The following is a 57,671-nucleotide window of genomic DNA, read 5'->3' as shown; positions in this document are numbered from 1 at the left end:
GCATCGATAAGCATTTATGCGGATATCTTGCCATGGCACTTCTCGCAGCTCATCGGGCCTCTGCCGCGACCGCATCGATCCGCCTTATCGAGCTACGACCAGGCTTGCCGTGGAAGGTCTTCTCGTCCACCACGGGAATGGGCGCACAATTCTGCGGCCCGATGGTCGGCATTCAGAATATCTGTGGGCATGGAGGTCGGGTGGTACCATGACCGGCATGCGGATGGGTTCCTGTCGTCTCGGCTGGTGGCGCCCCTGAGGGGGCGGCACTGACCCATTCGCGTGTTCTGACCACACGGCCGCCCTGTTCGGGCGGCCGTCGCGTGTGTCCGCGTCCGGTGGCCAGGCCAGGGCGGCCCCGACCTCCACGGGAGCCATCGGACGATGCCACGACGTCTCACCGGGTTCACCCCGTCGGGTGACCTGCACTTCGGCAACTACATCGGCGCCATCGCGCCCATCGTCTCCGCGCAGGCGGACACGGACACGGTGGTGTTCATCTCCGACCTGCACGCGCTGACGCTGGAGCACGACCCGGCGCAGGTGCGGCGGCGGACGCTGGAGTTCGCGACCCTGCTGCTGGCCGCGGGCGCCGACCCCGACACGTGCCTGTTCCTCGTCCAGTCCCACGTCCCGCAGCACACCGAACTGCACTACCTGCTGGAGTGCGCCACGGGCTTCGGCGAGGCCCAGCGCATGATCCAGTTCAGGGAGAAGTCGCGACGCGGCGGGCGCGTCCGGGTCTCGCTGCTGACCTATCCGATCCTGATGGCGGCCGACATCCTGCTCTACGACACCGACGAGGTGCCGGTCGGGGAGGACCAGAACCAGCATCTCGAACTGGCCCGCGACGTGGCCGAGCGGTTCAACGCCCGGTACGGGCCCACGTTCACGGTCCCCAAGGCCGTCACGCCGCCGGTCGCCGCGCGCGTCATGGACCTGGCCACGCCCGGCGAGAAGATGAGCAAGTCCGCCGCGTCCCCGGCGGGCGCGCTGCGGCTGCTGGACGAACCTCGGGTGCTGCGGCGCAAGGTGATGCGGGCGGTGACCGACGCCGGCACCGACGTGACGTACGACCCCGAGCACAAGCCGGGCGTGTCCAACCTGCTGACGATCCTGGCCGCGTGCACCGGCGACACCCCGCAGCGGGTGGCCGGACGCTTCGACCGCTACGGGGAACTGAAGGAGGCGGTCGCCGACGCGGTCGTCGCCACGCTCGCCCCCGTCCGGGAGCGCTATCTGGAACTCGCCGACGACCCCGAGTACGTACGGGCCGCGCTGCGCAAGGGTGCCGAACGGGCGCGGGAGCTGGCGAGTGAGAGGATCCGAACGGCGAAGGCGGCCATCGGCCTGCTCCCGCCCTGAACACGGCGGGTGGGCGACGGTGGGCGACCACACCGCCGTGGGCAGGCCGGTGGTCCGCGTCCGATAGTCGGCGCGGCTGAGGGTAAAGCGCGGGGCATGAGCGACGCCGTAGTGATCGGAAGCGGGCCGAACGGGCTGGTGGCGGCCAACGTGCTGGCCGACGCGGGCTGGTCGGTGGACGTCCTGGAGGCGCAGCCCGAGCCGGGCGGCGGCGTGCGCAGCGACCGCGGCGCGCACCCCGACTTCGTCAGCGACGTGTGCAGCGCGTTCTATCCGATGGGCGTGGCGTCCCCCGTCATGCGCGCCCTGTCGCTGGAGCGGTACGGGCTGCGGTGGCGGCACGCCCCGGCCGTCCTGGCGCACCCGCTGCCCGGCGGACGCTGCGCCGTGCTGGAACGCGACGTCCACCGCACCGCCGAATCGCTGGAGGAGCTGGGCGCGGGCGACGGGGAGGCGTGGACGCGGCTCTACCGGCGCTGGGAGCACATCGGCGACGACCTGCTCGCGGCGCTGTTCGGGCCGTTCCCGCCGCTGCGGGCGGGTGCGTCGATGGCGGCGCGGCTGCGGGCGGCGGGAATGCTGCGGATGGTGCGCTTCCTGCTGTCGCCGGTGCGGCGGGCCGGCGAGGAGGAGTTCTCCGGGCCCGGCGGGCGGCTGCTGCTGGCCGGGTCGGCGCTGCACACCGACCTGTCCCCCGAGTCGACAGGCGGCACCGCGTTCGGCTGGCTGCTGACGATGATCGGGCAGCAGTACGGGTGGCCGGTGCCGGAGGGCGGCGCGGGCGAGCTGACGGGGGCGCTGGTGCGCCGGCTGGAGGCGCGGGGCGGACGTGTCCACTGCGACACCCCGGTCACCTCGGTCGTCGTGGCCGGTGGGCGCGCGGCGGGGGTGCGCACCGCGTGCGGCGAGACGGTACGGGCGGGCAGGGCCGTCCTCGCCGACGTCTCGGCGCCCGCCCTGTACGGAGGGCTCGTCGGCTGGGAGCATCTGCCGTCCGCGTTGCGCGCCGACATGCGCCGCTTCCAGTGGGACCTCGCGACGTTCAAGGTGGACTGGGCGTTGTCCGGCCCGATCCCGTGGTCGTCCCCGGGGGCCGCACGCGCCGGCACGGTGCACCTGGCGTCGGGGATGGACGCGCTGACCGGCTACTGCGCGGACCTGGCCACCGGCAGGGTGCCCGGCGAGCCGTTCATGCTGCTGGGGCAGATGTCCACGGCCGACCCGACGCGCTCGCCGTCGGGGACGGAGTCGGTGTGGGCGTACACGCATGTGCCCCAGCGCGTGACGGGTGACGCGGGCCCCGACGGGATCACCGGCGTCTGGGACGAACGCGAGAGCACGGCCATGGCCGACCGGATGGAACGGCTCATCGAGCGGTACGCGCCGGGCTTCCGCGAACGGGTCGTCGACCGCCGCGTCATCGATCCGCCCGCGTTCCAGCGGCACAACGCCAATCTGCGCAACGGCGCGCTGAACGGCGGGACGAGCGCGCCGCACCAGCAGCTGGTTTTCCGGCCGGTGCCCGGCGGGCTGGGCCGTCCGGAGACGCCGGTGCCCGGGCTGTACCTGGCGTCGGCGTCGGCGCATCCGGGGGGCGGGGTGCACGGCGCCTGCGGCGCCAACGCCGCCCGTGCCGCGCTGCGCGCGGACGGGCCGCTGGGGCGTCTGGTCGTCCGCCCGGCACTGGCCGCACTGCGACGCGGCGCCCACAGGAATTCGGGGACGCGCGGCCCGACGTGACGTGGTCGGAGTGCGCGGATTCCGGCCCGGTCGAACAGTCGGCTGATCGACGAGAGCCATTCCGATTCGCCGGACTTATCGGAGATGGCTGTCTACGCTCGCCTCATGCGTAGACGAATCGCCGGCGTGCTCGGCGTCCTGCTCGCGGTGGGTCTGGCCACCGCGCCCGCGGCGGCGCTGGCCGAGCCGAGGCAGGCGGTCCCGGCCCCGGCCCCGGCCGGTGACCTGCGGGCCGACCTCGACGCGATCCTGGCCGACCCCCGCCTCGCCGACGCCGATGTCGGCGTGCTGGTCAGCGATGCCAGGACCGGCGCCGTACGGTACGCGCGCGGTGCCGACACCGCCCTGCTCCCCGCCTCCAACCAGAAGATCAACACCTCGACCGCCGCGCTTTCCCTGCTCGGCCCCGGCTACCGGTTCCGGACGAGCGTGCTCGCCGCGAAGGTGAACGGGTCCACGATCACCGGGAACCTGTATCTGAAGGGCACCGGCGATCCCACGATGCGGGCCGCCGAGTACGACGCGCTCGCCGCCCGGGTGGCCGCGCGCGGCGTCACTCGCGTCACCGGCGACCTGGTCGCCGACGACACCTGGTTCGACGCCGTCCGCACCCCGGCGCACTGGGACCCCACCGACCTGCAGTACGCCTACGCCGGGCCGATCTCGGCGCTGACCGTCTCACCGAACGACGCCTACGACGCGGGCTCGGTCAAGGTGTCGGTCACCCCCGGCGCGCGGGGCGAGCCGGTCGGCGTGGCGCTCACCCCGCCCACCGACGCGGTGAAGGTCGACAACCGGGCCGTCACGGGTCCGGCGGGTTCGGCGTCCACGCTGTCGGTCGAACGGGCCAACGGCAGCGACACCATCGTGGTCCGCGGCTCGTACCCGGAGGGCGGGACGCGGTACGAGACGCTGCGCACCGTCCCGGAGCCGACCCTGTACGCCGCCGACGTCTTCCGCGACGCGCTGGCCGACCACGGCGTCACGGTCGACGGCACGGTCCGGCGCGGCGCGACCCCGGCCCGGGCCGTCCGGCTGGCCGACCGCGTCTCCATGCCGCTGTCGCAGCTGACCACCCCGTTCCTCAAGCTCAGCAACAACGTGATCGCCGAGATCCTGGTGAAGTCGATCGGCCGCAAGGCCAGGGGGAAGGGCACCTGGGAGGCGGGCCTGCCGGTGATCGAGCGGTACGTGCGGAGCCTGGGCGTGCCCGCCGGCCGGCTGGAGATGGCCGACGGGTCGGGGCTGTCGCGGCTCAACCGGTCGGCTCCCCGCGACATCACCACCGTGCTGCGCCGCGTCCAGACCAGGACGTGGTACCCCGCCTGGTACCGGGCGCTGCCGGTCGCCGGGGACCCGGACCCGCTGGTCGGCGGGACGCTGGCGAGCCGGATGCGCGGCACCCCCGCCGCCGGGAACGTGCACGCCAAGACCGGCACGCTGACCGGCGTGACGGCACTGTCCGGATACGTCCGTGAGCCGTCCGGACGCCGGCTCGTCTTCTCGGTGATGTTCAACGGGTACGCGGGCGGCGCGCCCAAGGACATCGAGGACAAGATCGCCGTCCGGCTGGCGGGCGGGAGCGTCCGCAGCGTCATGGTCCAGGCCGACCACGGCGCGGACATCCGGCTCGAGTGCTCCTGGACCGGATCCTGCTGATCTTTTCTTGACCCTTCCGTGGACCGCCGCGCCGTTCTGGGCACAGACCTAGGCGGGTGCCGGTCGTTCCCGCCACAGCGCCCCGGAGCGGCGCGGCCGGTGCCACGAAAGGAGACGCAGGACGATGATGCGCGTCATCGGCGCGGGTTTCCCGCGCACCGGCACGGCGTCCATGAAGGCCGCGCTGGAACGGCTGGGCTTCGGGCCCTGCTACCACATGTTCGAGGTCATGACCCATCCCGACCACGTCGACCGGTGGCTGTCGGCCGCGTCCGGCGCGACGCCGGACTGGGACCGGGTGATGGCGGGCTACGACTCGTGCCAGGACTGGCCCGCCAGCTTCTTCTGGAAGGAGCTCGCCGAGACATACCCGCAGGCCAAGGTGGTGCTGACCGTCCGCGACCCGCAGCGCTGGTACACCAGCTTCCGGTGGCTCAGCTCGCAGGCCGCGTTCCGCCAGATCGACCCAGAGGAGGCACCCGAGGCCGTGCGGCCGTCCCTGGAGGGCATGCGGCGGATGCGGCCGCTGCTGGAACGGTTCGGCCGGGAGACCTTCGACGGCTGGCAATTCGGTACGGACCTGTCCGAGGCCGTGGCCCTGGACGGCTTCCACCGGCACGTCGCGAGGGTCCGTGAGACGATCCCCGCCGACCGGCTGCTGGTCTTCGACGTGCGCGAGGGATGGGAACCGCTGTGCCGGTTCCTGGACGTCGACGTGCCCGACATCCCGTTCCCGCACCTGAACGAACGGGACGTCATGGAGGGCATGTTCCAGCGAATGGTGCGCGAGGGCCGCCTGCCCGCGCCCTTCACGACCGGCTCCTAGCCGATCAGCGGCGTCCGGGCCGCTTTCGTCCGGCCGCGTCGCGCAGCTCCCTCGGGAATTGCGCGGCGCGGCCGGTTCTGCCCATCGCGGGGCGCATTCTTTGTGTTTATTGACAAAGCTACCCGCAAGTATTGTTCGGCGGGGCACAAGCGCTCACTCTCGAATCAGCGCTGCACGTCACGCGCTCGCGTCCCACCCCTGTGCGGAGGTGCCCCGTGGCCCCGTCCCCCCGTCTCCGTCGATCGCTGCTGTTCCTCCTCGCGCTGCCCGCGACGATCGCGGCCCTCGTCCTCGGGCTGCTGTCCGTTCCCGCCTGGGCGGCACCGATCCCCGACCGGATCGCCTCCCTGGGCGACTCGATCACCCGCGGGTTCAACGCCTGCGGCTGGTACGTCGACTGCCCGAGCCGTTCCTGGTCGACGGGCTCCACCACCGCCGTCAACAGCCACTACCTGAGGCTGCGGGCCCAGAACGCCTCGCTCGCCGCCTACAACGACGCCGCGACGGGGGCGAAGGTCGCCGCCCTCAACGGCCAGGCGCAGACCGCCGTCTCGCAGGGCGCCGACTACGTCACGATCCTGATCGGCGCCAACGACGTGTGCACCGGCTCCGAGTCGACCATGACGTCGGTCGCCGACTTCGAGACCCGCTTCCGCGCCGCCATGACGACGCTGCGCAACGGCCTGCCCGACGCGCAGATCTTCGTCGCCAGCATCCCCGACATCCGGCGGCTGTGGCAGGTCGGCAAGGACAACGGCACCGCGCGCACCGCGTGGTCGGCGTTCGGCATCTGCCAGTCCATGCTGGCCAACCCCACGTCCACGGCCGCCGCGGACGTGGCCCGGCGTGACCGCGTGCGGCAGCGCAACATCGCGTTCAACACCGTCCTGGCCGACGTGTGCGGCCAGTACGCCAACTGCAGGTTCGACGGCAACGCCGTCTTCAACTACCCGTTCGCCCTGTCGCACGTGAGCGGCTGGGACTACTTCCACCCGAACGAGTCCGGCCAGGCCGTCCTCGCGGCCGAGACCTACAAGGCCGGCTTCTGGTCCGCCGCCGCGAAGGGCTGACCGCGCCGCCCACGGGACGCCATCGGAGCCCGCTCCGGTGGCGTCCTCGTGCGCGCGTGCCATGCTGGACGGAGGGGCACACAGCGGGACCATCGGGGGAGGTCCGCCATGACCGCCATCACCGACCACTTCCGTCACGCCGTGGACGACATGACCGCCCGCGTGCACGGCGTAGGCGACGACCAGTGGCACCGGCCCACGCCGTGCGCCGACTGGGACGTCCGCGAGCTGGTCAACCACGTCACCGTCGAGAATCTGTGGGTGCCGCCGCTGCTGGCGGGGCTGGCCGTCGCGGACCTGGGCGACGTCCTGGCCGGCGACGTGCTCGGCGCCGATCCCGTCGCGGCCTGGGACGCCGCCGCGCACAAGGCCGTCGACGCGTTCGCCGCCCCGAGCGCCGCCGACCGCACCGTCCACCTGTCGTTCGGGGACGTCCCGGGCGCCGAGTACGCCGGCGAGCTGGTGGCCGACATGGTCATCCACTCCTGGGACGTGGCGCACGCGACCGGCGGGGACGAGCGGCTGGATCCGGAGCTGGTGGACGTCGTCGCCGCGTGGTTCGCCGGCAACGAGGAGGCCTACCGGTCCGGCGGGCTGATCGGCCCGCACCTGCCGACCCGGCCGGGCGCCGACCGGCAGACCCGCCTGCTGGCCGCCTTCGGCCGCCAGGGCTGAAGCCCCTGCCGAACCGCCGGTCATCGCCTTCCGCACGCATAACCGCCTGCGCAGATGTTCACCGGCAACGTCGCGGGAACACGCAGTCACAGGAATCCCCGATAACAGATCCCTGACGATCGTCCGAGAAATCCTCGTCAACATCTGAACTGATCAGTAATATTCGGGCGACACGATGGGAGGGTGCCGTGCGCAAGCGAACGGACCGGCTGATCGCCATCGGGAGCCTCACCGCGGTCGCCGTGGTACCGACGATCCTCGTGCTGGGCCCGTGGGGCGGCGACGAGAAGGCCGGGGCGCGCGGCTTCACCGGGCCCACCCCCGTCGCGGACGCGGGCACCGGGCTGCCGGGGCCGGCCTCGTCGCCGACCCCCAGCGCGAGCCGGACCGGCGGCGGTCCCCCCGAGCGCCCGGCCGCGGGGCGCGTGCTGCCGTTCCCCACGCTGTCCTCGACGCCGTCGCCGGGTTCGTCCCGGGGCGGCGGTGGCGGCGGTACGGGCTCGGGAGGCGGCTCCCGCCGCACGGCCGACGACGGCGCGAAGATCACCAATGTGAAGTGGCGGGGCAAGCGGCAGGCGGACGTCACCGTCCAGTCCCCCGCGCTCGGCACCTCGCACAAGGTGCGCGTGCTGGTGCCCAGGACGTGGAAGTCCTCCTCCACCCGCTCCTGGCCGGTCGTGTACGCCTTCCACGGCGGCAACGACACCTACGTCTCCTGGACCCGCAGCACCGACATCGAGCAGTACGCCGCCGCCTACGACGTCATGGTGGTGATGCCCGAGGGGCGCAACGGCTCCTACACCGACTGGTACAACTACGGCCGCGGCGGCATCCCCAAGTGGGAGACCTTCCACATGCTGGAAGTGCGGCAGCTGATGGAGCGCAACTTCCACGCGGGCGCGTCGCGCGCCGTCATGGGCATCTCCTCGGGGGCGCAGGGCGCGGTCACCTACGCCGCGCGTTACCCGGGCATGTTCCGGTACGCGGCCGCCTACAGCGGTGTGCTGTCGATGCTGTCGCCGGGCATCCCCGCGCTGCTGCTCTACATCAACTCCGGCAACGGCAACGGCTCACCGGAGCGGATCTGGGGCGACCCGGTGCGCAACCGTTCCAACTGGGCCGCGCACGACCCGACCTCCCTGGCGGCACGGCTGCGCGGCACATCGGTGTACGTGTCGTCCGGCAACGGGCAGGAGGGGCCGCTCGACAAGCCCGGCAAGGCGCCGTGGGACATCGGCTACCTTAGCGAGACCCAGGTCGAGCGCGCCTCCAAGGACTTCGCGCGGCGGGCCCGCTCGGTCGGCGTCTCCGTCTCGACCAACTTCTACGGGCCCGGGTCGCACAGCTGGCCGTACTGGCAGCGCGAGATGCACCGTACGTGGCCCGGCATGATGCGCGCCATCGGCGCCCGGAAGTTCTGACGGGTATGGCTCCCACCCGCTGCGACTGCGACCGGCCCAGGCTGACGGTCGTGCTGTCGCTGGCCGAACGCGGCGTCCCCCATGGTTCGGCCGGGCACGACATCATCTACGACTACACCCGCGTCAGCGAGTGCTCCGAGTGCGGCGGCGGCGTGGTCGAACACTTCTCCCACGACTGCTGGGACATCGGCGACCACGCCGACTACGACAAGTACTGGTGGTGGCGTGTCGACATGGACGCCATCAGGGAACTGGTGCGCGCGTGCCCGGCGCCGCTCGACCCGGGCTGCGGCTGCCCCGTGCACCAGGGGCTCGGCGCCGGCTCCCCGAATCCGCTGCCGCCCTCGGCGGAGACGCCCTACGACGACGTCACTGTCCCCCGCGCCGGCGTGCGCGTGGTCGACGGCGTACCCCGGTGGGCGTGAGACACCCGAGGAGGGTGCCCGGGTCCGGGTGAAAGGCCGGTACGGTCGAGATCGTCGATCCGAGGGAGCCGACACGCGGGCGCCGACGACCACCACGGGAGAGCCTGGGGCGATGACCGACACCACAGCGGGCGGGGTGAGCCGTACCGTCACCCGGCTGGCCGACGGCCGTGAGCTGATCTACTTCGACGAGGGGCCGGCCGCCGCGCCGCGCCCGCCCGACACCCGCCCGCTGCCGCCGTCGCGCCCGTCGGTGGAGCTGCGGCACGACGTGCTGCACGACGAGTGGGTGACCGTCACCACGCACCGCAACACCCGCACGTTCCTGCCGGACGCGGCCGCCTGCCCGCTGTGCCCGAGCCGGGACGGGCGCAGGTCGGAGATCCCGGCCGACGACTACGACGTGGTCGTCTTCGAGAACCGGTTCCCCTCGTTCGCCGCCTCGCCGGAGGCCGCCTCGCCCGAGACACGGCCGTCCCCCGTGGACGGCGAGCCGCTGTTCGCCCGCCGCCCCGGCGACGGGCGCTGCGAGGTGGTGTGCTTCTCCAGCGACCACACCGCGTCCCTGGGGTCGCTGCCGCCGCGCCGGATCCGCACGGTGATCGAGGCGTGGGCCGACCGCACCGCCGAGCTGTCCGCGCTGCCGGGCGTCCAGCAGGTCTTCTGCTTCGAGAACCGGGGCGAGGAGATCGGGGTGACGCTGCACCACCCGCACGGGCAGATCTACGCCTACCCGTTCGTCCCGCCGCGTTCGCGGCAGGTGCTGGCGTCCCTGGAGCGGGCCGCGGGCCGGGACCTGTTCGGCGAGGTGCTGGCGGCCGAGCGGCGCGCGGGCACCCGGATCGTGGTGGACGGCGAGCACTGGACGGCGTTCGTCCCCGCCGCCGCCCGCTGGCCCGTGCAGCTGCACCTGTACCCGCGGCGCCACGTGGCCGGCTTCCCCGGGCTGGACGAGGACGAACGCGCCGAGCTGGCCGAGCTGTACCCGGCGTTGCTGCGGGCGTGCGACGCGTACTACGACGACGACGCGCCCCTGCCGTACGTGGCCGGATGGCACCAGGCCCCCCGCGGGGCCCACGACACCTACCGCCTGCACCTGCAACTGTTCTCGATCCGCCGCGCGCCGGGCCGGCTGAAGTTCCTCGCCGGGTCGGAGTCGGGCATGGCCGCGTGGATCAACGACGTGGCCCCCGAGCAGGTCGCCGAACGCCTACGCGAGGTCGTCCACAAGGACGGCTGAGCGTTCGGCCGCCAGGACCGAGCGGACGAACTCGTCCGCGTCGCGGGCGGCGCGGTCGTGTTCGGCCATGAACGCCTCCTCCGTGAGGGCCCGCCGCAGGGCCGCGGCGACGCCTTCGATGTCGGCGCGTTCGGCCGGGCCTGGGCGCATCCCCTTCCTGCGGCGGATTTCCGCGGCGGCGCCCAGGCAGCGGGCCGCTTCCAGGTGGTCGCCTGCGAGGACCAGCGCGGCGGCCATGCCTTCCAAGGAGAAGACCGTGTCCCTGGGCCCCTGGTAACGAACCGCATAGCCGAGGGCGTCACGGTGGTGGGTCATGGCGGTTTCGGCGTCACCCCGCCGTTCCGCCACACGGCCGAGGCCGATGAGCACTATGGGCAGGTACAGAGGCGTTTCCACGTGCTCGGCGTTGAGCAGCGCGCGCAGGTGCGTTTCGGCCTCGTCCAGCGCCCCCTCCCGGTAGGCGGTGTATCCCAGCACCAGCGAACCGAGCGTGAAGGCCGCGAAGCCGTGCTCCACCGCCATGTCCAGGGAGCGTTCACCGTATCGCCGCGCCTGGACGAGGTCGTCGCGCATCACGGCGATCCACCCGAGCCAGCCCAGGCGCCCGACGACATCGGGCCACAGGTGCAGTTCCTCGGCCAGCCGCAGGCTGTCGCGCAGCAGCCGGTCCGCGCGGTCGTAGTCGCCGGTGAGGTCCGCCAGGCCGCCCAGCCACTCGGCCGCCTGCAACTGCCCCCAGCGATCACCCAGTTCACCGAAGATCCGTGCCGCCCGTCCGGCCAGCCCCTCCAGCCGGGCCGGTTCGCCGCGCGAGTGCGCCTGCTTGGCCCGGACGATCAGGACGGCGCCCTCCCCCCAGCGGTCCCCGGTGGCGGCGAAACCCTCCTGGGCGCGGTCGAGCAGCGCGTCGTCGAAGGAGCGGTCGGCCTCCTCGCTGCCGGTGAACGCCAGGAACCACCGCGCGTGCGCCAGGCCGCCCGGATCGTCCACCTGGTCGAACAGCCGCAGCGCCGCCCGCCGGTCGGCGTCCTTGGCGGCGCCCTGCAGCTGCGCGAGCCCGACGCTCCACGCCGTCGCCCGCGCGTACGGCACGCTGACGCGCTCGTCCAGCGCCAGTGCCGCGTCCAGGCAGCGGCGGGCCTCGGTGAGCCGTCCGCGCAGCATCCAGTACCAGGCCAGCGCGTTCACCAGCCGCAGCGCGGCGTCGGCGTCGCGGTCGGCCACCGCGCCGTCGAACGCGGCGCGCAGGTTGGCGGTCTCGGCGTCCAGCAGCCGCAGCCACCGCGCCTGGTCGTCGCCGCGCAGCCCCGGCGCGGCGCGTTCGGCCAGCTCGACGTAGTGGCGCCGGTGCGCGCGGCGGACCGCCTCGTGCTCGCCGGCCTCGGCCAGCCGGTCGGCGCAGTAGGCCGCCACCGACTCCAGCAGGCGGTAGCGGGGGCCGTCGCCGCCGCGTTCGGTCATGACGACCAGGGACCGGTCCACCAGCCGGATCAGCAGGTCGAGCACGTCGGCGGCGGGCACGTCCGCCCCCGCGCACACCGCCTCGGCCGCCTCCGGCGAGCAGCCGTCGGCGTGCACGGACAGGCGGCGCAGCACCGCCCGCTCCGGCTCGGCGAGCAGGTCCCAGCTCCAGTCGATCATCGCCATGAGCGTCTGCTGGCGGGGCGGGGCGCCGCGGTGGCCGGTGGCCAGCAGCCGGAACCGGTCGTCCAGGCGCGCCACCAGCCCGTGCACGCCGAGGGCCCGCACCCGGGTGGCCGCCAGTTCCAGCGCCAGCGGGATGCCGTCCAGCCGGCGGCACAGCACGCCGACCGCCGCCGCGTTCCCCTCGTCCAGCCGGAACCCGCGCGCCGCGGCCGACGCCCGGGCGGCGAACAGCCGTACCGCGTCGCACCGCGCCACCTCGGCGGGGTCGGCGTCCCGGGCGGGCACGCCCAGCGGGGGAACGCTCCACACGACCTCACCGGCCACGGCGAGCGGTTCGCGGCTCGTCGCCAGGATCCGCAGCCCGGGGACGGCGCGCAGCAGCCGGTCGGCCAGTTCCGCGGCCTCCTCCACGACGTGCTCGCAGTTGTCCAGGACGAGCAGCATCCGCCGGGCCCGCAGCGCGCAGGCGAGACGTTCGACGGGCGTGCCCGGCCCCGGCGAGTCGCGGATGTCCAGCGCCGCCGTCACCACGTCGGTGAGCGGGTCGAGGGCGGCGCCGGCGGACTGCGCCGGGTCCGACGCGGCCCGGCCCGGGTCGAACGCGGCCAGCTCCACCAGCCACGCGCCGTCGGGGAACGCTTCGGCCGCCCCGCTCGCCACGGCCAGCGCCAGCCGCGTCTTGCCGACCCCGCCGGGCCCGGTCAGCGTGACCAGCCGGTCGCCGCGCAGCCGGTCCCCGATCTCCGCGACGGCCGCGTCCCGCCCGATCAGCTCCGACGCCGCGGCGGGCAGGTTGCCCCGGGGCGGGCCGCCGAGGGAGGGGTCCTGGGTCAGGATCGACCGTTGCAGCGCGACCAGCTCGGCCCCCGGGTCGAGCCCCAGCTCCTCGGCCAGCCGGGTGCGCAGCGACTCGAAGCTCTCCAGCGCCTCGTGCTGCCGCCCGGCCCGGTACAGGGCCCGCATGTGGAGGGCGCGCAGCCGCTCCCGCAGCGGGTGGACGGCCACCAGGTCCCCCAGCTCGGCGGCCAGCCCGGCGTCGTCGCCCAGCGCCAGCCGCGCCTCGGCGTGATCCTCCTGCGCGGCCAGCCGCAGCTCCTCCAGCCGGACGACCGTCGGCTGCGCGAACGGCTCGTCGGCGAAGTCGGCCAGCGCGGGGCCGCGCCACAGCGCCAGCGCGTCCCGCAGCAGCTCCGCCCGGGCCGCGGGGTCGCCGGTCCGCCGCGCCCGGTCGATCAGGTCCTGGAACCGCACCGCGTCCAGCCCGTCCGCGCCCACGTCCACGGCGTAACCGGCGGGACGGGTCGCCACCAGCCCGCGGCCGCCGGGCTGCGCGTCCTCCAGCACCCGCCGCAGCTGGGACACCTTCACCGCCAGCGCGGCCGCCGGATTGCCCGGCGGCCGCTCGCCCCACAGGTCGTCGATCAGACGGTCGGCGGGCACCGGGCGTCCCTCGTGCACCAGCAGGTCGGCCAGAAGCGCGCGGACCTTCACCCCGGGCACCGCGACCGGCGAACCCTCGTCGGTCCACACCGCCAGGGGCCCCAGCACCCCGAAACGCATGAGCGCACGATAGCGGCCCAGACCACCCGAAAACAGGCCGTAAGAATTCCGTAAACGCCTCCCGGCACTGTTGTCCTGTCGGCGCCGAGGAGACCGAAGGCGCCGAGGAGACACCGAGGAGGCGGAGATGTCGGGCACCGGCCGGCTGCGGATGGCGGTCATCATCGCCAGCACCCGCCGCGGCCGTTTCGGCCCCACCGTGGCCGGCTGGTTCGCCGAGCGGGCCCGCCGCCGCGGCGACCTGGACGTCGACATGGTCGACCTGGCCGAGGCGCGGCTGCCGCACCAGCTCACCGACCACGACGAGCCCACGCCGCCCCCGGTGCGGGCGCTGGCGTCCCGGCTCGCCGCCGCCGACGCCTTCGCCGTGGTCACCCCCGAGTACAACATGAGCTTCCCGGCACCGCTCAAGGAGGCCATCGACTGGTACTACGAGGAGTGGCGGGCCAAGCCCGTCGCCCTGGTCACCTACGGCCGGGACTCCGGCGGCCTGCACGCCGCCGCGCAGCTGCGGCAGGTCTTCGCCGAACTGCACGCGGTGACGATCCGCGACGGGGTGAGCCTGCCCCGCTACTGGGAGCACTTCACCGCCGACGGGCGCTGGCCGAAGGCCACCGCCGAATGCAACACCGCCGTCACCGTGACCCTCGACCAGCTCGTCTGGTGGGCCCGCGCGTTGCGCGGCGCCCGCGCCGAGCACCCCTACCCCGCCTGAACACCATCTGAGGAGAACACCATGGGCAAGATCGTCGCGCTGAACTACGTGTCGCTGGACGGCGTCGTGGAGCGCCCGGACAAGTGGACCTTCGAGTACTTCGCCCCCGAGCACGCCAAGTTCGCCCACGGGCAGCTGTTCAACAGCGACGCGCTGCTGCTCGGCCGCGTCACCTACGACGGCTTCGCCGCCTCGTGGCCGGACATGGAGGAGCAGACCGGGGAGTTCGGCGTCCGCATGAACACCCTGCCGAAGTACGTCGTCTCCACCACCCTGGAGAAGGCCGAGTGGAACAACTCGACCGTCATCCGGGAGAACGTCAAGGAGGAGATCGCCGCCGTCAAGGAACGCCACGAGAAGGACATCCTCGTCTACGGCAGCGTGAACCTGATCGACTCCCTCATCGAGTTCGGCCTGCTGGACGAGCTGAAGCTGTGGGTCCACCCGGTCGTGGTGGGCAGCGGCCAGAAGATGTTCCGCGACGGCGCCCCGCTCAGCAAGTGGACGCTGGCCAGCACCACCGTCATCGGGACGTCGGGCACCGTCGTCCTGGACTACCGCCCGGCGGCCGCCGCCGAGTGACCCCGTGCGGGCCGGTGGGCGGCGGCCTCACCGGCCCGCGTGGGCAGCGGCCTCACCGGCCCGCGCGCGTCACCTGCAGCGCCAGCGGGCCGCGGTGGTCCAGGGTGGGCCGGTAGGCGATCCGCTGGCCGGGCACCAGGCGCAGCTCCGGCAGCCGCTCGGTGAGCACGCGCAGGGCGACCTCGGTCTGGAGCCGGGCCAGCGGCGCGCCCAGGCAGTAGTGGGCCCCGTACCCGAACGTCACGTGCCCCGCGGGGGCGGACCGGGAGACGTCGAACTCCTCGCCGCCGGGGAACGCCTCCTCGTCGCGGTTGGCCGCCGCCAGCCACACCGCGATCTCGGTGCCCGCGGGCAGGTAGCGGCCCGCCACGATCGCGTCCCGCGTCGTCACGCGCAGGAAGACGTGGGTGGGGGTGTCGTAGCGGGCGATCTCCTCCACCGCGTTCGGCAGCAGGTCGCGGCGCTCGCACAGCAGCCGCCACTGGTCCCGGTGCGTCAGCAGCCGCAGCAGGCCGTTGCCGAGCATCGCCGACGTGGTGATGTGTCCGGGCAGCACCACCCCGAAGATCAGGTCGACGGCCGCGGCCTCCCGGTCGGGGGTGAGGCCGTCCTCGCCCCGCGCGCACGCGGCGGTCACCGCTCCGATCAGGTCGTCGCGCGGCTCGGCCAGGCGGGCCCGCACGTGCCGGGCGATGAGCCGCCGGAGCCGCTCCTGGGCGCGGGCTGCCTCGACCTGCTCGTCCTCCGCCGCGAACCGGTGCGCCATCGTCAGCGACGCGGCGCGCAGGCCGTCCGCGCCGACCTGCTCGCTCTCCTCCGCGGGGATGCCGACCAGGCGGCAGATGACGTCCACCGGAAGCCGGCCGGCGAACCGCTCCATGAAGTCGGCGCGGCCGTGCGCCGCGCACTCGGCCGCCAGCTCACCGGCCAGCGCGGCGGCGCGCTCGGCGATGTACGGCTCGGCCTCGGCGACCCGTTCCGGCGCGAACGGCGCGGCGACCATCGAGCGCAGCCTGCGGTGCGGCTCGCCGTCCATCTCGATGAACGTGGCGCACGGCGGGTACGGGCTCGCGGCCAGCTCGGCGAGGACGCGCGGGGAGAGCGGTGCGAACGGCCGCAGGGTGTTGGCGGAGGAGAACGTCGCGCCGTCCCGCAGTACCCTGCGCACCTCGGACAGCCGCGTCACCACCCAGGCGTTCAACGCGGGCGAGAAGAAGATCGGCTCGGCCTTCCGCGCGCGCTCGTAGAAGGCATGGGGATCGTCCAGGTGCACGCCGAGCGGGTCGTACTCCTCCCCCAGAGGGTCGCCCCAGACCCCGTCATCCGTCAGCCGTTCGGTCATGTCGACTCCTGGCCTGCTCGCCCGTGTGCGCAATCTAACCCGCGCACCGCTCCCCCGGCAGACCCCGCTTCCGGCAGTCACCACCGCGCATCCCAGCGTTGCCTCACCCCCCTCGCACCCGCTGGCCGCAAACGCCGGCACCCGGCCTTCGGCAACGCGGGAGGCCGGGTGCTCGGGCGGTGGTGTCCGTACCGGACGTCAGCAGCAGGTGCGGGGTGAGCGCAGGGGTGAGGCGGCGGCGCCGGCCTCTTCGTCGGTGGCGATACGGCCGCGCACCATGTGCTCCATGACCCGCATGAAGCGCTGCGCCCTGGCCTGGCCGAGGACGAACGGGTTGCGGGAACCGGTGGAGCCGCTGCGCAGTTCCTCCATGCGCGCCAGGCCGTAGTCGCTGGCTCCGTGGTTGTTCAGTTCGACGTCCACGCCCGCGTGGCGCATCCGGGCGGCGAAGCCGAGCACGGAGGACAGCAGGACCCGCTTGTCGGGGGTCGCGGCGGGCGGGTTGGTCCCGCCCCACAGCATCGCGGTGTGCCGCCGTCCCTTCCACCGCACGGGGAAGATCGCCGATACGGTGCCCTTCGTGTGCCCGGGCGTGTGATGGAACGAGACGGTCGTGTCGCCGAGGGTGAGCCGCTGCCCGTCGACGATCTCCAGGTCCCGGGCGGGGGCGTTGGCCGGGGCGTCGGCGGCGAGAAGGTCCCAGTCGGCCGGGTGCATCATGACCCGGGCGCCGTACCGGTCGGCGAAAAACTGAGCGCCGCCGAAGTGGTCGTAGTGCCCGTGGGCGGCCACCACGTACCGGATCTTCGACGGGTCCACCCCCACCGAACGCAGCTGCGGCACGATGATCTGCTCGGCCTCCTCCGGCGAGCCGAGCGCGTCGATGAGGATGACGCCCTGCGACGTGACGAGCGCCGTCGCCGACACGAAGCCGGTGCTCACCACCGCCACGTCGTCGAAGATCCGCAGTGGTTCGGGGGCCGGCACGGACGGCGGCACGGCGCCCGGGCTGAGCGCCTTGACGATCTGCCGTAGGACCGGATCGTCACCGGCCAGCCTGGCCGCGCGGTCGTAGTGGTCCTGCGCGCTGTCGAGCGTGGCGGCCGACGCCTCGGCCTTGCCTGCCGCCAGCGGCAGGAGGGCCGCGGCCACCAGCACCGCACGGCGGGACAGGGCGGACTGCTCGAACGACATCTGGTGGTACCTGCTTTCGCTGTACCGGGGCTCTGGGGAGCGGTGGACGTGGACGGCCCCAGCAGAGCAGAGGCGATCATTTGATGTCCAATACCGATATCGCCCTCGAATTGATCTGGAAACTGATACCGATACTGATCGGACGGGGCCGGATACAGTGCACGCGCGGAGGTGATGGGGTGACGACGCAGACGCGCTACCGGCATCGGGCGGCCTACTTCGCGTTCGACCGGTTCCCGTCGAGCAAGGGGTCGGCGGTGCACATCGGGCACATGGCCGACGAGCTGTTCGCCCGTCGCGGCGGCGGGCTGCTGGGCGTGCTCGGCGGCGGCGACCTGCCCCGCTACCAGCGCGAGGACGGCCGGGAGATCGTGCGGTTCGACGCGCGGATCCCCAACCTCCTGGACCGGGCCGAGGCGTTCTCCGCATGGGTCGCCGAACTGATCGCCCCGCATCTGGACGCACTGGAGATATGCCACGTCCGCGACCCGTGGGGCGCGCTGCCGGTCGTCACCGTGCCGGGCCGCCGCCACCGGGTGGTGCTCGAGGTGAACGGGCTGCCGTCCATCGAGATGAGCCACACCTGGCCGTGGGCCGCGCCCGCCACGCTCGCCAAGATCGCCGAGGTGGAGCGGTTCTGCCTGCGGCGGTCGGACGCGGTCGTCGTCCCGTCGCGGGTGATCGCGGGAGCGGTGGCGCGGCATGGCGTGCCCGACGACAGGATCCATCTCGTGCCGAACGGCGCCGTGATCCCCGAGGCGCCGTCCCGGCCCGCCGGCGCGCCCGAGCGCTACATCGTGTACGTGGGGGCGTTGCAGCCGTGGCAAGGGGTCGACGTGCTGCTGCGCGCGTTCGCCAGGCTCGCCGACCTGACGGACCTGCGGCTGGTGGTCTGCTCGTCGATGCCGGAGCGCAGGGCCAGGCGGCTGTGCGGGCTGGCCGAGCGGCTCGGGGTCGCGGAACGGGTGCGGTGGCGGTTCGTCCTGCCGCACCACGAGGTGGCGGCCTGGCTGGCCCACGCGGAGGTGTCCGTCGCGCCGCTGACCGGCTGCGCCCGCAACCTCGACCAGGGCTGCGCCCCGTTGAAGGTGCTGGAGTCGATGGCCGCGGGGACGCCTGTGGTGGCGTCGGACCTGCCCGCCGTCCGGGAACTGATGTCCGACGGGGAGCACGGGCGTCTCGTCGCGGCGGACCGTCCCGCCGAACTGGCCCGCGCCATACGCGTCCTGCTGGAGTACCCCGAGCAGGCGCGGGCGATGGGCGGGCGCGCGCGGGCGCACGTAGCCGAAAATCTCACCTGGAGCCACTCGCGCGCTCGGCTCGCGGAGGTCTACCGTACGATCGCCCCCTGACCGTGACGAGCACGGCAGACAAGACCTACACGGCACACGCGAACTACACGGCAGACCCCACGGCATAACCGACGAGACGCGACGCGCATTGGTGGTGGCCCGGCGATGTTCTGGCGGAAACAGCGAGCCGCCATCGACACCTTCCACCCGCTGCACCAGCAGCTGATCTGGCAGCGGGGGTTGTCGGTGACGATGCGTCCCGTCGAGTGGGAGGCGCTCATCCAGAGTCTGGCCCGGCACGGTGAGTCCGTGCGCAGGCGCAAGTGGGCGCCGCCGGCCCGGGTCACGACCGTCCTGGTACCCCTACTGCGGGTGGTGTGCGCGGACATGGCGCCCAACGGCGGTCTCGGCGTCACCCTCGACCTGCGCGGCCCAGAGGCGCCGGGCAAGCTGAGCCCCCGGCAGAAGTTCCCCGGGCGCCGCCCGGTCCGTTCCATCATCGAGTGGTGGTCCCACGACCCGTGGCTGCGGCTGCGCGCCGACCTGCGCGACGGCAGCGTGCTGGAACTGTCGGTGGTCGACCGGGTCCGCTACCGCAAGGTTCACAAGGTGAACCCGCGCGGTAAGCACAAGACCAAGCTGAAGACGAAGATGGTGCACCGCGTGGACGTGTCCAGGCGCCTGCGCAAGGGCGCGACCGTCCGGCGCCCCGCCACCCCGCCGCCGCCGTGGATCGCCGTCCGCGTCCGCGACCAGGGGCGCATGGTGATCCGCGCCAGCGCCAAGCTGACGCCCATGCACGTCGACGAGGTGCTGGCCGAGCAGATGCTGCACGTGGTCACCGAACCGTTCCGCTGGATGCCGCCGCGCGCCGCCGTCTCCCCCGGGGGGAACCGTTGACTCCTTGCGCCGTCGTCACCGGCTTCTTCCTGCTGTCGCAGTGCGGTCGCCCAGCCGCCGGGGCGTGCGGCCAGTGCGGCAGGCCGGTGTGCCAGGAGCACGTCGGCCAGAACGGGTTGTGTCCGGAGTGCGGCGCCTCCCTGCGGGAGGTGACCGATCCGCACGACCCCGCGTGGACGAGCGGCTACCGCCGCTGGTTCCAGCAACGCAGCTCGCGTACCTACAACGACAACTCCTGGTACTCGTACTCGTACGCGTCGTTCGACGACTACGACCGCGGCGCGTTCGAGCCCGGCAACGACTGGTCGCGGGGCAGCGGTGACTTCGGCGGCTCCGACGACGACACGGGGTTCGTGGACAGCTGATGGCGCGCGTTCTGTGGCTGACCGAGCACTATCCCCCCAGCCGCGGCGGCATGGCCGAGTCCTGCGACCGCATCGTGCGCGGGCTGCGGGGCGCCGGGGCGGAGGTGGACGTCGCGCATCTGACGCGGCGCGACCGCCCCTGGACGGTCGAGCGCGAGCACGGGGGGCGCCTGCTGACCGCCCCGCTGGGGGACGACCCGGAGCACGCCCTGCGCCGCCTGTGGACGACGCTCACCGCGGAGGGGCTGGCGGCGGGCGTCTACAGTCACGTGGTGGCGTTCGGCGGCGCGTACGCGTTGCTCGCCGCTCCCGTCCTGTCGGCCTTCCTGGGCGCGCCGTTGGTGACGCTGCTGCGGGGCAACGACCTGGACACCGGACTGTTCTCCATACGGCGTCGTGCCACGCTGCTGGAGGCGCTGCGCGCGTCCGCCCGTGTGTGCGTGGTGGCCCGTTCGCATGCGCCCATGGTTTCGGCGCTCGTCCCGGACACGCCCGTGACATGGGTGCCCAACAGCGTCGACACGAACACGTGGCAGATCCTGCCGTCCGAGCGCGAGCGCGGGCTCCGGTGGCGGGCCGGCAACGTCGCCCCGGGCCGTCGCATCGTCGGCGTCATCGGGCATCTGAAGAACAAGAAGGGCGTGGGCTTCCTGCTGGAGGCCTTGGCCGCGTCCGGGCACGCCGACGCCTTCCACCTTCTGCTGGTCGGGGAGGTGGAGGAGTCGGTGTCCGCGTGGCTCGCCCAGCGCGCCGATACGGTGCACCACTCGTTCCTGCCGTTCCTGGAGCGGTACGAACTGCCCGCCGTGTACGCGTCGTGCGATCTGGTGGCGCTGCCCTCGTTCTACGACGGCATGCCGAACGTGGCGTTGGAGGCGGCGGCGCTCGGCATTCCGCTGCTGGCGTCCGACGCCGGGGGGCTGGCCGACGTGGCCGACGACGAGATCGGATTCGTGTTCCCGGCGGGCGACCGGCACGCCTGCCGCGCCGCCATCGACCGGGCCGCCCGCGCCGGTGACGAGGAGCTGGCCAAGCTCGGCGCGGCGGCCCGGGAACGGGTGCTGCGCGACTTCACCCCGGCCGCCGAGACCGCCGGTTACCTGGCGGTGTTCGACGCGGTCGCCACATGATCGTCGCGTATGTGCGCGGCGACGGCCTCGGCCACCTGACGCGCCTGCGGGCCTTCCTGCACACCCTTGGGCGCGCCGGCGAACCCGTCACGCTCCTCACCGCGTCCACGTACGCGACCGACCCGCGCGTGACCGCCGGGTACGAGGTGGTCCGCGCCCCCGGCGGCCTGGACCGCACGGGGCTCGCGCGCTGGACTGCCGCAACGCTCGCCGACCTCGCCCCGGACGAGCTGGTGGTCGACGCCTTCCCGGCCGGGCTGCGCGGAGAGTTGACGGCCGCCGCCGTCAGCGGGGCGGCGCGCGTCGTCCACCTGGCACGGCTGCTGCGCTGGGACGCGTACCGCCCCCTGCTCCCCGCCGACCCGCCCCGCTTCGACCGGACGTACGTCCTGGAGCCCCTGGACGCAGAGCATCTGGCGCATGTGAGGGCGCACTCCGCGGAAACGGCGCCGCTGGAGTTGTCCGAACCTCCGGTGGCGTGCCCTGCGGCCTCGCCGGGCGGCTGGCTGGTGGTGCACGCGGGGCCTGAGGGCGAGGTGCAGGAGCTGCTGCGCTACGCCCGCGACATGGCGGCGCTGGAGAACGTGCGTCCGCGCCTGACGCTGGTGTCGCCCAGGCGCCCGGCACACCTCCCGGGCGACGTGGGACATCTCGACATCTATCCCGCGTGGCCGCTGTTCGCCCAGGCGGAACGCGTCATCACGGCGGCGGGGTTCAACGCCGTACGGCAGCTGGCGCCCTGGCGTGACAGGCACCGCATGCTGCCGTTTCCCCGCAGCCTGGACGACCAGTTCACCCGCGCGGCCCGTCATCGCTGACGGACGCCCCCGTCACACCTGGCCGCGCACCATGGCGATGAGGCGGTCCAAGACGCGCGCGTCGGCGCTCAGGCCGTTGTGGGCGTACTCGTTGGTGACCCATGTCCGCAGGCCCGCGATCGCGTCGGCGGTCTGCAGCGAGTGGTCGCGGTCGACGTACATGTCGTCGTGGTAGACGGCCGCGGCGGCCGGCACCGTGTTCGCGGCCAGCCGGCCCACGTCGTAGAGGCCGGGCCACTCCTCGTAGGAGGCGAGCAGGTCGGCGCACTCGCGCAAGGGCCGCAGCGCCGGGTCCTCCTCGAAGAACCACGGGTAGATCATCTCTCCGACGAAACGCACCGGCCCGTCGCCGTCGAGGGCGAACTGCGGGAACTCGTCGAGCACCCTCTGCGCCGACCAGCGCGACGCGGTGCCCTGGCAGTAGATGGCCTCGTGCAGCAGCGCGTAGATGGGGCGGGGGGCGTACGACACGGACGCGTGCACCTTGTGCAGGAAGGTGTCCGACAGCTGTCCGCGTCCGATGAACGCCTCCTCCAGCAGGTAGTGCAGGTTGTCGAACTGCACGGAGGAGCCGAGTCCGAGCCCGAGGGTCTGGAACCGCCGTGCCGTCAACCGCTCCCCGTCCGGCAGCCGCACGTCGTGCTCGCCCAGATGGTCCACGATGCGGCGCACGACGTCCTGGTCACCGGGGTAGCGCTCGAAGTACCGCTCATTGGCGGCGAGCACGCGCGGGTAGGCGGCGCGGTAGACCTCGTCCGCCCCCGCCGTGAGGCTCGGCAGGCCCCCGGTGATGAAGGCCTCGCGCAGTCCCTCCGGTGCCAGCGACAGGTACGTGACGGCGCAGAAGCCTCCGTAGCTCTGGCCGAGCACGCTCCACGGCCGGTCTCCGATCAGCCGCTGACGCAGCAGTTCGGCGTCCCGGACGATGGAGTCGGCGCGGAAGTGCCGCAGGTACGCCGCGGCCTCGGCGGGGTCCTGCGGGAGGGTCTGACGGTTGGCGGGGGTGCTGCGCCCCGTGCCGCGCTGGTCGAGCAGGAGCACCCGGTACTCCTGGAGGGCGCGCGCCAGCCATGCCCCCGGGTCCGCCCCCGGCCGCGTCGCCTGATGCCCCGGCCCGCCCTGCAGGAACAGCAGCCACGGCAGGTCGTCGTCCTCCCTGCCCGGCGCCACCACCTCACGCGCGTAGATCTCGATGGTGGACCCGGCGGGGTCGGCATGGTCGAGCGGCACTTCCAGCACGTGGTCGGCGCATACGAACCCGGGACGACGAAACGCGGACTGCATGCCCCTTACTATGTCGCCCCCGCGACGCGTCCCCGTCACCGGGGAGCGTCACCCCTTGCCGGGGGCGTAGGTGAGGACGCGCTCGCCCAGCAGGGATTCGATGACGTCCAGCAGGCGCAGTGCCGCCTCGGCTATCGCGTCGGGCGATTCTCCTGCGGCGGTGCGTCTGCCGATGTCCATCAGGACCTGCTCGTGAACCCAGCCGATCTGGGCGGCCACGAGCCGGGGCAGCGGGTCGTCCGGGGCCGCGCCGGTCTCCGCGGCGAGCAGGTCGGCCAGCGCGTCGACCATCTCGCGGGCGAGGTTCTCCAGCCGGGCCGTCAGCGTGGGCGCCGCGAGCAGCATCTCGTGGAAGCGCCCGAACCCTTCGGTCAGGCCCAGCCTGCGGTCCCGGCGGCGCACCTCCTCGCGCAGCCGCCGCAGGACCGCCCGCGCCGCCGGCTCGCCGGGCCTCCGGGCCGCGACGATGTCGGCGTACCGCCGCGGGGTGGCCTCGTCCGGCGGCAGCGCCAGGTCCTCCTTGGCCTGGAAGTAGTTGTAGACGGTGTTGACCGACACGTCCGCGGCCTCGGCGATCTCGGCGATGGTGACCTGGTCGAAACCGCGCTCCACGAACAGCCCGGTGGCCACGGCGGAGATGTGCGCGCGGGTCCGGCGCTTCTTGCGCTCCCGCAGGCCCTCCCGGCCGCCGTCGACGGTCATGCGGGGATTCTAGCGACGCCCAAACTTGGGGCCGATTGCAGTTTTCAGTGAGGAAGGCGCAGTTTTCAGTGGCGCCGCTACGCGGGCGACGCCGCACGGCAGACGCCGTGGGGCGACCCACCCCCCGACGTGGGTCGCCCCGCACAGCCGGTCAGCAGTTGCCTGCGACGGGCTTGCCCTCGAAGCGGTCTCCCAGGAAGCGGGTGACGTCCCCCGCCGCGAGCCAGTCGGTGGTCAGGTGCTCACCCGGGTACCCCTGGTTCCACGTGGTGTTGATGCCCGCCTTGCAGTAGGCGGCGCGGGTGGCGTCCTCGGTCTCGGTCGGGATGATCTCCTCCAGGACGCCCCGGTACTGGAACACCGGGAAGCCGATCTTGTACGTGGCGGCCGACCCGGGCGTGCCGATGTCCACGCCGAGCTTGCTGCGGTCGGCCAGCTCGCCCCAGGTGCCGTCGGGGCCGCGCAGCTGCCAGATCTGGTCGACGGTCAGCTTGTCCTTGGTGAGGTTCTCCACGCGGGCGCCCAGGAAGCGGCCGAGCGTCCCGAACAGGCACAGCTTCTTGGCGTCCTCCACCGCCTTGGCGCCCTCGTCGTTCATCAGCTCGTCGAACGGCATGGCCGGATAGGCGGCGTTGTGCCCGACCAGCGCGTCGGCGGCGAACCCGGCGAACAGCCCGCCGTTGAGCCGCTGGGCGGTCACCTTCAGATCGCCGGGCACGCCTCCGGCCGCCGCGCCCGCCACCTTCAGTTCGGGCGCGTAGGAGGCGGCCAGCTGGGCGGCCCACAGCGCGGCCTGGCCGCCCTCGGAGTATCCGGCGATGCCGACCTTGCCGTCCGAGCGCAGGGAGCCGCCGGGGATCTGGCGGGACGTGCGCGCGATGTCGAGCAGGGCGTTCCCCGCGCTGTGCCCCACCATGTACCTGTGGACCTGGCCGTCGATGTAACCGGCGCCGTCGGTGGCGGCGACCGCGAACCCGGCCTTGAGGAACTCGGCGACGTTGGGGCCCTCGTAGTGGTCGACGTAGGCCCCGGCCATCTGCTTGGAGAACGCGCACTGCGGGCCGAGGCCCGAGGAGCCCGGGTGGAAGGTGACGACCGGACGCGACCCGCCCTTGGTCCACGCGGCCTCCGGCACCGCCACGAATCCGGTCGCGACCGTCTTGGCGCCCTTGACGTCGGTGGAGACGTAGCGCACCTTCCACGCCTTCATGCGGATGTCGCTGAAGCCGGGCAACGTCACCTGCCGGCACGCCAGCAGGTCGCCGGGGTCGCCGTTGACCCGGGCCGGGGCGGCGGCGTAGATGTCGGCCTCCGAGGCGAGGCACAGCCACGGCGCGGCGGACGCCTGCTGCGCGACGCCCACCGCCGGAAGCGTCAGCGCGGCCCCGGTCACGGCGGAGGCCACAACGGCTCGAACTCTCATTGCCACTCCAGGGGTAGGCCGCCGAACCACCTGGGCCTCCCCCAACCAGACGGGGCCCGGCAGCGTTGGAAAGCGGACGCAGACGACTGTCCCGCCCGCCCCCGGCGCGAGTGAATGGACTGGCGCCACACGCCCGGGGCCGCCGTTAGCAGTTAGTTGACAAACCGTCCAGTAGGCTCGGGCGACCAGCGCCTCCCCCCACGGCGCCGTCTGCCGCAACGCTCGGCCGCCCGCGCGTTCGGGGAGACCCGGGAGGACATAGCGTGGTGGCCCCGGGTCAGTGTCTTCCGTGAGAGGTCGCCAAGTTGATCGAATCCTCCGACATACGGGCCGCCGCCGCGCGCGTCTCCGGCCGGGTCCGCCGGACCCCGGTGATGGCGGCCGAGCCGCTCGGCGGCGGCGCGCGCACATGGCTGAAGCTGGAGCAGACGCAGCACACCGGCTCGTTCAAGGCCCGCGGCGCGTTCAACCGTGTGCTGGCGGCGGCCGAGAGCGGGACGCTGCCCGCGGCGGGCGTGGTCACGGCGTCGGGGGGCAACGCGGGGCTCGCCGTCGCCTACGCCGCCGCCGAGGTGGGCGTGGTGGCCGAGGTGTACGTGCCGGAGACGGCACCGGCGGTCAAGGTGGCCAGGCTGCGCGCGCTCGGGGCGCAGGTCGTGCAGGTCGGCAGCAGGTACGCGGAGGCGTTCGAGGCCGCCGCCAAGCGCTCCGCCGACACCGGCGCGTTGTTCTGCCACGCCTACGACCAGCCCGAGATCTGCGCGGGGCAGGGGACGCTCGGGCTGGAACTGCTGGAACAGACCTCGGGGCAGGTCGACACCGTCGTGCTGGCCGTCGGCGGGGGCGGGCTGATGGCGGGGGTGGCCGCCGCCGTCCAGGGCCGCGCGACCGTCGTCGGGGTGGAGCCCGAGGCCATTCCGACGCTGCACCGGGCCCTGGAGGCCGGGGCGCCTGTCGACGTGGGCGTGTCCGGCGTCGCGGCGGACTCGCTCGGCGCCAGCCGTCTCGGCGAGATCGCCTTCGAGGTCGCGGTCCGTACGGGGGTGCGGTCGGTGCTGGTGTCCGACGAGGCGATCGTTGAGGCGCGGCGCTGGTTGTGGGAGCGGTACCGGTTGCTCGTCGAGCACGCCGCCGCCACGGCCGTCGCCGCGTTGCGCACGGGCGCGTACCGGCCCGCCCCGGACGAACGGGTCGCCGTCGTCCTGTGCGGCGCCAACACCGACCCCGCCTCTCTCTAAAGTGGCCGCATGGCGGATTCCTTTGTGGTGACGGGAGGCGGCCGGGGCATCGGCCGGGCGGTGGTGGAGCGGCTGCTGGCCGACGGCGGGCACGTGGTGGCCGTCGAACTGGACGCGGCGGCGCTGGCCTGGACGCGGAGCCATCCCGCCGGTACGCGCGTGCGCGTGGTCACGGGTGACGCCGGGGACGAGGCCGTCGCGGAACGCGCCGCCGACCTCGCCCAGGAGGCGGGCACGCTCACCGGCTGGGTCAACAACGCGGCCGTCTTCCGGGACGCCTCGCTGCACACCGCGCCCGCCAAGGAGGTCATGGATCTCATCGCCGTCAACCTGGGCGCGCCCCTGGCCGGGTGCGCGACGGCGGTACGGCGCTTCCTGGCCGCCGGGACGGGCGGCGCCATCGTCAACGTCACCTCGCACCAGGCCCGGCAGGCGGTGCCGGGGTGCACGCCGTACGTCACCGCCAAGGCGGCGATCGAGGGTCTGACGCGCGCGCTCGCCGTCGAGTACGGTCCGCGCGGCGTCCGGGTGAACGCGGTGGCGCCGGGCTCGGTGCGCACCGAACGCTACGACGAGTTCCTCGACCAGCAGGGCCCCGAGGGGGCGGCGCACATCGAGGCGGAGATGGCGCGGCTGCACCCCCTCGGCCGCGTGGCGCAGGCCGAGGAGGTCGCAGCCGCGATCGTGCACCTGCTGTCGGACGAGGCCAGCTTCATCAACGGCGCGACCGTCCCCGTCGACGGGGGACGGTCCGTTCTGGCCCACGACCCGGAGGCGTACGAGCCGCCCTCCTGAATCAGGGGCGGGGCGCCAGCATCTGGAGCGGCAGCGGCTGCACGGGGCGCTGGGCCATGCGTGCGTTGGTCGGCGGCGTCTGCGCCCCGCACAGGGCCTCCATCACGTGCGCGCCCATGGCGTTGTCGATCGGGTGGGGCATGGGACGCCCCTCGCCGTTCAACTGCTGGTACTTCATCAGGTTGAAGCCGAGCGAGATCTGCCGTCCGCCGCCCTCGCTGGTGAGCGCCTGCGTCCCGGCGCCCCACACCGCGCCGTCGTGCCCCCAGAACGTGCCGCACGGCAGTTGCACCGAGTAGAGGCCGAGGCCGTAGTTCATCAGCACGCTGCCGTCGGCGTCCTTGACGGGCACGGTGCGGCGCATCTCCGCCAGCGCCGCCGGTCCGACGATCCCGCCGGTGAGCAGGCGCCGGTAGAAGCGGTTGAGGTCGTCCATGGTCGACACCAGCGCCCCGGCCGTGCCCGCCCAGGACATGTCGAAGAGGCTGTAGTCGCGTGGCGGCGCGAGGACTCCGTACAGCGACTCGTACATCCGTGAGTGGTCACCGTAGATCACCGGGCTGTCGGGGAAATAGGTGTCCCTGAGCCCCGCACGGCGGATGACGTCCCGGGTGATGTACGTCTCCGCCTTCATCCCGGTCACCTTCTCCAGCAGGCGCCCCAGGATGATGTAGTTGGTGTTGGAGTACGACCACTGAGCCCCGGGGGCGCCGGTGGGCGGTGCTTCCAGACCCCATTTGATGAGGCGCCCGGACGTCAGCGTGCGGAACCGTTTCCTGTCCAGGCTCTTGGACGACGGTTCCTGGAGCGACGGGAACGCCGAGACGACGTAGTCGGCGATGCCGCTGGTGTGGTTCAGCAGCATTCGCACGGTGATTTGCCTGCCGCGTTGACCAGGAACATCCTCGGGCAAATAGGTACCGATCGGCGCGTCCAACTGGACGCGCCCCTGTTCCACCTGCCGCAGGACGGCGGCGGCGACGAACGTCTTCGTGACGCTGCCCACACGGTGTTCCATGTCGGGGCGCACGGGCCGCCTGGTGCGCACGTTCGCCACTCCGGACGCGCCCTTCCAGGAACGCCCCTCGTCCCGGACGGAGGAGTAAATACCGTACATTCCGGCCTCGTGCGTGGCGTCCAGCGTCGCGCGCAGCTTGCCCGGATCCAGGACGGCGCGCTGGGCACCGGACGCGGGCGGCCGCGGAACGGCGGGGGCCGTTCTCGCCAGCGCCGGTCCCGGCACGAGCGTGATCACGAGTGTCATGGCCGCACCCCCGGCCGCCGCCAGTCGCCCCAGCCCCCCGAACCGCCTCGCCGCCATTCCGCCCTCTCTTCACCCATGATCGTGTACTTACGAGTCTTCTAGGCCGTGACCCCAGATGTCATCCGTTTCCGGTATGAGATCGACATCCTTCTTCGGCTTCATAAACCTGATACGACCAGCCACACGACCAGAGAGAACCAAGAAAGCGAACAGACGGCCATATCCAGCGCACGATCCGGCGAACAGCGCCGAGACCGGACGAACACATCGCGCTGTGACAGTGATCACCCGACTTGGCGGCAGGGCTCCGCCCGGACCCGGCCGCGGTGGGGCCTGAGAACGGCGCCAGCGGCCGCCGGCCGCCCATCGGGAGAGCAGGGAAGGGCGGGGCGGACGGCGGCCGTCTGAGCGCCTCTCAGGCGCTTCGGCCGATCAGGAGATGACCAGCAGCAGGTCGCCCGCCTGAACCTGGGACGCCTCGGGCACGGCCAGCCGCGTGACGGTGCCGCCGACGGCGGCGGTGATGGCGGCCTCCATCTTCATCGCCTCGATGGTGGCGACCACGTCCCCTGCGGCGACCCGCGCCCCCTTGGCCACGCGCAGCGTGACCGAACCGTCGAACGGCGCGGCGACGTGCCCGGGCTCGCCGGGGTCGGCGCGCTCGACCGGCGGGGCGTCGGTCGCCGCGGACCTGTCGCGCACCGACAGCGTGCGCAACTGCCCGTTGACGGTGCAGATGACCTGCCGGAAGCCCGCCTCGTCGAGCCCGCCCACGGCCTCCAGGCCGGCCAGCACGCGCACCCCCGGCTCCAGGTCGATGACGACCTCCTGGCCCGGGTGGAGGCCGTACAGGAACGCCCCGGTGGGGACCACCGACAGGTCGCCGTAAGCGGCGCGCGCCTCGCGGTACTCCCGAGCGGGGCCGGGGAACAGCAGCCGGTCGAGCGTGTCGCGGACGTCGGGACCCGACAGCGCCTTGTCCTCCTCCTCGGTGAGCTCGCCGCGTACGGGGGTGTACCGGCGCCCGCTCAGGGCCTTGTCGCGGAACGGCTGGGGCCAGCCCCCGGGAGGATCGCCCAGTTCGCCGTGCAGGAAGCCGACGACGCTGTCGGGCACGTCGTACCGTTCCGGATGCGCGGCGAAGTCGTCGGGATCGGCCCCAGCGGCGACCAGGTGCAGCGCCAGGTCGCCGACCACCTTGCTGGACGGGGTGACCTTGACCAGACGCCCCAGGATGCGGTCGGCGGCCGCGTACAGACGCTCGATCTCCTCGAACCTGTCGCCGAGCCCGAGGGCCACCGCCTGCTGCCGCAGGTTCGACAGCTGCCCGCCGGGGATCTCGTGCTCGTACACCCGTCCCGTGGGGGACGGCAGGCCCATCTCGAACGGGGCGTACAGGCGGCGCACCGCCTCCCAGTAGGGCTCCATCGCGGTGAGCGCGCCCAGGTCCAGCCCGGTGGCGCGCTCGGTGGCGTCGGTGTGCGCGACGATCGCCTGCAACGGCGGCTGGCTGGTGGTGCCCGACAAGGGCGCCGCGGCGCCGTCGACCGCGTCCACCCCGGCCTCGACGGCGGCCAGGTAGGTGGCGAGCTGCCCGCCCGCCGTGTCGTGCGTGTGCAGGTGGACGGGCAGGTCGAACCTCTGGCGCAGCGCGCTGACGAGCGTCCGCGCGGCGGGGGCCCGCAGCAGGCCCGCCATGTCCTTGATGCACAGCACGTGCACGCCCGCCTCGACGAGCTGTTCGGCCAGCCGCAGGTAGTAGTCGAGCGTGTAGACCTTCTCCGCAGGGGACGACAGGTCCGCGGTGTAGCAGAGGGTGCCTTCCGCCAGCGCGTGCGTCTGCAGTACGGCGTCGATCGCGGGCCGCATGCGCTCCACGTCGTTCAGCGCGTCGAACACCCGGAAGATGTCCACGCCGGTGCGGGCGGCCTCGGCCACGAAGGCACGCGCCACCGAGTCGGGGTACGGGGTGTAGCCCACGGTGTTGGCGCCTCGCAGCAGCATCTGGATGCACAAGTTGGGCGCGGCCTCGCGCATCGCGGCCAGGCGGTCCCAGGGCGACTCGGACAGGAAGCGCAGCGCGACGTCGTAGGTGGCGCCGCCCCACGCTTCCAGCGAGAGCAGCTGCGGCGTCATGCGCGCCATGTACGGGGCCGCCGCCACCAGGTCGTAGGTGCGCACCCGCGTGGCCAGCAGGGACTGGTGGGCGTCCCGGAACGTGGTGTCGGTGACGGCCAGGGCCGACTGGGCGCGCAGCCGTTCGGCGAACGCGCGCGGCCCGAGCGCCAGCAGAAGGTCGCGCGAGCCTTCCGGCACGGGGCCGTCCAGGTCGAGCGGTGGGAGCTTGGTCTGCGGGTCCAGATCCGTGGGCGCGTCCCCGTGCGGCTTGTTGACGGTCACGTCGGCCAGGTAGCGCACGAGGCGCGTCGCGCGGTCACCGCTGGAACGGGCGGTCAGCAGTTCGGGGTGGTCGGCGATGTAGGAGGTCGTGACCCCGCCCGCGCGGAAGTCGGCGTCGTCCAGCACCGCGCGCAGGAACGGGATGTTCGTCGCGACGCCCCGGATGCGGAACTCGGTCACGGCCCGGCGCGCGCGCCGTACCGCGTCGTCCAGGGTCCGGCCCCGGCACGTCAGCTTGACCAGGAGCGAGTCGAAGTGGGGGGTGACCACGGCCCCGGCGTGCGCCGTCCCCGTGTCCAGGCGCACGCCCGCACCGCCCGGCGAACGGTACGCCGAGATCCTGCCCGTGTCGGGCCGGAAGTCGTTGGCGGGGTCCTCCGTGGTGATGCGGCACTGCACCGCGTACCCGGAGACAGTGACGTTCTCCTGGGCGATCCCCAGGTCCTCCAGGGTCTCCCCGCCCGCGATGCGCAACTGGCTCTGCACGAGGTCGATACCGGTGACCTCCTCGGTGACCGTGTGCTCGACCTGGATACGCGGGTTCATCTCGATGAACACGTGGCGCCCGGACGAGTCCACGAGGAACTCCACCGTCCCGGCGTTGACGTATCCGATCTCCTCGGCGAACGCCACGGCGTCCTGGCAGAGCCGCCGCACGACCGCCGCGTCCAGGCTGGGGGCGGGGGCGATCTCCACGACCTTCTGGTGGCGGCGCTGCACCGAGCAGTCGCGCTCACGCAGGTGCACGGTGTGCCCCGCCGTGTCGGCGAGCACCTGCACCTCGATATGGCGCGGCCGGTCGACGGCCTGCTCCAGGAACACCGTGGGGTCGCCGAACGCGCTCTGCGCCTCCCTGCGGGCCGTCTCGACGGCCGCCTGGAGCTCCTCGCGCCTGTCGACGCGGCGCAGCCCGCGTCCACCGCCGCCCGCCGCCGCCTTGACGAACAGGGGGAACCCGACCTCGTCCGCCGCGGCCAGCTCATCCCCCGGCGCGGGGGTGACCGACCGCAGCACCGGCAGCCCCGCCCGCCGGGCCGCCTCGACCGCCTCGATCTTGTTGCCCGCCAGGCGCAGCACCCGCGCGGGCGGGCCCACGAACGTCAGCCCGTTGCGCTCGCACGCTTCGGCCAGCTCGGGGCTCTCGGCCAGGAACCCGTAGCCCGGGTAGACCGCGTCCGCCCCCACCCGCAACGCCGTGGCGACGATTCCGTCCACGTCGAGGTAGGCCCGTACGGGGTGCCCGTGCTCACCGATCTCGTACGCCTCGTCGGCCTTCTGCCTGTGCAGTGAGAAACGGTCCTCGTGCGCGTACACCGCGACACTGGCGATGCCCAGCTCGTAGGCGGCGCGGAAGGCCCGTACGGCGATCTCGCCCCGGTTGGCGACGAGGAGCTTGTTCATCACGGCGCTTCTCCCAGGAGTCGTGTGTCGGGCGGCGCGAGGCCGCCCGGAGCGACGACCTCCCGGGCTCGTCGTCGAGCGCGCTCAACATAACCCGCCACCGCCCCCAGGGGAACAGGCGCGAAGGTAGGTCCCGTCACACCGGCGGGGGGCTCACGACGGGACCCGGACGGCAGCCGGAAGAAAAAGTGAGCGGGGACTCGGAATAGACGAAGGGATCTTGGGGTTGCACTACAGCGTGTGCAAGATCCGATATATCGGGTAGCACCCCATTCCTACGTTCCAGGAGGTCACCCATGCCCAGCAGCATCCCCAGGCCGCGTCCGAACCGCCCCCACAAGCACGTCAAGTCCACCTCGCTGCGCGCCCTCGCGGTGGCGGCGCGGCTGGAACGGCATCACGACCGGGAGGCGCCGCCGGGTGAGGACGGCCGGGCGGAGCGACGGCAGTCCCGTCGGAGCCCCGACCCGGCCTGACACGAAGCGGACCTGGGCCTCCGGGACGGCGCACGCCCGTCCCGGAGGCTCTCGCGTCTCCGGGGTGCGGATCGGTGGCGCACCGCAGCCGCGCGTTCACGCGGCGGCGGCAGGTGGCCTCATCTGCCCACCTTCCGCAGCACATGCCGCCATTGGCACATAGTCTGACTAGGCACGTGTCTGATGCGACGGAAGAGAGTGGTGTGACGGACCAGACGATGCCGGACGCCCGTCCGCTGCGGCCGGGCGATCCGACCCGGCTGGGCGAGTACGAGATCGTCGGGCGGCTCGGCGAGGGCGGGCAGGGCGCGGTCTTCCTCGGCCGTCCGCCCGGCGACGCCGACCCCGTCGCCATCAAGCTGCTGCACGCCGGGCAGGCGGTGGACGACGCGGCGCGGGCCCGCTTCGTACGGGAGCTGGCGGTCGCCAAGCGGGTCGCGCGGTTCTGCACCGCGCAGGTCCTGGACGCCGACGTGGCGGGCGACCAGCCCTACATCGTCAGCGAGTACGTCCCCGGGCGGTCGCTGTACCGGCTGGTCCAGGAGGAGGGGCCGCGCACGGGGGGCGCGCTGGAACGGCTGGCCATCAGCACGCTGACCGCCCTGATCGCCATCCACCAGGCGGGCATCGTGCACCGCGACTTCAAGCCGCACAACGTGATGATGGGGCCGGACGGCCCGCGGGTGATCGACTTCGGGGTGGCCCGGGCGCTGGACGCGGCGGGCGAGACGCAGAACGTCGGCACCCCCTCCTACATGGCGCCGGAGCACTTCACCGGGGACGAGGTGGGCCCGGCCTCCGACATGTTCGCCTGGGGCACCACGATGGTGTTCGCCGCCAACGGCCGTCCCGCCTTCGGCAACGACGACATGGCCGCGGTGATGCACCGCATCCTCACCGAGGAACCCGACCTGGGCGCGTTGCCGAGCCCCCTGCGCGAGGTGGTCGCGGACTGCCTGGCCAAGGACCCCCACCAGCGGCCCACGGCCCGCCAGGCCCAGGAACGTCTGGTCGGGGTGGCAACGGAGAGCACGACGCCGGACGGAGGCGCGGCGAGCGCCGCGGCCGCGGCGCCGGCACCGGGCGTCACACCGCAGGCGCCCGCACCACAGACACCTACCCCACAGGCCGCCGCGCCACAGGCCACCGTCCCGCAGGGCGCCGTCCCGCCGGCCATCCCGTACGTGCCGCAGGGCGGTCTCTCCCGGGAGGTGACCTCCCCCCAGACCAATCCTCAGACGACGCCCCAGCCGCCGCCGTTCGGGCCGCCGGCCCCACCTCCGCACGGGGGCGGCCAGAAGCCGCACAAGGGGAGGCGCCTCGTTCCCCTGATCGCGGCCGCCGCGGTCGTGGCCGTGGTGGGGGGCGGTTCGGTCTGGGCGGCCACCCGTTCAGGCGGCGACGAGACCGGCGGGGAGAACGCCGCCGCCAGCAACCAGCAGGGCGAGCAGACCCAGGACGGCACCACGGGCTTCGGCAACGGGCTCAACGCCCCGGGCAACCGTGCCGGCGGCGCGTCCAAGTCCCCGCAGCAGAAGCCCAGCGCGGCCAACGGCAAGAAGGGGCAGTCCGGCCAGGGCGGCCAGACCGGTCAGAACCAGCAGCAGAGGCGTTCCGGCGGGGGGCAGGCCACCGCCGGAACCGGCGGCAGCGGGGGCGGGGGCGGCTCGACCAAGGAGCCGGCCAACAAGTACACCCCGCAGCAGGTCTGCAACTCCGGCTCGCACGGCGGCGGCTACTACGTGCAGCGCTCCCTCTCCGTCTCCGGGGGAACGGCGTACCTGCTCTACAACAGTTCGGGATACAACTGCGCCGTCATGATGAAGACGCGCAACGTGGGCAAGCGGTCCCCGGTGTCGGTGTGGATCCAGCGCCAGGGCGGCGGGCAGATCAGTGACAGCGGGTCGTACGCCTGGTACGCGGGGCCGGTGTACGTGAAGGCCCCGGGGGTGTGCGTGCGTTTCGGCAGCGGCGGCGTGGCCGCCCCGTACGGCAACTGCGGATGAAACCGGTGACCGCCCGGTGAGGCAACTGCAAGATCACGTCAGCGGGAGGACGTGGTCTTGCAGTTGCCCCCGTGAGGGGTCCCGCGAGCCTGGTCGCGGGCGTCAGTTGCGTGCGGCGATCAGATGGTCGAAGTCGCCCTCCTTGGCGCCGAGGATCAGCGCCTCGATCTCGGGACGGGTGTAGATCAGCGCCGGGCCCTCCGGGTGGCGGGAGTTGCGCATGGCGACTCGGCCACCGGGAAGCTCGGCGATTTCCACGCAGTTGCCCTGCGAGTTGCTGCGCCGGGACTTCAGCCACCGGGCCCCGTGCAGCTTCGTGGCGGGCATGCCGTTGTACGCGGCCGTGGCGCAGGGGGCCGCGGAGGGACTCTTGCCGTTGTCGGTCGGGAGCATCATGTCTCTCTGAGAAGGTCACCGAGAAGCTCGACGGTGCGTTCCGGGGTCGCACTGTCGACGCACAGGCGTTCCATGGCCTGCAGGTAGGTGTCGACGTCGTCGCGCTTGTCCAGGTACATCGCGCCGGTGAGGTTCTCCACGTAAACCACGTCCGGCAGGTCCTGCTCGGGGAAGCGCAGGATGGTGAAGGCCCCGCCCTCGGCGGCGTGCCCGCCGAACCGGAACGGCATGACCTGGATCGTGACGTTGGGCAGCTTCGACATCTCGATGAGGTGCTCGAACTGACCCCGCATCACCTCAGGCCCGCCGATGGGCCGCCGCAGCGCCGCCTCGTCCAGCACCGCCCACAGCCGGGGCGCGTTGGGGCCGGTGAGGCGTTCCTGCCGTTGCAGGCGCAGCCCGACGCGCTGGTCGATCTCGTGATCGGACGCGCCGACGTTGCCGAGCCGGATGACCGCCCGGGCGTACCCCTCCGACTGCAGCAGTCCGGGGACGAACTGCAGTTCGTAGGTCCGGATCAGGGTCGCCGACTCCTCCAGGCCCACGTAGGTCTGGAACCAGTTGGGCAGCACGTCGCTGTAGCGGTGCCACCATCCCGGGGTGTTGGCCTCCCGCGCGAGCTGTACCAGCGCCTCCCGCTCGGTGGGGTCGGTGACGCCGTACAGCGTGAGCAGGTCTTCCACGTCGCGCTCTTTGAAGCTGACCCGCCCGAGCTCAAGTCGGCTGATCTTCGACTCGGACGCCCGGATGACATAGCCGGCGTCCTGGCGGCTCACGCCCTTCGCCTCGCGCAGGCGACGCAGCTGTGAGCCGAGCAGGATCCGACGCACCGTGGACCCGGTTCCCGGCGTCTCTGGAGTCACGCCCAACCTCCCGGCTACATGGCGGACAGCGGTTCCGGCGGAGCCGGAAAATGTACTTAGTGTGCCACTGGGGTCGGTGTCCTGCGGCTACCTCCGATTCTCGGCGCGCGGCGGCGCCTGATCTTGCCCTCCCGGTGCGGATGCACGTGCATTGGGCCTTGCATTCGCACGCTACGATGCGCAGGATAACGCACGAGACTTCCGAGCCACGGCTGCACAACGAGATCACTCTGCGGGGTCCGGGGAATGACGTCACGCCACGCGCACGACGACACACGATGGGGTGCCACCCCCCTCGTGGAGTCGGCGGGCATACAGGACGATGCCGTGCAGTCGACGCCGGTACCCGAGTCCTTGAACCTGCCCCCGTACCTCGACGAAGCCCTGCGCGTGCTGGTGGCCCCCGCCGGGAGCGCCGTCTCGTTCACGGTCGTGCCCGAGCCGGAGTCGGTCACCGAGGCGCGGCACTTCACGATGTGCCGCCTGGACGACTGGGGCCTGGAGACGCTCGGCGACGACGTCGGGCTCGTGGTCTCGGAACTGGTCACCAACGCGTTGCGGCACAGCGGCGGCGGCATGCCCCACCCCGGCTCCGCGCAGCCGGGCCCCACTCCCTACCGTGGCGCGGCGCCCCTTCGTGAGACGAACGGTTACCGCGACATCACCGGCTGCCGCGACGCGACGGGCTACCGCACGTCCCCCTACGAGACCCGTTACGGCGCCTCGCACTACGAGGCCCCCCGCCCCTACCACGGAGCGGGCTGCCACCCGATCGACCCCCTGGGCTCCGCCCCCACCGCCATCCGGCTGCGGCTGCTCCACCAGGGTTCCTGGCTGCTGTGTGGAATCATGGACGCCAGTCCCGCGGCCCCCCGCCGTAAGGAGCCGGACTACATCGCCGAGACCGGACGAGGCCTCCACCTTGTCGAGTCGTTCAGCGACCGATGGGGCTGGCGGGCCCTGCCCGAAGGCAAGGTCGTCTGGGCGCTGTTCCGCCGTCCCTAGCCGCACGGGCCCGGCCGTCTCCCGGCCACATCGCCCCCGCGGCGGCATGGTGCGAGGGTCCTGGGGATAACCCGCGTGCGCGCGGGGTATAGGGCCCATCTCACAGCGAACAGGGAGAAAGCGGTGCAATTCGCCGTCGACCACCGGGTCGAGAAAGACCTCACCATCGTCAAGATCAGCGGGGAGATCGACGTCTTCACCAGCCCCCGGCTGCGCGAGACGCTGCTCGACATCATCGACGAGGGCGGCGTGCACCTGGTCATCGACCTCGGCGAGGTCACCTTCCTGGACTCCACCGGCCTCGGCGTGCTGGTCGGCATCTACCACCGGCTGCGCGGCCGGGACGGCACGATGGCGTTCATGGGCGTCAACGACCGGGTGCGCCGCGTCTTCCACGTCACCCAGCTCACCAAGATCTTCGTGCTGCACCGCGACCTGGAGGAGGCGGTCGCGGCCCACGAGAAGGCGATGGCCGCGCAGCGCGCCGGCGGCACCGGCGAGACCGGCCCGCAGCCCACCGCCTGACGCTCCGGCGTCTCCTTTTCCTCTCCCGCCACGTCCGGCTCCCCGGGGCCGCGACACGGCCGCCCGCCGCCGGGGGTCGCTCCTGCCTCCGCGACCCGCGCGACCCGGTACGGTGAAAAAGAGATCAAGCCCGCCGCCGTGGCCGGAGCCGCCGACGCGCGCGGGGCTGTCGTCGACGACCGATCCATCGACCGGACGGGAGCGCTCCGTGGCAGAACAGCCGCTGCATGAGCACACGCTCGGCAATGGCCTGCGCGTGGTGGTCTGCGAGGACCATGTCGTACCGCTGGCCGCCGTGAACATCTGGTACGGGGTGGGCTCGCGGCACGAGCGGGCCGGACGCACCGGCCTGGCGCACCTCTTCGAGCACCTGATGTTCCAGGGCTCGGCCAACGTCGCCGAGGGCGAGCACGCCGCTCTCCTGGAGAGCGCCGGAGCCGCCTTCAACGCCAGCACGTCGTTCGAGCGCACCAACTACTACGAGACGGTCCCGGTCAGCCATCTGGAACTGGCGCTGTGGCTGGAGGCCGACCGCATGGGGACGCTGCCCGCCGCGCTGACCCAGGCCAACCTCGACAACCAACGCGACGTGGTGAAGAACGAGCGCCGCCAGCGTTACGACAACCAGCCCTACGGGACCGCGTTCGAGCGCCTGTGCGCGCTGACGTTCCCCGGTGGCCACCCGTACGCGCACACCCCCATCGGGTCCATGGAGGACTTGGACGCCACCACGCTCGAAGACTGCGCCGACTTCTTCGCCACCTGGTACGCCCCCGGCAACGCGGTGCTGTCCATCGTCGGCGACGTCGACCCCGACGAGGCCCTGGCGGCGGTGGAGCGCTACTTCGGCGGCATTCCCGCCGGGCCGCGGACGCCGCCCGCCCGTCCGGGCGACCTGGGCCCGCTCACCCAGATCAAGGCCGAGGCGGTGGACGAGGAGGTGCCCTCCCCCGCCTACTTCGCCATGTTCACGCTGCCGTCCGACGGCGGCGCCGACGTCGAGGCCGCCGAGCTCGCCGTGGACATCCTCGGCGGCGGCTCCGGATCGCGCCTGTACGACCGGATGGTGCGGCGCGACCAGATCGCCACGGAGGTGTGGGCCGGGGTGACGCGGCTGGCCTCGGGCCCCTCCCTGGCGCTGGTCGAGGCGATCGGCCCGGACACCGGCAAGATCGCCGAGGTGCTGGACGAGGAACTGGCCCGGTTCGCCGAGCAGGGCCCGGACGCCGACGAGACCGCCCGCGCCACCGCGCAGGCCGAGCGCGGCTTCCTGGAGCAGACCGAGACGGTGACGGGGCTGGCCAACGCGCTGTCGCAGAACGCCACCCAGTTCGGCGACCCGGGACGGGTGTTCACCGCGCCCGAGCGCGCCGCGGCCGTCACCGCCGAGGAGATCACCGCGATGGCGCGGCGCTGGCTGGCGCCCGGCGCCCGGACCGTCCTGACGTACGGAGGTGCCTCTTGACCGAGTCCGCCGCGAACACCGCCGGGGCCGCGGGCACTGCCGGGGCCGCGGGCACGGGCCTGGCCCTGCAGCCGCGCCCCGTCCCCGGGCCCGTCCCGGCGTGGGCGTTCCCGGCCGGTACGGAAGGACGCGTGCCGGACGGTCCCGCGACGCTGCACTGCGACCTGCCGGGGCGGCGCCTGGCCGCCGTACGCCTCGTCCTGCAGGCGGGCGCGGGCAGGGAGCAGGACGGCGCCGAGGGCGTCGCCACCCTGACGGCGCGCGCGCTGCTGGAGGGCACCGAGCCCGGAGGCGGCACGGCGCTGACCGCCGCGTTCGAACGGCTGGGCGCCAGCCTGTTCGCCTCCGCCGACCTGACCGCGCTGCGCATCGCCCTGGACGTGCCGGTGACGCGGCTCGCCCCGGCCCTGGAACTGCTGTCGTCGGTGGTGCGCGGCCCCGCGCTGGCCGACGCGGACGTCAAGCGGCTCGTGCGCGAGCGGCTGGAGGAGATCGCGCAGGAGGACGCCGACCCGGGCAGCCGGGCCATGCGCGAACTGCGCGCCGTGATGTTCCCCGCCGAGGCGCGCGCGTCCCGGCCGACCGGCGGCACCCCGGCCACGGTGGAGGCGATCGAGGGCGCGGACGTGCGGGCCTTCTACGGCTCTGTGGCGCCCGCCGAGGCGACCGCGGTCGTCGCCGGGGACCTGTCCGGGGTCGACGCCGACGCGGCGCTCACGGCCGCTCTGGAGGGCTGGCAGCCGTCCGGCGGGCCGCTGCCCACCGCCGACACGATCATGCCGACGGCCGGTCCGCGGATCGTCATCGTCGACCGTCCCGGCTCGGTGCAGACGTACCTGAGCATCGGGCACCCCGTCCCGTCCCGTTCGCACGCCGACTGGCCGCTGCTGACGGTGGCCGCGCACGTGCTCGGCGGCGGCCTGACGTCGCGGCTGAACGCGGTGCTCCGCGAGGAGAAGGGCTACACCTACGGGGCGCGCGCCGGGCTGCTGCGGCTGCGCCACTGCGGGCTGTTCATCGCCCAGGGGGCCGTGCACACGGAGGTGACGGCGGACGCGGTGAAGGACGCCCTCACCGAGCTGCGCGGCATCGTGTCGCGGGGCGTCAGCGAGGAGGAGTGCGGCGCGTCCGTGCGCGCGCTCGCCGACCGCGCCCCCGCCGAGTACGAGACCTCCCGCGCGGTGGCCGCCGAGCTGGCCGACGCCTGCGCCAGCGGCCTGGGCACCGACTACCCCCGCCGCTACCTGGACGCGGTGCGCGCCGCCACCCCGGACGAGGTGACCCGCGCCTACGCCGAGCATGTCGCTCCCGAGGCGCTGACCGTCATCGCCGTGGGCGACGCCGCCCAGATCCGCGGTCCGCTGGAAGACCTCGGCTACGCGCCCGTGACCGTCACCGCCAAGGAACGCGCCGAAGGCTGACGCCACCGGGCGGGTCCGGAATTTCCGCCCCTGTTGTTCCGCTTGCCGGGCTGAACCAATGGCATGGTGGGATTCGTCGGAGTGTTGCGGGGAGACGCACCGCAGTCGCGAGAGGGGATCGGCCAGTGTCCTATGGGCAGATGCCAGGCGGGTACGGGGCCGGCGGCCCCTCAGGCGGGCCCATGGGCGGCCCCATGGGCGCTCCTTCGGGCGGCCCCACGGTCGACACGATCCTGAGCGAGCCGCACTGCCGTCCCGGCGGCGCCGTCGCCGGGAAGGTGCACCTGCGCGGCGGCGCCACGCCGGTGGAGATCCGGCACGTCACCATGGCGCTGATGCCGCGCATGGACAACCCCTACGGCGGGCCGACCGCCGGGCCCGAGGTCTATCGGGGGGCGCTGACCCGCTCCTTCCGGCTGGAGCCCGGCCAGGAGCGGTCGCTGTCGTTCTCGATCCCGCTGCCGTACGAGCTGCCGTTCACCACCGTGCTGGGACGGGAGCTGCCCGGCTTCACCATCGGCCTGTGCACCGAGGTGGACGCGGTCGGCCAGCCCGACCCGGGCGACGTCGACCCCATCTCGGTGGAGCCGCTGCAGTCGCAGCAGTGGGTGCTGGCGGCCGTCTCCCGCCTCGGCTTCAAGATCGGCAACGTCGCGTTCGAGCGCGCCAAGCTGCCCGGCGTCTCCCAGCAGCTGCCCTTCTACCAGCAGATCCGGCTCGTCCCACCCGCCCCCTACAACGGGCGGATCGGCGAGGTCGGGCTGAGCTTCGTGGCGAGCCCGCGCGAGCTGGCGGTGGTGCTTGCCGCCGATCCGCGGTCGGGACACCACGGTGCCGGGGACGAGGAGTTCGGCCGCTTCCGGTTCCCGCACGGCGAGATCGCCGAGATCGACTGGACGGCGAAGATCGGCCAGTGGCTCGAGGCCGCCGCGTCCCGGGGCCCGGCGCACCCTCCCGCGCACACGCCCTCGCCCTACGGCCCGCCGTCCCCGTCGCATTCCCCCCAGCCGAACCAGCACGGCATGCTGCCCCCGCCAGGGCCCTCCGCCCCCGGCGCGCACAGCGCCCCGCCCGGCCTCGCGGCCCCGGGCGGGCATGGCGCGGGTGCGGCGGCCGCCGCCTACAACGCTCCGGGCGCGCCGTACGGGCCGGGCCAGTCGTTCCCGCCGCCCGCGCCCGTCCCCGCCTCGTCCCCCATGCCCGGCCACACACCGCCGCACGGCACACCGCCCCATGGGACACCGCCGCACGGCACGCCCCACGGGCCGGGCCCGTCCTACAACACACCTCCCCCTGCGTACGCGCCCGCCCCTCCCCCGGCACACGGGCCCGCGCCGGTGCACGGCGGTTACCCGAGCGGCCCCAACCCGTACCCGCCGGCGGCCCACCCCGGACAGGCGCCGGGCCACTACCCGCCGCCGGCGCCGCAGAGCCCGCCCGTCTACCACGGTCCGCCCGCCTACCACGGCAAGCACCAGCCCCACTGGGGCGCCGTCGCCGCCGCCGGCGGGGTGGCCGCCGCGGGCGTCGCGGGCGGGCTGGCCGCGGGCGCCGCGTTCGACGCGATGGGCAACGCGGTCGGCGGCGCCGCCGCGTTCGCCCAGGACGCCGCCGGGCACGCCGTCGCCGGCTATGTCGGGAACGCCGCCGCCGACGTGGCACGCGGCGTCGCCGGAGAGGTCGCCAACGAGGTGGCCGGCGAGGTCGCGGGAGGCATCGGCGAGGCCCTGGGCGAACTGCTCGGCGGCCTGTTCGGCTGACCTCGCCGCGTCCGCTGGTTAGTGTCGGGAGCGCCCGCCCCTTCCGAGGAGCCCGATGACCACGCTGATCCTGGTGCTGCTCTGCCTCGCGATCGCCGGACGCGAGCTCTACCTGGCCTCCGACAAGAGACTTCCGCGCGCGCAGGCCGAGCTGCGCCGGCTGGACGACGAGGTCGCGCGGCTGGCCGAGGGCCTGGACGCGGTGCGCGCGCAGGCCGCCGCCCGCCCGCCGGACGCCCCGCCGGCCCCGCCGGCCGTCCCGTCCGTCCCGCCGGTCGCCGCCGAGCCCGACGCCGGCACCGTGCACGAGATGTTCGACCGGCTCGGCGCCATCGAGGACCGGCTGGACCGTCTCGACCAGGAGATCGCCGCGTTCTCCGGGCAGCTGGCCGGGCTGGAGCTCGACCGCGACGCCCAGCACGCCCTGGCCCGTTCGCTGGACGCGGTCGAGGAGGTCACCTGCGAGCTGCGGCGCGAGATGCTCGACCGGCTCGCCCGCGAGGAGGGCGTCGTCACCGGGCTGCTGCTCAGCGAGGAGGGCGAGGCCGAGGCGCTGCTGGCCGAGGCGTACGAGCGCGCCGCGGCCGAGTACGGGCTGCGGGTGCGCGTGCGCGACCGGCGCGACGCCAAGGCGGTGAACGGCGCCTACCGGGGCACCGCCTTCGAGTTGTCCGGACGACGCCCCGACGCGCTGGCCGAGGAACTGCTGACCTACGCCCGGGGCCTGTACGACCCGCAGGACCCGTCGGCGCTCGGCGCCCTGCTCACCGAGCTGGCGCACCTGCGCGGCGGCGGCGTCGCGCGCGTCGGCGCGTTCACCGCCGTCCGCACGCCCACCGCGCTGATCTGCGGCCTGCTGGCCGACGGCGACGGCGCGCCGCCCGCCGACGAGCCGTGGGACCTGGCGGCGCGCCTGCGCGACCTGCCCGACGAGCGGCGCTGCGACCTGAGCTGGCTGTGCGCCGACGAGTGACTCACGGACGCAGGAACCGCGGCGCGCCCGTCCCGTCCCGGTCGACGCTGAACGCCAGCAGGCAGCGGGGCGTGCGGGCGGTGTCGATCCGCAGGCACAGCCCGAGGCCGAGGTTCGGGTCGACGACCACCACCCGCCGCAGCGCCCGCAGCGCCCGGCGGGCCCGCGCCCGGCTGTCGGGACGCGCCGGATCGTGCAGCGCGGCCGCCACGACCCGTCCCGCGTAACGCCACAGCGCCGCCGAGTCCAGGATCCGCGCGCCCGCCGCGGTGAGATCGCCGACGATCACCACACCGGTGTCGTCGTCCTCGCCGGGCGGGGAGGTGGCCAGCGCCCCCTCGCGCGGCCTGCCGGGCCGGGCGCCGGGCGCCAGCGGCCCGCCGACGGCACGGTGGTAGCGCAGCGGGTCGAGGGTGTCGATGACGAACGCCCCCGCGTACGGCCATGACGCCCGCGTCCGGGGCTGGGGCCGCGCGGCGTCCGGGCGCCGGGTCCGGTGCGCGCTGAGGTCGAGGACCATGCCGGCGTCGTCCAGCCACACCGGCACGCCGAGCCGCACGCCGCTCCCCCGGTCGAGGACGTCCGTGACCTCCCACAGCATGTCCGCGCCACGGTTGAGCCGCGCGGCCAGGCCCAGCCCGGGGAACGCCCCTTCGAGCACCGCGAGCATCGCCTGCCACGCGCCGCTGCCGACGAACTCGCCCATGAACTCCTCGGCCAGCGCCGCCCGCCGCTCGGGGTCGGCCATGACGTCGTCGGCCTCCCTGGGCGGCTCCGCCGCCAGCGCCTTGGGCGGGATCGTCGTCGCCTCCCCTGCCGACCTCACATTCCCTGCCGTCGTCGCATTCCCTGCCGACGCGGGAGGGGGATCGTCTCGTCCGGCACCGTCCGCGTGGGCGGCCTGCGGGGGCGGGGAGACGGGGACGGTCGTGTCCTTGGCGACGACCGACCAGTCCGCGGACGCACCGGGTGCCTCCATCACCGGGCGGACGGGCTCGGGTGTCGCGCCAGGCACCTCCGTAAGCGGCGGTTCGGGGGCCGGGGGCGGCGCTGCCGGTGACGGCTCGGCGGAGGGCAGCCTCTGTGCGGGGGGCGGTTCTGGTGGGGGCGGGGTCGCCGGAGTGGTGTCCGTGGGGACGTGGACCCAGTCGGTGGGCGGCGGCGGTTCGGGACGGGCGGAACGGCGCCCCGCCACGTGGACGTCGCCGGGATGAGGCGTGGCGGGAGGGGACGCGGGGGGATCGGACGCGGGGGGATCGGGCTCCTCGGGGCCCTCGGGCTCGGGTTCGGGACGGGGGCGGTCACGCGGGCCGAATCTCACGTTCCCGATCCTGCGGTGCGGAGGTGATCCACGGCAAGGCGACGGGCGGGGGTTGCGATCAAGACCACCCGGCGGGGCGGGACGCGGAGCCGAACAGGGCCGCGCACAGGTACTCCAGGCGGTCGGGGCCGTCGTCGGCCGCGAGCACCGTCAGCACGGACTCCTCGCCGTCGCCGGTGTCGACCGGGTCCAGGCGCAGCCGCACGGCCACCTCGCGGCGCAGCGCCTCCCGCTCGCCGTGCGCCGCGGCGACGTCCTGCAGCCCGACGGAGATGATCTGCGGGAGCTCCACGACGAGGGGCTGGGCGCCGGCGGGCAGCTCGGCGAGCCACAGGTCGAGCAGGCGGCGGGCGAGGCCGTTGAGCAGCCGCCCCCAGGGGCCGACCAGGGCCGGGGGGACGTTCTCGGTCTGCAGCTCGGGCAGGCCGAAGCGGGCCAGGCCCCTGGTGGTGAACCAGAATCCGTGCCGTCCGGCGGTGTGCGGGAGCAGCATCCAGTCGACGAGGCGGATGGCGCCGTCCGGGCCCGGAAGGGAGCGTTCCAGACGGTCGGCGGCGAGCATCTGCGGGGTGAAGACGTCGACGACGGGGCCGCCGACCGCCCCGGCCGCGGCGCGGGCGGCCCACTCGTGGGCGGGCGGCCAGCCCGGCCGGTAGGCGGCGTGCACGACCAGCAGGTGGGACGCGGCGGCGAGGGCGGCCAGGTCGGCGCGGGTGGCGCCGTAGGCGGCCAGCAGCCGGGCGGGCGGCGGCGGGACGTCCTCGGCGGGACGCTGGTCGAGCGTCAGCATGGGACTGTCGACCATGCCCAGCACCAGGTCGCGCAGCGGCGGCGCGACGTGCCGGGCGACCCGCTCGCGCACCAGCTCGCGCGGGTCCGCGACCGGTGCCGTCAGCCCGGCGACGTACGTGGCGTGCAGGGTCTCCGGAACCGGCAGCGTCAGTAGCTCGCCCACCTGGCCCCCAGTCCGCTGGGCCCGCCCGCGGCGGGCCGTCGACGCGACCCTACGATCGCACCATCAACCGACACTCCACAGGATCTGTCGCAAAAGCGACAATCTCCTGTCGGGACGGCCGGTCAGAGGGGGTGCTCGAACCAGACGATCTTGCCGAGGTCGCCGCGCCGGGTGCCCCACCGTTCCGCCAGATGGCTGACCAGGTGCAGGCCGCGGCCGGACTCGGCGGTGGGATCGGTGTGGCACAGCCGGGGCAGCTCGTGGCCGTCGTCGCTGACCTCGCACAGCAGCGCGTCACACTTGATCAGCCGCATCCCGACGGCGCCCGCGCCGTGCACCAGGGCGTTGGTGACCAGCTCGCTGACCAGCAGCTGCACCGTGTCGGCGACGCCCGACAGGCCCCACTCGGCCAGCCGGGACGCCGCCAGCGCGCGGGCCCGGCCGACCATGCTGGCCTCGGGTTCCAGCGTCCAGGACGCCACGTGCTCGGCGGGGATGCCGTCGAGGCCGACCGCGACCAGCGCCACGTCGTCGGCCGGGGCGGGGGCGCCGAGCATGCCGAGCGCGGCGTCGCAGGTGGCGTCCAGGGAGCGCGGCGGGTCGGCCAGCCGCCCGCACAGCTCCGCCAGGCCCCGTTCGATGTCGCGGTCGCGGCGTTCCAGCAGGCCGTCGGTGCACAGGATCAGGCGGGCCCCGTCGGGGACGGAGACCTCGACGGTCTCGAACGGCCCGCAGCCGACCCCGATCGGCAGGCCGGGCGGCAGCCGCAGCACCGAGCCGCCGCCGTCCGGGGACACCAGCACCGGCGGCAGGTGACCGGCGTTGGCGAGCTGGCAGCGCCGCGCCACCGGGTCGTACACCGCGTACAGGCAGGTGGCCAGGCAGTCGTCGCCGAGCCGGCGGGCCAGCCCGTCCAGCTCGCGCAGCAGCCCGTCGGGCCGCAGGTCCTGCCCGGCCAGGGTGCGCACGGCGGTGCGCAGCTGCCCCATGACCGCCGCGGACGTCACGCCGTGGCCCATCACGTCGCCGATCACGATGCCCAGGCGGCAGCCGGGCAGCGGGATCGCGTCGAACCAGTCGCCGCCGACCTGGGCGGCCTGCCCGGCGGGCAGGTAGCGGAAGCACACCCGCGCCCCGGCCGTGCGGGGCGGGTCGGCGGGCAGCATGGCCCGCTGCAGCTCGCGGACCAGGCGCACCTCGCGCCGGTAGAGCCGGCCGTTGTCGACGCACAGCGCCGCCCCGCGCGCCAGCTCGTCGATCAGGGCGAGGTCGAGCCGGTCGAACGCGGGCCGGTCGGGACGGCGCAGCAGCGTGCAGGTGCCCAGCACCTGGCCGCGGGCGATCAGCGGGACGACCAGCAGCGCCCGTCCCGCCAGCGGCGGGCCCGGGTCGCGGGCGGCGAACGCGGCGCCGATCCGTTCGGCCTGGCGGCCGGTGACCCGCGGGATGTGCACGGGACGCCCGGTGCGCATCACCTCGACGAACGGGGTGCCGCGCGGATGCCGCAGCGCCCGCCCCTGGGGGACGGCGTCGATCCAGCGTTCGGCGTCGTCGTGCACGACGGCCACCCGGCGCATGAGGGTGTGCTCGTCGAAGCGGCCGGGCGGCTCGTCGTCGGAGGCGACCCGTTCCAGCAGCTCCACGGCGGCGAAGTCGGCCAGCCGGGGCACCAGCACCTCGGCCAGCGCACGGCACGCCTGCAGGTGGTCCAGGGAGCTGCCGATGTGCTCGCCCGCCTCGCCCAGGAATGTCAGCCGGTCCCACACGGCCATCGCCTCTTCTCCCTGCCGGGGTCGCGGTATCGGGACGGGCACCCGCGTCCGGCCCGGCGGGTCGGGCCGTTGCGGTCCGGCGGCTTCCGGCACGGCGGCGGGCGGCCGGACCCGCAGGTCGCCGGGCCCGACGGCCCGGTGCGGCACGATCGGCAGCCGCACCGTGACGGACAGGTTGACGGCCGGATGGCCCATCGCCAGCACCCGCGCGGCGATGCGCTCGGCCACGGCGGCGTCCGACGGCCGCAGCAGCGCGGCCAGCCGCCGTCCCAGCCCGGCGGGATCGTCGCCGCCGGTCGGCACGAGGGACGGTTCCACCCACAGCAGGCGCACCCCGGACACCGGTCGCGGCAACTCCTCGTCCGTCGCCGCCGCGGACGTGTCGCGCACGCTCACGCCGGGGCCCTCCTCGCGCAGCCGCCGCATGTCGGCGGCCAGCGCCACCAGCCGCACGCCCCCCGGCGCGTCGGCATGGAGGGGATAGACCCACCAGGCGACCTCGGCGATCTCGCCGTCGTCGACGCGCGGCACCTGGCACGTACCGCACCACACGTGGGCGAACGCCCCGGGCTCGAACGCCCCGCGGTGCTCACGCGGCAGGCGCAGCAGGCCGGTGAGGGGACGGCCGACGGCCCGCGGCCGGTCGACGCCGAACAGCTCCGCGGCGACGCCGCTCCAGTGCGTGACGCGGCCGTGCGCGTCGAGGACGACGACCGCCAGCGGCGCCACGCCCAACAGCTGCCGGTCGAGCAGCGGCGCGTTCGTCGGCGGCGCATTGGTCGGCGGCGCGTTCGTCGGCATCGCATTGGTAGGCGGCACGTTGGTCGGCGGCGTGTCCGTCGGCGGCGTGTGCGGTCGCGGGGCGGGCGGCTCGCCGCCGTGTGCGCCGGACGCCCCGAGCTGATCCCGAGCGATGACCACGCGGACCCCTCTCTGGAAGGCGGTGCGCGCCACCTCCGACAACCCGCGGTACAGAGGACGCTACCCTCTGTGAGGCCCGCGCGCTCGCGGACCGCGGAACTCGGCAGGACCCGCATGCAGCAGGCACGTGAGCCGACGCCCCGTCCGGCCCGGCGCGGACGGGGCCCTCGGCATGCCCGGCCCACCGATGCCCGGGAACCCGGGCCGAGCGGCGGGGACTTGACGCGGTCCTATACCGTGGATTGAGGATGACTTCGCACGTCCCCCACCAAAATGTGACCGACGCCACGCAACCGATCTGCTAGCGTTTGGCGTCTTATTTACCGGGAACGCCATCAACGAAGTGGCGGCGCCGATCGTGCTCGACCCGCGACGTCCCGATGACGGGGTCGCTCTGGCACCGCACCGATCCGCGCACCCCCTCGGCCCACCCGCCATGCGCGGCCGAGGCCCGGCCCGGCTCGCCCGGTCTCACCGGAGAACGTCTCCGGGAGCCGACCGCCGCGGCACGCGACGACACCCGCCGCACCGCGTCGACCACCGGCGCCGAACCGGCCGGAACGGTGAAACGTACCTCTGACAGGGCGGTCAGCCGCCCGACCGCGCGCACCGGCCGCGCGCGAGCAACCGGCCCATCCGGGTCACGACCTTCGGGGAGCGACTTTGCCAACTGCGACCATGCCTGCCAAGCACAGCCCGGCGGACGCGGCGCGCTACGAACGCGACGTGCTGCCGCTGGTCGACCCCCTGTACGCCAGCGCCGTGCGCATGACGCGCAACAGCGCCGACGCCGAGGACCTCGTGCAGGAGACCCTCGCCAAGGCGTACGTGAACTTCCACCAGTTCCAGGAGGGCACCAACCTCAAGGCGTGGCTGCACCGGATCCTCACCAACAACTTCATCAACAACTACCGCAAGCGGCAGCGTGAGCCGCAGCGCGCCGGCTCCGAGGAGCTGGAGGAGTGGCAGATCGCCCAGGCCGCCACGCACTCGGCAGGGTTCCGCTCCGCCGAGTCCGAGGCGCTGGAGCGCATCCCGGACGGCGAGATCGTCGAAGCCCTGCGGGCGCTGCCCAAGGAGTTCCGTGACGCGGTCTACCTGGCCGACGTCGAGGGCTACGCCTACAAGGAGATCGCCGAGATGATGGGCACCCCCATCGGCACGGTGATGTCCCGGCTGCACCGGGGCCGCAAGCAACTGCGCGAGGCCCTGGCCGACCACCGCCGCGCCCACACGCTCGCGGCATGAGCGGCGCCCCGCCGCCACCGAGCAGGACGTCCCCCACCCCCCTCACGATCCCGTGGTCACCCCGGTGACCACGGGATCGCCCCTTTGAGGGCCACCCTCCCGGACCCTGTGTAGTCACTTGACTACAGTTGGCCATGTCCGCTCCTGGACACGCGACCGACTCGACAACACCGGGAGATCCCATGCCGCATCTCGTCGCCACCGCACTCGCCGGCGCCGCCCTGGCCGTGCTGCCCGTCATGCCGGCCACCGCCGAGCAGACGGCCGACCATACGACGGACCAGACCACGGACCATACGAGCGACCAGACGGCCGCCCAGCGCGGCGGCGTCCGCGGCCAGTTGCGCCTGACGCTGACCTATCCGGGGCAGAGCACCTCCGGCACCCGCACCGTCACGTTGCGCTGCGAGCCGCACGGCGGCAGCCACCCCAGCGCGGCGAAGGCGTGCGCGGAGCTCGGCCGCCGCGGCGGCAACCCGGCCCGCGAGGCCGACGACACCGTCTGCACCATGATCTATTCGCCCGTGGTGGCCTCGGCCAAGGGCACCTGGGGCGGGCGTCCGGTCGACTTCCGCAAGGAGTACCCCAACGACTGCGTGCTGCGGTCGCAGACCGGTTCGGTGTTCGCCTTCTGATCGTCGCCGTCCGAGCCTGCGCCTGGCATCGCTGGTCAGCGCGCGGCGCGGCGTGTCCGCGACAGCCGGACGGCCGCGCCGCGCATACCCCCGCCGCCCACGGGTAATGCGCCGAGACAGGCCGTCTCTACGCTGAGTAAGCGGGAAGGAGCGCCCGCCTTGTCGCGAAGAGTGAGCGATGTCATGACCCGCCGACCCCAGGCGCTGCCCCTGGACGCCACTCTCTACGAGGCGGCGCGGATCATGCGTGACGAGGGGATCGGTGACGTCCTGGTCACCCTGGGCGGCCGGCTGTGCGGGCTGGTCACCGACCGCGACATCGTGGTCCGCGGGGTCGCCGAGCGGCGGGACGCCTCGCACACTCCGCTGGGCGAGGTGTGCAGCGCCGACCTGGTGACCGTCGGCCCCGACGACGACCTCGACACCGCGGCGCGGCTGATGCGCGACCAGGCGATCCGGCGTCTGCCGGTGGTGGACGCGGAGCGGCGCCCGCTCGGCATCGTCTCGATCGGCGACCTGGCGAGGGCCGACGGCATGGGGCCCGGCGTGCTGGCGGGCATCTGCCAGGCGCCGCCGAACTTCTGAAAGGCCGCGCACCGCACGCCCCCGAATCCCCTCGGTGACCACCGCGGGCGGACCGGGCGACCGGGCGCCGGCCAGGGTGTGAATCGGTCGTTCGAGAGGATAACGTCGTGGTTGTGCCGCCCGCCGAATCCGTACTCACCGACCGGCTCGCCTTCGAGATCGCCCGGCTGGGCGTCGTCGGCGAGTCGTCCGACGTGGGCACGCTGCACCGGGTGACCGAACTGGCGTGCCGCGCGGTGCCGGGGTGCGCGGGCGCGTCCAGCGTTCGCTGGAGCATTCCCCAGTCTCCCGACGACCGGCCCGAGCCGCTGGCGTCCGCCGCCAGCCACCCCGACCTGGCCGAGATCGTCGACCGGCAGCTCGCGCGCGGCCACGGCCCCATACACGAGGTGGTGAACACCCGCCGGCCCGTCATGTCCGACGACGTGCTGGCCGAGACCCGGTGGCCGGAGACCGCGGCGGACATGCTGCGCCGCGGCATCCGCTGCTTCACCACCACGCCGCACGCGAAGGAACCCGTCCTGGTCACCCTCAGCCTGTACGGGGTGCGTCCGCGCGCCCTGTCCTCGGGCGGACACGGCGAGCAGGGGCAGCACGTGCTGGCCTCGCTGCTGGTGGCACAGGGCAGCGCCGCCATGTCCAACAGCCTGCAGTACGAAGAGGTGCACCGCACCGCCGTGCAGCTCCAGGAGGCGGTCGAGTCCCGGGCGATCGTCGACCAGGCCAAGGGCATCCTCATGCACGCGCTGGGCTGCGACGCCGACCAGGCGTTCGCCGAGCTGCGCCGCATCTCCCAGACCCGGCACGTCAAGCTGACCGCGCTGGCCCAGCGGATCGTGGGTGACCAGGGCCTTCTCTAGACCGGTCCAGTGGGCCGCGGACCCGTGGGGAGCATAGGCTTCGCACGGCGGCCGTAACAGAACCAGCCCACCGCCCATGCCGGGCTTCGGTCCGTTCCCGTCGTGCCGCCCCGGAAGAGCCAGGAGTACCCCATGCCCGACCAGCTCGAACCAGAGAGCCTGATGCGCGAGATCGGCGACCTCGAGACGCGGATCGCCGAACTTCGCCAGGCCGCCGGCATGCGCGAGGCCGACCCCCGGGCCACCCTCGACGCCGCCCTGGTGGAGCTGGAGCTGGCGCTGACCGCCCTGCGCGCCCTGAACACCGAGCAGGGCGCGGCGGCCGGCCGCGCCTCGGCCTCCGCCGAGACCGAGCGGCGGGTGCTGCGGACGGTCTTCCAGGAGGCGCCCGTCCCGCTGTTCCTGCTGGACCGCGGCGCGGGCGTGCGCCGCGTCAACCGGCAGGCGGCGGCGCTGCTGGGCACCTCCCCCGGCTACGTGTCGGGCAAGCAGTTCACCGCCTTCTGCGATCTGCCGACCCGGGCCGCGCTGCGCTCCCAGCTCGCCGCGGTGGTGCGCACCGGGCGGCGCCGCCGCGCGCAGGTGCGGTTCCTGGGCGGCGCCAGCCCCGTGGACGCGGTGGTGACGCTGGTCCGGGTGTGGATCCGCGGCGAACCCGACCCCATGGTGATCGCGGCCGCCTCGCCGGCCGACGGCGCGGCGCCCGAGCAGGCGCGGCCCGCCCGGCGGGGCGCTCCGCGCGCGGCCGCCTCGTCCATGCCGCAACCGGCCGTGGCGCCCGGCGACGACGAGGCCGTGGCGACGATCGTCCACCGGATGGACGTGCTGGCCGGCGCCAGCGAGCTGCTGCTGGAGGAGCCGGTCTTCAACGAGACGGTCGCGGTGCGGCGCTGCGCCCGGCTGCTGGCCGCCGAGCTGGCCGACTGGGTGATCGTCGATCTGGTGCCCGACATGCCGGGGCAGCCCGGCACGGCCACGGCCGAGGAGCTGGCCGCCCGCGCCGTGGAGGGTCCCGAGCTGCGCCGCCAGGTCGTCCTCGGCCCGCAGGACGAGGCGTCCGCCGAGGCCGCCCGCCTGATCGAGGAGCTGCCCCCCGCCGCCGACACCCTGCCCTACACCGTCTACGGCAGCCGCAACAGCGCCCTGCGCCCCCACGTGGAGGAGCTGGACCTGCTGGGGACGTGCGAGGACGGCCAGCCGGTCTGCGTCAAGATCGGCGCCGGCTCGGTGCTGTGCGTGCCGGTGGAGGACGGCGAACGCTGCCTGGGCACGATCACCCTGGCGGTCAGCGGCGAGCACGGTCCGTTCGACCTGCTCGACCTGTCGGTGGTGCAGCGCCTGGGCCGCTACGTGGCGCTGGTGATCCGCGCCGCCCGGCTGTACCGGCGCCGCGCGCAGGTCGCCGACTCGCTGCAGGCCAGCCTGCTGCCCAAGCAGCTGCCCGCGATCCCGGGGCTGGTGCTGGCCGGGCGCTACATCGGCGCCACCGACGGCGTCGAGGTCGGCGGCGACTTCTACGACGTGTTCCCGACCCCCGACGGCTGGGGCCTGGTCCTCGGCGACGTGTGCGGCAAGGGCGAGGACGCCGCGGCGGTGACCGCCACCGCCCGGCACGGCGTCCGGCTGCTGTCGCGCCGCAAGGCCGGTCCGACCGAGGTGCTGTCGGAGGTCAACGAGGTGCTGCTGGACGAGGACCGCTTCGTCACCGCCGTGATGGCCACGCTGGTGCAGGGCAGCGAGCGGGTCACGGTGTCGCTGGGCTCGGCGGGCCACCCGCCCGCGATCGTGGTCCGGGCCGACGGGGTGATCCGCACGGTCACGGGCGGGGGCGTGCCGCTCGGGCTGTTCGACGACTTCGACGCCGGGCGCGACACCGTCGACCTCGGCGCCGGCGACACCCTGTTCCTGCACTCCGACGGGGTGCTGGAGGCGTGCGACATGAGGCGGCGGCAGTTCGGGGTCGACCGGCTGATGGACGTGCTGGCCGCGCACGCCACCGCCCCCCTGGAGGACATGCTCGGCGCCGTGGAGAGCGAGCTGCTGGACTTCTGCGACGGCGACCTGCGCGACGACGTGTCCATGCTGGCCGTCCGCGTGCTGCCGCCCAGCCTCAACTGACGCCCCGTTCGACCGTCTCGCCCCGTATGACCCGTATCAACCGAGATGTATCGCTTGAATGCTCGATGATCGGGTAATTGGGCGTTCATGGAACGCACCCCCTCCACACCGCGCGACGAGAGGCCCCGCAACGAGACCGAGCACGAACGTCTCGACCGGCAGCTGATGGAGCTGCTGCAGGGCTACCGCGTCGCGGTCACCGGCGTCCAGGTGCTGTTCGCGTTCCTGCTCACCGTGCCGTTCGCGGTCGGCTTCCGCGAGGTGGACGACACCGGCCGCGTCCTCTACTACGTGGCGCTGTTCGGGGCGGCGCTGGCGTCGATCTGCTTCATCGCCCCGGTCACCCAGCACCGGATCCTGTTCCGGCTGGGCCAGAAGCCGCTGCTGATCCGGCGCGCCAACCGGTTCGGGATCTGCGGCGCGCTCGCCCTGGCGCTGTCGATCACGGCCGCCACCACGCTGATCGTGGACACGCTGCTGCCGGACGCGGCGGCGGCCGCCACGGCGGCGATCGTCGCCTCGCTGTGCGGGTGGGCGTGGTTCGTCCAGCCGCTGCTGTCGCGCCGCGCCGCGCTCGCCGCCCGCAGCGCCGACCCCGACCCCGACGAACATCGTGGAGACCCCGGCGAAGGCCCCGACGGCCAGGTCACGGGCGGCTCCGGCGCCGCCTCACGCGAGACGGCGCCGAAGCGCGACGACCGGTGAACCGCGGCGGGCGGCTCAGTACGCCTTGCCGAACAGGACGCGCTTGCCGTACGCCGACGGACGGCCGCACTTGACGCACACGCCGCTCTCCTCGGGCGCCTGCTCGGGGATGACCCGGGGGGTGGCGGCGGTGTCGGCCTTGATGTCGTCCTCGCACTCGCCGCGGCCGCAGTGGAACGCGTTCGCCCAGCCCCCGGTGACCTGGGCGGTGAAGTCGTCCCAGGAGTCGACGGTGGCGGTGTGCTCGTCGCGGAACGCCTCGGCGCGGGCCAGCAGGAACGCCTGGAAGTCGGCGAGCACCCCGGGCAGCAGCTCGGGCACCTTCTCCAGCGGGATCTGCTCCTTGCCCTGGCCCTCGACGGTCGGCAGCCGCCGCACGACGGTGGCGACGCCGTTCTCCAGGTCGCGCATGCCGAGCTCGATGCGGACCGGGACGCCGCGCATCTCCCACTCGTTGAACTTGTACCCGGGGGTCAGCTGCGGGCGGTTGTCGTCCACGTGGACGCGGATGCCCATCGCCTTGATCGCGGCCCCCAGGCGGCGGGCCTCGGCGGCGGTGCGCTCGCCCTGCTCCTTGCGCCCGATCGGGACGATCACCACCTGGTAGGGCGCCAGCCGGGGCGGCAGCACCAGGCCCTTGTCGTCGCCGTGCGTCATGATCACGCCGCCGATCATGCGGGTGCTCATGCCCCAGGACGTGGTGTGGGCCAGCTTGAGCTGCCCGTCCTCGTCCTGGTACTGGATCTCGAACGCCTTGGCGAAGTTGGTGCCCAGGTAGTGGGACGTGCCGGCCTGCAGGGCGCGGCCGTCGCGCATCATGCCCTCGATGGTGTAGGTGCGCACGGCGCCCGCGAAGCGCTCGCCGGGGGTCTTCTCCCCCGCCACCACCGGCATGGCGGCCAGCTCGCGGGCCACGCCGGCGTAGGCGTCCAGGGCCCACATGGTCTCGCGCATCGCGTCGTCCTCGTCGACGTGCGCGGTGTGCCCCTCCTGCCACAGGAACTCGGTGGTGCGCAGGAACATCCGGGGCCGCATCTCCCAGCGGACCACGTTGGCCCACTGGTTGAGCAGCAGCGGCAGGTCGCGGTGCGACTCGATCCACTTGGCCATGTACTCGCCGATGACCGTCTCGGAGGTGGGCCGCACCACCAGCGGCTCCTCCAGGTCCTTGCCGCCCGCGATCGTCACCACGGCCAGTTCGGGCGAGAAGCCCTCGACGTGCTCGGCCTCCCGCTTGAGGTAGGACTCCGGGATGAACAGCGGGAAGACGGCGTTGTCGTGCCCGGCGTCCTTGATGCGCCGGTCCAGGTCCGCCTGGAGCAGCTCCCAGACCCGGTACCCGTACGGTCGGATGACCATCGTCCCCCGCACCGGACCACGGTCGACGAGCTGGGCCTTGACGACCAGCTCGTTGTACCAGGCGGAGAAATCTTCGCTCTGCGGCGTCACACCTTCACGACTCACGCTGACGAGGGTACTAACAGACGCCGCCCACCCAGCACACATTCTCTCCGCACGTCAAGCATCCCACCCCCGACCGCCCGCCGCTCAACGACATGTCACCCGGTGGTTCGCCGGCTCGTTCGACCGGTTCCTGGTGTTCGGGGCGGACGGCTCGGTGTACGAGTCGCCCGAGCCCGTGTGGGACGAGAAACGGGTGTCGCGGGCGCGCTGAGCCACTGACCAGGGAGCGCTGGTCAGGGAGTGCTGGTCAGAGGGCGACGTCGAAGGAGACCCGCACGTCGTCGGCCAGTTTGAGGGCGCCGAAGAACGCCGAGTACGGCTTGATGCCCCAGCGGGTCTGCTTGACGGTCGCCTCGCCCTTCAGCCGGTCGCCGTCCGCGGCCGCCTCGACGGTCAGCGGCTCGGTGCGTCCGGCGACCGTCAGCTCGCCCTCGACGGTGAACCGCTTGGGCGTCCCGCTGACCCCGGTGGACCGGAAGGTGATCTCGGGATGCTCGCCGGCCCGCAGAACCTCCCGCATGTTGGCGGCGATCTGCTCACGGTCGGCGTCCGACAGCGGCAGCACCCCGCCGGTGCCCTCGCGCACCTGCAGCCCGTCCGCTTCCACGGTGACCTCGACCGACGACTCACCGGGCCCGCCGCCCACGACGGCGGTGCCGCGCCAGCGGGTCGCCTCGATCGTCAGGTCGTGCCCGGCCCGGCGGCCCAGCCCGCTGCGGCTCGTCCTGATCAGCAGCCGCCCGTCGTCCGGCCCGAACTCGTGCGTTCCCTCACGCAGTGCCATGGCCCCTCCCGACACGTCCCACGATACGCCGCCCGCCGTCAGCGGCCGGCGCCGCGCCGGGGGCCGACGCAGCGGACCCGGGTCCGCGGCTCGTAGGTGGTGTGGAACCGTTCGCGGCGCACCGTGCGGCCGTCTCGTGCCAGCACCCGCCAGACGTCGACCTGGAAGCCCCGGGCGCCACGCGTGGGCAGGCACGAGGCACCGAGTCCGATGGCCGAGCCGTAGGGGGTGAATCCGTAGCGGGGCGAGGTCTTGGAGCGGACGTCGTAGCGGCGCACGCCCCAGAGGCTCACGGTGAGGGACGCGCCGGTGTACGAGGTGCGGATCGTCACCGGGTGACGGGAGTCGTTAGTCCAGGTGAAGTCCAGGTCGGGGTAGGCGACGGCGGCCTCGCGCCCGATGGGGTACTCCGGCATCCACAGGCTGTGGGAACGGGTGCGGCGGATGCGCATCCCCGCCTCGAACACCGCGTTGAACAGCGTCGAGGAGACCTGGCAGATGCCGCCGCCCACGTCGTCGGCGACCATCCGGCTTCCCTTGATCGACGGTGCCGGGACGTAGCCGCGCGCACGGGTGCGCGGGCCGATCGCCCTGTTGAACGAGAACGTCCGGCCGGGCCGCACCACGACGCCGTCCAGGATGCGGGCGGCGAGCTGGATGTTGCGCACCCGCGGCTCGCCCGGCGTGAACCGTGTGGTGTAGGAGCTGATCATCCCCGGTGCGCCGGGCGGCGGAGCCGGCGTCTGTACGGGGGCCGGCGCCCGGACGGGAGCCGGCGCCGGGCCGGGCGCGCGGCCCGCGGCGGCCGCCCGGTGGAAGGCGGACGCGTTCTCGGCGGCCGACGCCCGGTCGCCCGCCCGCGTGCCGATGTCGGCCGCCAGGTACGTGCCAGGCACCGCCGCGACCGCGCCGAACGCCACCGCGACGAACGGCCAGCCGC

48 protein-coding genes are annotated in these 57,671 nt (G+C 73.6%); 32 read left to right on the top strand and 16 right to left on the bottom strand.

Annotation, left to right across the window (positions count from 1 at the left end; genetic code table 11):
- The first annotated feature begins 384 nt into the window (after positions 1 to 384).
- The 9 genes from trpS (at position 385) to galT (ending at position 10,421) form a co-directional block, all read left to right on the top strand.
- Positions 385 to 1,365: a tryptophan--tRNA ligase gene (gene trpS / locus ABD811_RS07810; protein WP_344943049.1), complete on the top strand. Its 981-nt coding sequence runs from the start codon at positions 385 to 387 to the stop codon at positions 1,363 to 1,365.
- A 96-nt stretch (positions 1,366 to 1,461) separates the two neighbouring features.
- Positions 1,462 to 3,105, top strand: coding sequence for a phytoene desaturase family protein (locus ABD811_RS07805; RefSeq protein ID WP_344943047.1), 1,644 nt, complete (start codon positions 1,462 to 1,464; stop codon positions 3,103 to 3,105).
- Positions 3,106 to 3,210: 105 nt separating this feature from the next.
- Entirely contained in the window at positions 3,211 to 4,764 is a 1,554-nt protein-coding gene (gene dacB, locus ABD811_RS07800) for a D-alanyl-D-alanine carboxypeptidase/D-alanyl-D-alanine endopeptidase (protein WP_344943045.1), read from the top strand.
- A gap of 124 nt (positions 4,765 to 4,888) precedes the next feature.
- Positions 4,889 to 5,590: a sulfotransferase family protein gene (locus tag ABD811_RS07795; protein WP_344943043.1), complete on the top strand. Its 702-nt coding sequence runs from the start codon at positions 4,889 to 4,891 to the stop codon at positions 5,588 to 5,590.
- A 215-nt stretch (positions 5,591 to 5,805) separates the two neighbouring features.
- Positions 5,806 to 6,660: an SGNH/GDSL hydrolase family protein gene (locus ABD811_RS07790; protein WP_344943041.1), complete on the top strand. Its 855-nt coding sequence runs from the start codon at positions 5,806 to 5,808 to the stop codon at positions 6,658 to 6,660.
- A 108-nt stretch (positions 6,661 to 6,768) separates the two neighbouring features.
- Positions 6,769 to 7,335, top strand: a complete 567-nt coding sequence (locus ABD811_RS07785) for a TIGR03086 family metal-binding protein (protein ID WP_344943039.1) — start codon at positions 6,769 to 6,771, stop codon at positions 7,333 to 7,335.
- 188 nt (positions 7,336 to 7,523) lie between these two features.
- Positions 7,524 to 8,756 carry an alpha/beta hydrolase gene (locus ABD811_RS07780; RefSeq protein ID WP_344943037.1) on the top strand — a complete coding sequence of 411 codons (1,233 nt, stop codon included), beginning with the start codon at positions 7,524 to 7,526 and terminating at the stop codon, positions 8,754 to 8,756.
- Between the two features lie 5 nt (positions 8,757 to 8,761).
- Positions 8,762 to 9,181 carry a hypothetical protein gene (locus tag ABD811_RS07775; RefSeq protein WP_344943034.1) on the top strand — a complete coding sequence of 140 codons (420 nt, stop codon included), beginning with the start codon at positions 8,762 to 8,764 and terminating at the stop codon, positions 9,179 to 9,181.
- Positions 9,182 to 9,317: 136 nt separating this feature from the next.
- Entirely contained in the window at positions 9,318 to 10,421 is a 1,104-nt protein-coding gene (galT, locus tag ABD811_RS07770) for a galactose-1-phosphate uridylyltransferase (RefSeq protein WP_344943534.1), read from the top strand.
- Here galT and ABD811_RS07765 read toward each other — a convergent pair.
- A complete protein-coding gene (locus tag ABD811_RS07765) occupies positions 10,392 to 13,628 on the bottom strand; it encodes an AfsR/SARP family transcriptional regulator (protein ID WP_344943032.1) in 3,237 nt (1,078 codons plus the stop codon). The two genes, galT and ABD811_RS07765, sit on opposite strands and share 30 nt — an antisense overlap.
- Positions 13,629 to 13,755: 127 nt before the next feature.
- On the opposite strand from ABD811_RS07765, the gene ABD811_RS07760 reads away from it, so the two are divergent.
- Positions 13,756 to 14,343 carry an NADPH-dependent FMN reductase gene (locus tag ABD811_RS07760; protein ID WP_344943030.1) on the top strand — a complete coding sequence of 196 codons (588 nt, stop codon included), beginning with the start codon at positions 13,756 to 13,758 and terminating at the stop codon, positions 14,341 to 14,343.
- Between the two features lie 21 nt (positions 14,344 to 14,364).
- The gene (locus ABD811_RS07755; RefSeq protein WP_344943028.1) at positions 14,365 to 14,925 is read left to right on the top strand and encodes a dihydrofolate reductase family protein; all 561 of its coding nucleotides are present in this window, start codon (positions 14,365 to 14,367) and stop codon (positions 14,923 to 14,925) included.
- Between the two features lie 52 nt (positions 14,926 to 14,977).
- Here ABD811_RS07755 and ABD811_RS07750 read toward each other — a convergent pair whose 3' ends face one another.
- Together ABD811_RS07750 and ABD811_RS07745 are read right to left on the bottom strand one after the other, a co-directional pair.
- On the bottom strand, positions 14,978 to 16,267 hold the full coding sequence (locus ABD811_RS07750) for a cytochrome P450 (protein ID WP_344943025.1): 1,290 nt from the start codon (positions 16,265 to 16,267) through the stop codon (positions 14,978 to 14,980).
- A gap of 198 nt (positions 16,268 to 16,465) precedes the next feature.
- Positions 16,466 to 17,461 (bottom strand): MBL fold metallo-hydrolase, encoded by a 996-nt coding sequence (locus ABD811_RS07745; protein ID WP_344943022.1) that lies wholly within the window; start codon positions 17,459 to 17,461, stop codon positions 16,466 to 16,468.
- A 179-nt stretch (positions 17,462 to 17,640) separates the two neighbouring features.
- On the opposite strand from ABD811_RS07745, the gene ABD811_RS07740 reads away from it, so the two are divergent.
- The 5 genes from ABD811_RS07740 (at position 17,641) to ABD811_RS07720 (ending at position 21,966) form a co-directional block, all read left to right on the top strand.
- Positions 17,641 to 18,813, top strand: coding sequence for a glycosyltransferase family 4 protein (locus tag ABD811_RS07740; protein WP_344943019.1), 1,173 nt, complete (start codon positions 17,641 to 17,643; stop codon positions 18,811 to 18,813).
- Positions 18,814 to 18,918: 105 nt separating this feature from the next.
- Entirely contained in the window at positions 18,919 to 19,653 is a 735-nt protein-coding gene (locus tag ABD811_RS07735) for a hypothetical protein (RefSeq protein ID WP_344943016.1), read from the top strand.
- Entirely contained in the window at positions 19,650 to 20,018 is a 369-nt protein-coding gene (locus ABD811_RS07730) for a hypothetical protein (protein WP_344943014.1), read from the top strand. Before ABD811_RS07735 ends, ABD811_RS07730 begins: the two co-directional genes overlap by 4 nt.
- Positions 20,018 to 21,148: a glycosyltransferase family 4 protein gene (locus ABD811_RS07725; protein WP_344943012.1), complete on the top strand. Its 1,131-nt coding sequence runs from the start codon at positions 20,018 to 20,020 to the stop codon at positions 21,146 to 21,148. The genes ABD811_RS07730 and ABD811_RS07725 overlap by 1 nt, the downstream gene beginning before the upstream one ends.
- Entirely contained in the window at positions 21,145 to 21,966 is an 822-nt protein-coding gene (locus ABD811_RS07720) for a hypothetical protein (protein ID WP_344943009.1), read from the top strand. Before ABD811_RS07725 ends, ABD811_RS07720 begins: the two co-directional genes overlap by 4 nt.
- Positions 21,967 to 21,978: 12 nt before the next feature.
- On the opposite strand, the gene ABD811_RS07715 is transcribed toward ABD811_RS07720, so the two are convergent.
- The 3 genes from ABD811_RS07715 to ABD811_RS07705 all read right to left on the bottom strand — a co-directional run bounded on the left by ABD811_RS07715 (position 21,979) and on the right by ABD811_RS07705 (position 25,375).
- The gene (locus tag ABD811_RS07715) at positions 21,979 to 23,250 is read right to left on the bottom strand and encodes an alpha/beta fold hydrolase (protein WP_344943006.1); all 1,272 of its coding nucleotides are present in this window, start codon (positions 23,248 to 23,250) and stop codon (positions 21,979 to 21,981) included.
- 48 nt (positions 23,251 to 23,298) lie between these two features.
- Positions 23,299 to 23,952, bottom strand: a complete 654-nt coding sequence (locus ABD811_RS07710) for a TetR/AcrR family transcriptional regulator (RefSeq protein ID WP_344943003.1) — start codon at positions 23,950 to 23,952, stop codon at positions 23,299 to 23,301.
- 151 nt (positions 23,953 to 24,103) lie between these two features.
- Positions 24,104 to 25,375 (bottom strand): lipase family protein, encoded by a 1,272-nt coding sequence (locus tag ABD811_RS07705; protein ID WP_344943001.1) that lies wholly within the window; start codon positions 25,373 to 25,375, stop codon positions 24,104 to 24,106.
- A gap of 305 nt (positions 25,376 to 25,680) precedes the next feature.
- Between ABD811_RS07705 and ABD811_RS07700 the strand changes: the two genes are divergently transcribed.
- A complete protein-coding gene (locus ABD811_RS07700; RefSeq protein WP_344942998.1) occupies positions 25,681 to 26,613 on the top strand; it encodes a threonine/serine dehydratase in 933 nt (310 codons plus the stop codon).
- A gap of 9 nt (positions 26,614 to 26,622) precedes the next feature.
- Positions 26,623 to 27,408 (top strand): SDR family NAD(P)-dependent oxidoreductase, encoded by a 786-nt coding sequence (locus ABD811_RS07695; protein ID WP_344942994.1) that lies wholly within the window; start codon positions 26,623 to 26,625, stop codon positions 27,406 to 27,408.
- Position 27,409: 1 nt separating this feature from the next.
- Here ABD811_RS07695 and ABD811_RS07690 read toward each other — a convergent pair whose 3' ends face one another.
- Both ABD811_RS07690 and ABD811_RS07685 read right to left on the bottom strand, forming a co-directional pair.
- Complete coding sequence (locus tag ABD811_RS07690; protein ID WP_344942990.1) at positions 27,410 to 28,672, bottom strand: serine hydrolase domain-containing protein; 1,263 nt, start codon at positions 28,670 to 28,672, stop codon at positions 27,410 to 27,412.
- Between the two features lie 432 nt (positions 28,673 to 29,104).
- On the bottom strand, positions 29,105 to 32,476 hold the full coding sequence (locus ABD811_RS07685; RefSeq protein WP_344942987.1) for a pyruvate carboxylase: 3,372 nt from the start codon (positions 32,474 to 32,476) through the stop codon (positions 29,105 to 29,107).
- 293 nt (positions 32,477 to 32,769) lie between these two features.
- Between ABD811_RS07685 and ABD811_RS07680 the strand changes: the two genes are divergently transcribed.
- Together ABD811_RS07680 and ABD811_RS07675 are read left to right on the top strand one after the other, a co-directional pair.
- Entirely contained in the window at positions 32,770 to 32,949 is a 180-nt protein-coding gene (locus tag ABD811_RS07680) for a hypothetical protein (RefSeq protein ID WP_344942985.1), read from the top strand.
- A 203-nt stretch (positions 32,950 to 33,152) separates the two neighbouring features.
- The gene (locus ABD811_RS07675; protein ID WP_344942982.1) at positions 33,153 to 34,955 is read left to right on the top strand and encodes a serine/threonine protein kinase; all 1,803 of its coding nucleotides are present in this window, start codon (positions 33,153 to 33,155) and stop codon (positions 34,953 to 34,955) included.
- 102 nt (positions 34,956 to 35,057) lie between these two features.
- On the opposite strand, the gene ABD811_RS07670 is transcribed toward ABD811_RS07675, so the two are convergent.
- Both ABD811_RS07670 and ABD811_RS07665 read right to left on the bottom strand, forming a co-directional pair.
- The gene (locus ABD811_RS07670; protein ID WP_425549380.1) at positions 35,058 to 35,348 is read right to left on the bottom strand and encodes a DUF397 domain-containing protein; all 291 of its coding nucleotides are present in this window, start codon (positions 35,346 to 35,348) and stop codon (positions 35,058 to 35,060) included.
- Positions 35,348 to 36,169, bottom strand: coding sequence for a helix-turn-helix domain-containing protein (locus tag ABD811_RS07665; RefSeq protein ID WP_425549379.1), 822 nt, complete (start codon positions 36,167 to 36,169; stop codon positions 35,348 to 35,350). Before ABD811_RS07665 ends, ABD811_RS07670 begins: the two co-directional genes overlap by 1 nt.
- A 372-nt stretch (positions 36,170 to 36,541) precedes the next feature.
- Between ABD811_RS07665 and ABD811_RS07660 the strand changes: the two genes are divergently transcribed.
- From ABD811_RS07660 to ABD811_RS07635, 6 genes are all read left to right on the top strand, one after another.
- Positions 36,542 to 37,219: an ATP-binding protein gene (locus tag ABD811_RS07660; protein WP_344942976.1), complete on the top strand. Its 678-nt coding sequence runs from the start codon at positions 36,542 to 36,544 to the stop codon at positions 37,217 to 37,219.
- Between the two features lie 123 nt (positions 37,220 to 37,342).
- Positions 37,343 to 37,744 carry an STAS domain-containing protein gene (locus tag ABD811_RS07655; protein ID WP_344942974.1) on the top strand — a complete coding sequence of 134 codons (402 nt, stop codon included), beginning with the start codon at positions 37,343 to 37,345 and terminating at the stop codon, positions 37,742 to 37,744.
- 208 nt (positions 37,745 to 37,952) lie between these two features.
- Positions 37,953 to 39,209, top strand: coding sequence for a M16 family metallopeptidase (locus tag ABD811_RS07650; RefSeq protein ID WP_344942971.1), 1,257 nt, complete (start codon positions 37,953 to 37,955; stop codon positions 39,207 to 39,209).
- The gene (locus ABD811_RS07645; protein ID WP_344942969.1) at positions 39,206 to 40,630 is read left to right on the top strand and encodes a M16 family metallopeptidase; all 1,425 of its coding nucleotides are present in this window, start codon (positions 39,206 to 39,208) and stop codon (positions 40,628 to 40,630) included. Before ABD811_RS07650 ends, ABD811_RS07645 begins: the two co-directional genes overlap by 4 nt.
- Positions 40,631 to 40,824: 194 nt before the next feature.
- The gene (locus ABD811_RS07640) at positions 40,825 to 42,390 is read left to right on the top strand and encodes a sporulation protein (protein ID WP_344942967.1); all 1,566 of its coding nucleotides are present in this window, start codon (positions 40,825 to 40,827) and stop codon (positions 42,388 to 42,390) included.
- Positions 42,391 to 42,445: 55 nt separating this feature from the next.
- Positions 42,446 to 43,363 carry a hypothetical protein gene (locus tag ABD811_RS07635; RefSeq protein ID WP_344942965.1) on the top strand — a complete coding sequence of 306 codons (918 nt, stop codon included), beginning with the start codon at positions 42,446 to 42,448 and terminating at the stop codon, positions 43,361 to 43,363.
- Between the two features lies 1 nt (position 43,364).
- On the opposite strand, the gene ABD811_RS07630 is transcribed toward ABD811_RS07635, so the two are convergent.
- The 3 genes from ABD811_RS07630 to ABD811_RS07620 form a co-directional block, all read right to left on the bottom strand.
- Entirely contained in the window at positions 43,365 to 44,189 is an 825-nt protein-coding gene (locus ABD811_RS07630; protein ID WP_344942963.1) for a hypothetical protein, read from the bottom strand.
- 553 nt (positions 44,190 to 44,742) lie between these two features.
- Entirely contained in the window at positions 44,743 to 45,639 is an 897-nt protein-coding gene (locus ABD811_RS07625; protein ID WP_344942960.1) for a hypothetical protein, read from the bottom strand.
- A gap of 122 nt (positions 45,640 to 45,761) precedes the next feature.
- Positions 45,762 to 48,212: a SpoIIE family protein phosphatase gene (locus ABD811_RS07620; RefSeq protein ID WP_344942958.1), complete on the bottom strand. Its 2,451-nt coding sequence runs from the start codon at positions 48,210 to 48,212 to the stop codon at positions 45,762 to 45,764.
- A gap of 798 nt (positions 48,213 to 49,010) precedes the next feature.
- Here ABD811_RS07620 and ABD811_RS07615 point away from each other — a divergent pair.
- From ABD811_RS07615 to ABD811_RS07590, 6 genes are all read left to right on the top strand, one after another.
- Positions 49,011 to 49,580 carry a sigma-70 family RNA polymerase sigma factor gene (locus ABD811_RS07615; protein WP_344942956.1) on the top strand — a complete coding sequence of 190 codons (570 nt, stop codon included), beginning with the start codon at positions 49,011 to 49,013 and terminating at the stop codon, positions 49,578 to 49,580.
- 182 nt (positions 49,581 to 49,762) lie between these two features.
- Positions 49,763 to 50,215: an SSI family serine proteinase inhibitor gene (locus tag ABD811_RS07610; protein ID WP_344942953.1), complete on the top strand. Its 453-nt coding sequence runs from the start codon at positions 49,763 to 49,765 to the stop codon at positions 50,213 to 50,215.
- Between the two features lie 183 nt (positions 50,216 to 50,398).
- Entirely contained in the window at positions 50,399 to 50,800 is a 402-nt protein-coding gene (locus ABD811_RS07605; protein ID WP_344942950.1) for a CBS domain-containing protein, read from the top strand.
- A gap of 107 nt (positions 50,801 to 50,907) precedes the next feature.
- Complete coding sequence (locus ABD811_RS07600) at positions 50,908 to 51,660, top strand: ANTAR domain-containing response regulator (RefSeq protein ID WP_344942947.1); 753 nt, start codon at positions 50,908 to 50,910, stop codon at positions 51,658 to 51,660.
- A 132-nt stretch (positions 51,661 to 51,792) separates the two neighbouring features.
- The gene (locus tag ABD811_RS07595) at positions 51,793 to 53,778 is read left to right on the top strand and encodes a SpoIIE family protein phosphatase (protein WP_344942944.1); all 1,986 of its coding nucleotides are present in this window, start codon (positions 51,793 to 51,795) and stop codon (positions 53,776 to 53,778) included.
- Between the two features lie 87 nt (positions 53,779 to 53,865).
- Entirely contained in the window at positions 53,866 to 54,483 is a 618-nt protein-coding gene (locus ABD811_RS07590) for a DUF6328 family protein (RefSeq protein ID WP_344942941.1), read from the top strand.
- A 15-nt stretch (positions 54,484 to 54,498) separates the two neighbouring features.
- On the opposite strand, the gene proS is transcribed toward ABD811_RS07590, so the two are convergent.
- The 3 genes from proS to ABD811_RS07575 all read right to left on the bottom strand — a co-directional run.
- Positions 54,499 to 55,947, bottom strand: a complete 1,449-nt coding sequence (gene proS, locus ABD811_RS07585) for a proline--tRNA ligase (protein WP_344942938.1) — start codon at positions 55,945 to 55,947, stop codon at positions 54,499 to 54,501.
- 247 nt (positions 55,948 to 56,194) lie between these two features.
- On the bottom strand, positions 56,195 to 56,731 hold the full coding sequence (locus ABD811_RS07580) for a YceI family protein (RefSeq protein ID WP_344942935.1): 537 nt from the start codon (positions 56,729 to 56,731) through the stop codon (positions 56,195 to 56,197).
- 38 nt (positions 56,732 to 56,769) lie between these two features.
- A partial coding sequence (locus ABD811_RS07575) for a VanW family protein (RefSeq protein ID WP_344942932.1) occupies positions 56,770 to 57,671 on the bottom strand: 902 nt, incomplete at its 5' end.

Origin of the sequence: Actinomadura miaoliensis (assembly GCF_039536785.1) — a bacterium.
Taxonomy (GTDB): Bacteria; Actinomycetota; Actinomycetes; order Streptosporangiales; family Streptosporangiaceae; genus Spirillospora; species Spirillospora miaoliensis.
The sequence above is the reverse complement of the archived record's forward strand: the minus strand, read 5'-3'. Positions and strand labels throughout refer to the sequence as shown.

Coding starts and splice junctions, on each gene's coding strand:
- trpS (WP_344943049.1), top strand. CDS start 385: ATGCCACGACGTCTCACCGGGTTCACCCCGTCGGGTGACCTGCACTTC.
- ABD811_RS07805 (WP_344943047.1), top strand. CDS start 1,462: ATGAGCGACGCCGTAGTGATCGGAAGCGGGCCGAACGGGCTGGTGGCG.
- dacB (WP_344943045.1), top strand. CDS start 3,211: ATGCGTAGACGAATCGCCGGCGTGCTCGGCGTCCTGCTCGCGGTGGGT.
- ABD811_RS07795 (WP_344943043.1), top strand. CDS start 4,889: ATGATGCGCGTCATCGGCGCGGGTTTCCCGCGCACCGGCACGGCGTCC.
- ABD811_RS07785 (WP_344943039.1), top strand. CDS start 6,769: ATGACCGCCATCACCGACCACTTCCGTCACGCCGTGGACGACATGACC.
- ABD811_RS07775 (WP_344943034.1), top strand. CDS start 8,762: ATGGCTCCCACCCGCTGCGACTGCGACCGGCCCAGGCTGACGGTCGTG.
- ABD811_RS07765 (WP_344943032.1), bottom strand. CDS start 13,628: ATGCGTTTCGGGGTGCTGGGGCCCCTGGCGGTGTGGACCGACGAGGGT.
- ABD811_RS07760 (WP_344943030.1), top strand. CDS start 13,756: ATGTCGGGCACCGGCCGGCTGCGGATGGCGGTCATCATCGCCAGCACC.
- ABD811_RS07755 (WP_344943028.1), top strand. CDS start 14,365: ATGGGCAAGATCGTCGCGCTGAACTACGTGTCGCTGGACGGCGTCGTG.
- ABD811_RS07750 (WP_344943025.1), bottom strand. CDS start 16,267: ATGACCGAACGGCTGACGGATGACGGGGTCTGGGGCGACCCTCTGGGG.
- ABD811_RS07745 (WP_344943022.1), bottom strand. CDS start 17,461: ATGTCGTTCGAGCAGTCCGCCCTGTCCCGCCGTGCGGTGCTGGTGGCC.
- ABD811_RS07735 (WP_344943016.1), top strand. CDS start 18,919: ATGTTCTGGCGGAAACAGCGAGCCGCCATCGACACCTTCCACCCGCTG.
- ABD811_RS07725 (WP_344943012.1), top strand. CDS start 20,018: ATGGCGCGCGTTCTGTGGCTGACCGAGCACTATCCCCCCAGCCGCGGC.
- ABD811_RS07720 (WP_344943009.1), top strand. CDS start 21,145: ATGATCGTCGCGTATGTGCGCGGCGACGGCCTCGGCCACCTGACGCGC.
- ABD811_RS07715 (WP_344943006.1), bottom strand. CDS start 23,250: ATGCAGTCCGCGTTTCGTCGTCCCGGGTTCGTATGCGCCGACCACGTG.
- ABD811_RS07710 (WP_344943003.1), bottom strand. CDS start 23,952: ATGACCGTCGACGGCGGCCGGGAGGGCCTGCGGGAGCGCAAGAAGCGC.
- ABD811_RS07705 (WP_344943001.1), bottom strand. CDS start 25,375: ATGAGAGTTCGAGCCGTTGTGGCCTCCGCCGTGACCGGGGCCGCGCTG.
- ABD811_RS07695 (WP_344942994.1), top strand. CDS start 26,623: ATGGCGGATTCCTTTGTGGTGACGGGAGGCGGCCGGGGCATCGGCCGG.
- ABD811_RS07690 (WP_344942990.1), bottom strand. CDS start 28,672: ATGACACTCGTGATCACGCTCGTGCCGGGACCGGCGCTGGCGAGAACG.
- ABD811_RS07680 (WP_344942985.1), top strand. CDS start 32,770: ATGCCCAGCAGCATCCCCAGGCCGCGTCCGAACCGCCCCCACAAGCAC.
- ABD811_RS07670 (WP_425549380.1), bottom strand. CDS start 35,348: ATGCTCCCGACCGACAACGGCAAGAGTCCCTCCGCGGCCCCCTGCGCC.
- ABD811_RS07640 (WP_344942967.1), top strand. CDS start 40,825: ATGGGCGCTCCTTCGGGCGGCCCCACGGTCGACACGATCCTGAGCGAG.
- ABD811_RS07635 (WP_344942965.1), top strand. CDS start 42,446: ATGACCACGCTGATCCTGGTGCTGCTCTGCCTCGCGATCGCCGGACGC.
- ABD811_RS07620 (WP_344942958.1), bottom strand. CDS start 48,212: ATGCCGACGAACGCGCCGCCGACCAATGCGCCGCCGACGAACGCGCCG.
- ABD811_RS07615 (WP_344942956.1), top strand. CDS start 49,011: ATGCCTGCCAAGCACAGCCCGGCGGACGCGGCGCGCTACGAACGCGAC.
- ABD811_RS07610 (WP_344942953.1), top strand. CDS start 49,763: ATGCCGCATCTCGTCGCCACCGCACTCGCCGGCGCCGCCCTGGCCGTG.
- ABD811_RS07605 (WP_344942950.1), top strand. CDS start 50,399: ATGACCCGCCGACCCCAGGCGCTGCCCCTGGACGCCACTCTCTACGAG.
- ABD811_RS07595 (WP_344942944.1), top strand. CDS start 51,793: ATGCCCGACCAGCTCGAACCAGAGAGCCTGATGCGCGAGATCGGCGAC.
- ABD811_RS07590 (WP_344942941.1), top strand. CDS start 53,866: ATGGAACGCACCCCCTCCACACCGCGCGACGAGAGGCCCCGCAACGAG.
- ABD811_RS07580 (WP_344942935.1), bottom strand. CDS start 56,731: ATGGCACTGCGTGAGGGAACGCACGAGTTCGGGCCGGACGACGGGCGG.